Genomic DNA, 55186 nt, shown 5'->3' with positions numbered 1-55186 from the left:
CCTGGTCCGCCGAGTAAGCCTCGTCCGCCGAACAAAGCCTGGTCCGGCGAGTAAGGAAAGCGATGTCCGTTCCCCGTATCGTCCAGCACGGTCGCGTCGGTCAGGTCGACGCGACCGTGGTCCCCCGCTTCGCCGGGCCCGCCACCTTCGCCCGGCTCCCCCGCATCGACGAGGTCTCCGACGTCGACGTCGCCGTGATCGGTGTCCCGTTCGACGCCGGCGTCTCCTACCGTCCCGGCGCCCGGTTCGGCCCGGCGCACGTCCGCGAGTCCTCCCGGCTGCTGCGCCCCTACAACCCGGCCGCCGACGTCGAGCCGTTCGCCAGCCAGCAGGTCGCCGACGCCGGCGACCTCGCGGTGAACCCGTTCGACATCGAGGCCGCGATCGGCCAGATCGAGGCCGGGGCGCGGGCGATGCTGGAGCGGGCCGGCCGGCTGGTCACCATCGGCGGCGACCACACCATCGCGCTGCCGCTGCTGCGGGCGGTGGCCGCCAAGCACGGCCCGGTCGCCGTGGTGCACTTCGACGCGCACCTGGACACCTGGGACACCTACTTCGGGGCGGCACACACGCACGGGACCCCGTTCCGGCGCGCCTCCGAGGAAGGCCTGATCGACCGGTCCGGCTGCCTGCACGTGGGCACCCGCGGCCCCCTGTACTCGACCCGGGACCTCGCCGAGGACCGGGAGCTGGGCTTCCACGTGGTGCCCAGCGTCGAGATCGACGACCTGGGCGCCCGCGGCATCGCCGAGCGGATCCGCGAACGGGTCGGGGACCGGCCGGTCTACCTCTCCATCGACATCGACGTGCTCGACCCGGCGTTCGCGCCCGGCACCGGCACCCCGGAGGCCGGCGGCATGACCAGCCGGGAACTGCTCGCCGTACTGCGCACGTTCGGTGAGCTGAACCTGGTCGGCGCCGACGTCGTCGAGGTCTCCCCCGCGTACGACCACGCCGAGATCACCGGCATCGCGGCCGCGCACACCGTCTACGAGATCCTGTCCGCTCTGGCACCCCGAAATGACCGGTGACCTGGGTAGCCCGTTGGTTGGACATCAGGTGGACATCCAGTGGTCTGGCTACGCGCCGGGCGGACCGCCCAGCATGTGCCGCGCACACCACCGTCCACTTCTGGAGGAACACGTGACAAGACGCTGGATCGTCGGCACAGCCATCGCCGCAACGGCGGTCGCGGCCGTAGCGCTGACCGCTGCGGTCGCCCAAGCCGCCGAGGCACGTGACTACGTGGTCCTCGGCGACTCGTACGCCTCTGGCCTCGGTGCCGGCAGCTACCGCGACCAAACCTGTCTGCAGAGCGACGGCTACTCGTACCCGGCCCGTTGGGTCGCCAAGAAGGGCCGCGCGGCCTTCGGTGACAGCATCGTCAACCGGTCCTGCAGCGGTGCCACCGTGACCACCGTCAGCACGAAGCAGCTCGGCAACCTCGACGCGGAAACCGGCTGGGTGACCATCACCGTCGGCGGCAACGACATCGGCTTCACCTCGACGCTCACCACCTGCGTCCTCGGCACCGACGCGAACTGCGCCACCGCCGTCCAGGCCGGCCTCGGCAAGGCCACCACCTCCCTGCCGGGGGCGCTGGACAGGCTGTTCGCCACCATTCGCTCGAAAGCCCCCAACGCCAAGGTGTACGTGGTCGGATACCCCCGCCTCGTCACGACCAGCGCCACCCCGGTCGGCAACTGCATGCTCAGCACCTACGAGCGCCAGCAGCTCAACCACTCCGCGGACGTCCTCGCCGAAGTCATCCGGCAGCGCACGGCGGCCAAGAGCGGCTTCACCTTCGTCGACGGCCGGAGCATCTTCTCCGGTCACGAGGCCTGCACCGCCGCGCCGTGGATCAACCGGCCGGGCACCGGATCGCTGAACGAAGCGTTCCACCCCAACCGCACCGGCTACGAGCAGTACGCGAACCGGTTGCAGCAGATCACCGGCTGACAGGCGTGGGCGGTCACTCGCCCCCGGGTGGCCGCCCACCACCGGTGCCCGGCACCACGCCTCGCTGGGCGGTCACCCGCCGTGGATCACGAGGGTGCTGTCACAAGGCGGCCAGGACGCGGACCCGGTCGGCCATGACGCGCTGGGCGGCGTCGGAGGTGAACGCGATGCTTTCGAACTCGTGGGGAACGCCGGGGTGCAGGTGGAACTCGACCGGAACGCCGGCCTGGCCGAGCCGGAGCGCGTAGGTCAGGGCCTCGTCACGGAAGATGTCGAGCTGACCGACCTCGATGTAGGCCGGCGGCAGCCCGGCCGGATCGGCGATCCGGGCGGGGGCGGCGTAGGCGTTCACATCGGGACCACCTGCGGCATCGCCGAGCAGCGCACCCCAGCCGGTGCGGTTGTCGTCCCAGGACCACAGCACGAATGGGGCGAGCTGCGGGTCGGGGGTGAGGTTGCGGTCGTCCAGCATCGGCATGAGGAGGATCTGCCCGGCGATCGCCGGGCCGCTGCGGTCGCGGGCGAGGATCGCCACGGCGGCTGCCAGGCCGCCGCCGGCGCTGTCGCCGAACACCGCGATGCGGGCGGGGTCGACGCCGAGGCCGGCGGCGTGTTCGTGCAGCCAGACGAGGCCGGCGTAGGCATCCTCAACCGGGGTCGGATGCGGGTGCTCGGGTGCCAGGCGGTAGTCGACCGAGAGAATCGGGGTGCCGCTGGCCGACACGTACCGGGAGAGCGAGCCGTCGAACAGGCCAGCATGTCCGAGAATCATGCCGCCGCCGTGTAGATAGACCGCCGCCGGGCGCGTCGCGCCGGGCGCGTCGTTCTTGGCATACCAGCGCAGCAGAATCTTCTCGCCGTCCGAAGTGACCAGTTGGTGATCGGTGATGGTGACGTCCGCAGGAGTGGGTTGCGCGGAGTCGGTGTGCCCGATGAGCCCTTCCAGCGCTGCGCGACGGGCGGCGACGTCGCCGACGGGCGGAGGCGTGGCACCCGCCATCGCCGAGGCCATCGGCGCGAGCGCCTCGGCGACCTGGTGGTCAAGGGTGAAAGCCATGGTGGTGCTCCTTGTCGGACGAGAGGAAGTGACGGAGATGGTCTTGTCGGCCGACATCCGGGGCGCCACCGTCTCAAGGTGGGCGCCTCCTCCGCGGCGATGCTTCGAACTCGAAGCATATGATGAACTATATCTAGCTTCGAATTCGAAGCAAGTGGCTTCGGGGCAATGTGATCGGCGAGACAGCGTCCGCTCCCCGCCGCTCGGAGCGTCAGCACAACGTATGGACGGCGGCCGAGAGCGGACAAGCGTCACCTGACGGCGCCCTCGTACGTCAGGCCGCCGCGACCACTGACCTCATCTGGCGTCCGACGCTCAAGGAGTGATCGCGGGAATTCCCCACCACCAGGACGACGCCGGACTGCACTGGACTTGTTCTGGACAGTCTCGGGCTGCTCGATGAGCAGTCGGCACACCTAGCCTTTTGCCGAGTCCAAAAACCGGCGGCCGACGTAGGAGTTGAGATGCGCAACAAATTGTTTACGCTACCCAAGAAGATTCTCGGCACGGCGCTCGCGGCAGTATTGCTGCCCCTGCTGGCGCCGACTACCGGTGCTGCCGCCCAGGCCGCGGCGGACGTCTGCAGGAGCGGATACTTCTGCATCTACGAACACTCGGGATTCGTGGGGCGGTACTGGGCGTTCCCTTCAAACGTGCACGTGGGCTATGTGGGCGATTTCATGAATGACCGCATGACCTCCTTCAAAAACTACACAACCGTGTACGCGTGCCTTTACGAGACCGCCAATTACGGGCACAAGATGTCACCGCACGGCCTCGGCGCCATTCCTCCGGGCTACTGGACGTCCAACGTGAACCCCTTCTCGAACGACAAGCTGTCCTCGATTCGCTTCACTTCCACATATGACTGCGACTGAGCCGAGCACGTACGTACGCGCGCTAACCACCGGGCGCGGGGTGGAGGACCGCGCCGAGGTCGGAGCGGGAGGAGACGCCCAGCTTGGGGAAGATCCGATGGAGATGCGTGCTCACCGTGCGGTGCGACAGATAGAGCCGCTGACCGATCTCACGGTTCGTCAGGCCCTCCGCCGCCAGCCGGGCGATCTGCAGCTCCTGCGCCGTCAGCCGGTCGTGGGCATCCGGGTTGCGGCGCGGGCTCCCCTCACCGGTCGCGCGCAGTTCGTGCCGGGCCCGCTGGCTCAACGGGTGGACACCGAGGGCGTCGAACGTCTCGCGGGCCGCGCGCAACTGAGGGCGGGACTCCGACGTCCGGCGCTGCCGGCGCAACCACTCGCCGAAGGCGAGCTGCACCCGTGCACGATGGAACGGCCACCCGGCGAAATCCGCACCCAGCGCCACCAGAAACAAGTCCTCGGCATCCTCGTCGCGGGCCAGGACGGCCCGCGCGTAGCGCAATCCCATGGCCAGCGCCGGCGAGGACGTCGAGCGGGCCACCTGTTCCAGGTCACGGATGATGTCGGACACGGCGTGCACCTGCCCGCTGCGAACCGCCGCCTCGGCGAGTTCCGGGACCGCGTAGCAGCGCAACGCGATCTGGAACGCGGAGTCGGCGGGATCGTGCATGCGCCGGAGGTGGTCGAAGGCGTCGGCGAACCGTCCCTCGCCGAGCGCGATCAGTCCCTTGGCGCCCTGCACGGTTGCCAGGACAGGGCGGGCACGCACCGCCACGCTCAGCTGCTCCGCCTCGGCGGCGAGGTCACCGGCCGGGCCGTACTCGCCGCGGAGGGCGGCTATCTCGGCCTGCGTGGCACAGATGAGGGCGTGGAGGAACGGCTGGTCGGTCTCCCGGGCGAGCCGGCTCGCTTCCTCGGCCGCCGGGGCGGCCACGGAGAGGTCTCCGAGCCGTACGGAGCTCCATGCCTGGGCGGCGAGGGCCCGCGCGAGCAACCCGAGCCTGCCCTGCTCGCGAAGCCCGGTCAGGGAGGCCGCGGAGAGTTTCGCCGCGATGTCGAACGCACCGACCAGCAGCGCGGCGGTACCCAGGAAGCGTTCGTTCCGCGGTCCGTCGACCGGCCGGCCCACCAGGTCGACAAGTCCGTTGACGACCTTGGCGCCGCGTTCGATCGGAGCCGCGTAGGCCAGGATCGCCAGCAGCCGGGCGTCGCGGTTGTCGGGGAGCAGGCCTTCCGCCGCGGCGACGATGTGCTCGCGGGCCTGAGCGCCGGGCTCGGACCAGAAGCACCGCAAGGCAGCGCTCCAGAGGATGCGAACGGCCAGGTCGGCATCGCCGTCGGAGGCGACGGACTCGGCAAGCCGCGCCAGATCCTGCGCGCCCGCCGCGTCGTCGCGCATTCCGTCGTCGAAGCCACCGCGGATCCAGGCGACCCTGGCACGGTCCTGTGGGGAGAGGCCCAGCAGCGTCGCCTCGTGCAGAACCCGGAGCACGACGTCCCGCCGGCCTGATTCAACGGCCAGGTCGGCGGCCCTCAGCAGCCGTTCCGCCCGCCGTGCCGGAACCGCGCTGAGCCGGGCCGCCTGTTCGAGCGCGGCCACCGCGGTCGACACCCCACCGCGGCGTTGCGCGCTGTTGGCGAGAGTGTCCAGTTCGGCGGCGACGCTCTCATCTGTTCCCCAGGTGGCCGCCGCCCGATGCCAGGCTCGCCGATCCGGCCGGGCGCCGAGGACCTGGGCGAGCGCGCCGTGCACCCGCTGACGGTCGATCGCATTGGTGGCCTGGGCGATCGCCGAGCGCATCAGTGGATGACGGAACGTGATGGTGTGTGCGCCCAGCTCGATCAGTCTGGCGTCGACCGCGGGGATCAGCGCCGCCATCCCGACCGCGGCACCGAGGATCACCGCGGCGGCCTCCAGGGTCTCGGCCACCGAGGCACTGTCGTTGAGCGCGGCGATCGGCAGGATCGCCCGGGTGCTGCCTGGCAGCTGCGCGACCCGATCGGTGAACGCCCGTTCGAGCCGCTCGGTCAGCGGCAGCGACTCGGACGGGAAGGCCCCGCTCGGCACCGCCACGGCCTTGGGCAGCTCGGTCAGGGCGAGCGGAATCCCGGCCGCCTCGGTCAGCAGTCGCTGGCGCAGGGCCTGGTCGAGGTGGGGAGCAACCAGGTCGAGCAGCGTCGCCGAGTCTCGCTCCGACAGCCGGGTCACCGCCATCGACGGCAGCGCCGCGGCACTCAAGCGGGACGGGATGCCGTCCCGGACCGCTGCGATCAGCGCGATCGGCTCGGAGTCCAGCCGGCGGGCGACGAAGGCCAGCACCTCCGCACTGGCCCGGTCCAGCCAGTGTGCGTCTTCGGCGACGATCAGGACGGGCGTCTGCGCGGCAGTCTCGGCGAGGACGTTCAGGACGGCGAGACCCACCAGGTAGACATCCGGCACGGCCTGGTCGGTCATGCCCATCGCCCCTTGCAGGGCCTCGCGCTGAAGTGCCGGCAAGGCCAGGAGACCCGCCCGGACCGGATGCACGATCTGGTGCAAGCCGGCGAACGGAAGGTGTTCCTCGGTCTCTGCCCCGACTGCGGTGAGCACCCGGAGGCCCTCGGCCACGGCGAGCGCCGCGGCCTCGGTCAGCAGGGCCGATTTCCCCACGCCCGCCTCGCCGTGCAGGACCAGCGCGCCGCCCTGACCGGGAATCCGCCGGATCAGATCGGTCAGGCGACGGCTCTCCGGTGCACGCCCGATCAGAGCCCCGTCTGCCATGGTGATCCCCTGCTCAGCCGCAACCGCTCACGCAACATGAAACGTCACGGATTTCTCGGTGCACATTAACGGAACCCTCCCCCACGACGCAGTCGCGACAACGGACCGTGACCAATTTCGCGGTACGGCCGCACCCCCGGTGCCGGCCGTACCCGGGAACTTGCTTCAAGATCATCTACGCGGGAGGCTCGTCCTCATGCCAGGCTGTGGGGGGCCAGCGAGTTGACGGGGTACACCGTGAGCAAGGCAGCAAGAGTCACCGATCACACGGACTCACCGCGGCAGCGGACGCTCGTACTGGTGCTCTGTGGCGCCGTCCTCGCGCTCGAGGGCTACGACATCGTCGTCTTCGGGGCCGCGGTGCCCGTGCTGGTGCGGACATCCGGCTGGGACCTGAGCCGGGCCGATGTCGGCGTGTTGGGATCTGTCGCCCTGGTAGGGATGCTGCTCGGCGCGCTGACCGCGGGTTTCTGGGCCGACCGTCGCGGCCGCCGCCCGGTGCTGCTGACCGGGCTGGTGATGGTCAGTGCCGGGATGCTGCTCTGCGGCGCGGCGCCGACGGCCGCGGTCTTCGGCGCGGGGCGTCTGGTGGTCGGGCTCGGCGCCGGGGTGTTGCTGCCGACTGCGGCGGCGCTCGTCTCCGAATACGCCCCGACTCAGCACCGCAACCTCTACCAGGGTCTGGCCTTCAGCGGCATCGGCTACGGCGGTTTGTGCAGCGCGCTGGCCGCCCTGACCCTCGGCGGGCAGGGGTTCCGTGGCCTGTTCCTTCTCGGTGCGCTCCCGGCCGTCGTACTCCTCCCGGCGCTGCTGCGCTGGTTGCCGGAGTCTGCCGACTACCTGGCGACCCGCCGCGACCGCACCGCGCACCGGAAGTCCCCGCCGGATTCGTGGCGACTGTTGTTCGCCCGCGACCACGCCGCAACGACAGTGGCGTTCCTGACGGTGACCTTCCTGAGCCTGCTCGTCCTCTTCGGCGCCTATACCTGGTTGCCCGTGCTGATGACCCGTGCCGGTTACTCTCTCGGCACGTCCCTGGGCTTCCTGGTCGTGCTGAACCTCGGCGTGATCGTCGGCTCCGCGACGTCGCCCAGGCTCGCCGACCGCTTCGGTGCCCGGCCGGCCATTCTGCTGTCCTACACCGCCGGGGCCGTTGCCTTGGTCCTGCTCGCCCAGGCACCCCCGGTGCCGGTCGGCTACGGCCTGACGGCCCTCGTCGGCGCCGGCCTGGTCACCGCCCAGTTCCTGGTGAACGCCCTGATCGCGGCCTCATATCCGACGCTGCTGCGCGGTAAGGCCCTCGGTCTGGCGCTGGGTATCGGACGCTTCGGCGGCGTCCTCGGCCCGCTGTACGGCGGCTGGCTGCTGACCGACGGCTTCGCTGCCCAGGCCGGCTTCTACGGCTTCGCCGTCCCCGGCCTGCTGGCCGGTCTGCTGGCCGGTCTCGCCCCGCGAGGAAAGGCCGTGGCTGCCGGCCAGGGCGGTCGACGCCCGGGCCGGCAACCGACCACTTAGGCCTGCCGACCCCACCGGGTTCAGGCCGGGATTCACCGGGTTCTCGATGCCCCCCGCCCGGCGGCGAAGCGACCCACCGGCAGTTCGGCGAGGATCGGCCGGGCACCGGGCGCCGCGGGATCAGAACGAGGCCGCGAAGCTACCCGGCGGCAGCTCGGCGAGGATCCGGCCGGGCACCGGGCGCGGCGGATCAGAGTGAGGCCGCGAAGCGCTGCCGTGTGCCGACGTACAGGACGGAGTGCAGGAAACCGCAAGCCTGAGCGATCGCGGCCTTGGCGGCACAGGTGTCGCGCAGCGCGTTGAGCATGACGAAGTCGTGAACCGTGCCGCCATAGCGGACAGCCGTGGTCGGCACGCCGGCGGCCCGCAGATTGGCCGCGTACGCCTCGCCCTCGTCGCGCAGCACGTCCGCCTCCGCGGTGATGACGAGAGCCGGCGGCAGGCCCTCCAGTTGCGACGCGGTCGCGCGCAGCGGTGACGCGGTGACCTGCCCGCGCTGCGACTCGTCGGTGGTGTACTGGTCCCAGAACCACTTCATGGCCTCGCGGGTGAGGAAATAACCCTCGGCGAACTGGTGGTACGAGGCGGTGTCGAACGCGGCATCGGTAACCGGATAGAACAGCACCTGGCCGACGAACGACGTATCGCCGCGGAACTTGGCCAGCATCGTCACCGCGGCGGCCATGTTGCCGCCGACCGAGTCGCCGGCGACCGCCATGTAGCCGGCGTCGAGCCGGTGCGTGGCCCCGTTCAGAGTGATCCACTTCGCGACGGCGTACGCCTGGTTCATCGCTACCGGGTAGTGGGCTTCCGGTGACCGGTCGTACTCCGGGAACACGACTGCGGCGTGGGTACCGACGGCCAGGTCCCGGACGAGACGGTCGTGGGTGTTCGCGTCCCCGAAAACCCAGCCGGCGCCGTGGATATAGAGGATCACCGGGAGCCGGCCGGTGGCGCCGGCCGGGCGCACGATCCGGATCCGTACGTCCCCGGCGGTCCCGCCGTCGATCGTCAGCCACTCGTCGTCCACCGCCGGCATGTCGATCTCACCGCTCTGCGCCTCGGCCACGGCCTTGCGGCCCTCGTCCGGCGGGAGCTGGTAGAGGTAGGGCGGGTCGGCGGTGGCCTCCACGAACGCCTGTGCGGCAGGTTCCAGGGCCAGGTTGTGCGGGTTGGCGGGCATAGTCGTTCTCCTCATCGTGCGGGAAGTCATCAGCGCGTCACGGTCACCGGAACGCCGGCCCGGCGGAATTCGCGGCGTAGGCCTCGCCTCGTCGCGCACCACGTCGGCTGCCGCGGTGACGACCGGGGTCGTCGGCGGGTCGGGCGACCCCGTCCGGATCAGGTCAGCGAGCCGTCGCCGCCCGGACGATGAGGTCCGCCACCGGCCCGGGGTGCGAGACACCGACCGCGTGTGACGCCTTCGCGATCTCCACGGTCCCGCGCGAGCCGGCCCGAGCGGCCATCCACCGCTGCGCCCGGACCGGGATGTTGAGGTCCGCCCCGGCCAGCAGGAACCAGGACGGCGTGCCGGCCCAGGCAGGCACACCCGAGACCTCGCCGAGGGCCGCGTCGCGAATCGGCCGCTGAGTGACCGCCATCAGGGTCGCCTCGTCCTTGGCGACGTCGGCCGCGAACTGCCGCCGGAACAGGTCCGGCCGGATGTAGAGGTCCGAGCTCCCGTCACCGAGCGCCAGCGGCGCGAGCGTTCCGCCGAGCGTGCTGCCCGGGAACTTGCCGGACAGCTCAAGGGCGCTCTCGCCGGCGGCGGGAGCGAAGGCCGCGACGTAGACCAGGGCCTTGACGTCGGCGTCACCCCGGGCGGCGTTGGTGATCACCGCGCCACCGTACGAGTGACCGACGAGCACCACCGGTCCCGCCACCGAGTCGACGACCGTTCGTAGGTAGTCGGCGTCCGAGCTCAGGCCACGCAGCGGGTTGGCGGGGGCGACGACCTGGTACCCACGCCGTTGGAGCCGTTCGATGACGCCTTTCCAGCTGGCCGACTCGGCGAACGCACCGTGCACCAGCACGATCGTCGGCTTCGGCTTGCTCCGGGCGCCGCCGAGGGCCGCGTGTGCGCCGGCCACCGACACACCGCCCGCCACGGCGAGGGTCACCATCAGAGCGAGTGCCTTGGAGACACGAATTCGCATGTGGACTCTTCTCCAGTGATTGTCGTAGTGCTTGCTGCCGCTGAAAGGAGGCGCGAAGCGCCTCGTTGACCTCGGCGGCGTCGATCGGGTCCATGAGGGTTCTCCCTCAACGTGCTTCGGATGCCGACGACCGGGTCGCCCGACCCACACCAAGTGGTGAGAACCGTAAGAGCGACGACTTCCCGCCCACTAGCGTCATCTGACGGTCAGTGGCTACGTAGGATCGGCGGCCATGACGTAATAACCACCGCCGTAAGGACGCTTGGTGGGCACCTCGGGGTCGTCCGGGTGCCCCGTCCGGACGATTAGCTTCCGGGCCGGGCGACGGACATCCACGTTGAAAGGAACCGTGAGAAAAAGAGCGAAGGCGCCGTAGCAATCTATAACCTCGGGTAGAGGTTGATCTCCGACCACGGCCAGATTCGCCGGGCTGCCCGAGCCGCCAGAATTTATCGCATGTCGAAATCCGAAACACGTGGCCACTGGTGGATCACCTATATCGCGGTTCCCATTGCGGTCCACTCGGTTCTCTACGGACTCGTCCGGACCGAGCAGTTCGCCGGCGGCCCGCTGGAGCACTCCTACGTACGCATCGGCATCAGCGTCGTCGCGGTCGTGATCGTCGGCGCGTTGATGTCGCTGCGCCGCGCCTCGTCCGCACGCGCGACCTGAGCGGAACCGCCGGGCGACAATGGCGCCGAGCCCAGGGTCGTCGAAGCCTTCCCCGACGAAGCGCGTGGTGCCGATGACCAGGACGCCGTCGCCGGCTTTGGCCTCGGCGAGCCGACCCACTCGGCCCGGGCGGTCGCTGAGAGCGGAGGAAGGCGGGGAAAGCCACGGCCGCCAGCCCTCACCTGGTCCGATACCTGCCGGCGCGCGCGGTGGCGTCGCGCTTCGGCGGCGAAGCCAGGTTTGACCGGTACGGCGTTCGGCACCGCCGGAAGAGGCGGCCTGATGGCGCCGGCTTCTGGCCGGACGGGTCCTGCGGCCGGTGCCTGTCCGGTAGAAAAATCTCGCAGGAGCTGTCGATAACGCCGTTCCCGATCGTCGTCACGGTGGAAGCGGCCAATCGGCAGCCACCCCGACCTAGGGAGACCACCATGCGTTACCTGTTGCTGATCTACAGCGAGGAATCGACCGCCGCGCCCGACCCGGCCGAGGCCGAGAAGGTGATGAACGAGTACTGGGCATACAGCAACGCGATCAACGAGGCCAAGGCCAGCACGGGCGGGGAGGCTCTGCAGGACAGCAAGACGGCCACCACCGTACGGATCAAGGACGGCGAGCGAGTGGTCACCGACGGACCGTTCGCCGAGACCCGGGAGGTCCTGGGCGGCTACTACCTGATCGACGTGCCTGATCTGGACGCGGCGATCGACTGGGCGGCGAAATGCCCGGGCGCGAAGTACGGGTCGGTCGAAGTGCGGCCGATCATGGAGTTCTCCTGATATCGGAGGTCACCGATGGGTACGGCGGCCGACTCGGTCGAAGCGGTCTTCCGCGAAGAGTGGGGGCGACTGCTGGCCGCGCTCGTCCGTACCCTCGGTGACCTCGATTTGGCCGAGGAGGTCGCCTCGGACGCCGTCGCCGCTGCGTTGCAGCGGTGGCCGCGCGACGGGGTGCCCAACCGCCCGGCGGCGTGGCTGCTGACCACGGCCCGCCACCGGGCGGTCGACCTGTTGCGCCGCGACAAGGTGCTGGCGGCGAAGCTGGCCCTGCTGCAGGTCGAGGCCGACCGGTATGTGCCGCCACCGCCGGAGCCAGAGCAGGGCTGGGCCGACCCGGACGACGAGCCGGACGAGCGACTGCACCTCTTCTTCACCTGCTGCCACCCGGCGCTGGCGGTAGAGGCGCAGACCGCGCTGACCTTGAACTGCCTCGGTGGCCTCACCACGCCGGAGGTCGCCCGCGCATTCCTCACTCCGAACGCCACAATGGCCCAACGACTCGTACGCGCGAAGCGCAAGATCCGCGAGGCGCGAATCCCGTTCCGTGTGCCCCGGAACCACGAGCTGCCGGTACGGCTACCGGCGGTGCTTCGGGTGATCTATCTGATCTTCACCGAGGGGTACGCCGCGACCAGCGGCCCCGCTCTGATGCGCCCCGAACTGGCCGACGAAGCGGTGCGGCTGGCCCGGATCCTGCACCGCCTCATGCCCCGGCAACGGGAAGTATCCGGCCTGCTCGCCCTCATGCTGCTCATCGACGCCCGCCGCGACGCGCGGGTGGACGTCCGCGGCGACCTGGTGCTGCTCGACGACCAGGACCGCTCCCGATGGGACGCCGGAAAGATCGAGGAAGGGCGCCGGCTCGTGATCAACGCGCTGACCGGTGGCCAACCCGGCCCGTACGCGTTACAGGCCGCCATCGCGGCCGTGCACGACGAGGCGGCGACCGTCGCGACCACCGACTGGCCGCAGATCGTCGCCCTGTACGACGTCCTCCGCACGGTGGCGCCTTCGCCGCTGGTCGAGCTCAACCGGGCGGTGGCGGTCGCCATGGTCGACGGACCCGCCGCCGGGCTCGCACTGCTGGAGGCCCTGACGGCTGACCGGCGGCTGGCCGGATATCACCTGCTTCCCGCGGCCCGCGGCGATCTGCTTCGCCGGCTGGGCCGGACAGCGGAGGCCGCGGACGCGTACCGGCAGGCGCTCGATCTCGCCGGCAACGGACCGGAGCGGGCATTCCTGCACCGCCGGCTGCGCGAAACCGCCACGCCCAGCGCCGATTGAGGAGGGCGGGCGGGCGCCGACGGCCGCGACCAGCCCGCGGAGCCCGACCACCGCACCGTGGGGTATCCGGGGGTCGCCCCCGGAGCCAGCATGGGTGGCCGGACGCGTCGCTGCGCGAACCGCATATCACTGTCGCCGGTGATCCACTGCCGGAGCATTTGACCAGGTCACGGGCGGCTGACGCTGGCCCTCGCGGTCAGCGAGGCCCGGCATGACGCCCGGCCGCATCGGTGACACGATGTCACAAATGCCGGCGAACCTCGGCCGCGAACCGCGGCACGCCGCCACGCTCGAGCAGCACGAGAACGCCGGGCACGGTAGTTGGCTCACGCTTGTAGGAAGCTGCCTGCTGGCGCAGGACCTCCACCGTCACACCGGGATAGAGATCGAGTTGGTCCAGCAGGAAGTCATCCGGATGGATCGCGCTGATATCGAACGGCTTGAGTGCCGGGTCAGGAAAATCAGCAAGGTTGAAGGTGACCACGACCTCGGCATTCGCCCGGACTGCGGCGGCAAGTACGTGCCGGTCCTTCGGGTCGTTGGTCATCCCGCCGACGAGCGATTCGTAACCGGTCACGGCAGCGTCCGGGAACGATCGGCTCATCTGCGCGATCCGCCGATCGACCCGGTCGGGACCGAGACCCCGCTCGATCAGATTACGGCGAAGCTCAGCGAGGACATCAGCGGACCACAACGGACGGAACGCCTCGGCCTCGGCGAGTCGCAGCAGGGTGTCGCAGAGGTAAGCCGGGTAGAGGACGCAGGTGTCGAGGAAGGCGGGGAAGGCCACGGACGCCGGCCCTCACCTGGTCCGTCTCGGCGTGGATGTGGCCTCGTAGAGCCCGTCTTCCTCGGCGTCGGCGGTCATCTGGTCCAGTACCTGCCGACGCTCCTGGCGGGTCCGCTCCCGATAGTCGAGGACGTCACGCAGCAGCACCCGCCGGTGCCGGCCGCGCATGGTGTGTGCGATCTCGCCGTCGGTCAGCAGCCGGACCAGGGTCGGTCGGGAAACATTGAGCAGGTCAGCGGCTTCCTGGGTGGTCAGCATCGTGTTGTGTGGGGCGATGGTGATGGCCAGCCCTTCAGACAGTGCCACCACCACGTCACGCAGCACGCCGTACAACTCGACAGGGATGTCAATCTGCGAGCCGTCAGGGCCGACAAGCCTCGCCTGAGCCGGAGCTGTGACCCGGGCCAAACCGCGAGCAAGCCGGACCATGTCCGACGGATCATCGGGCGGCAGAACGGTCCGTTCACGAAGTGTGCTGGCCATGACCCCAGCATACCGATATTCGAAAAAAACGAAAGGCTTGCGCCGTCGCAGGACACCAGGCGAAGCCCACGCGACCTCGCTCGGTTCGCGCGGCGACGCACTTGTGGGGCGGGCGGGACTCGAACCCGCGACCGAGGGATTATGAGTCCCCTGCTCTAACCCACTGAGCTACCGCCCCGTACCGGCGGCGATCCTATCCCGGCAGTTCAACTCCGAGCTACCGATCTTCGCCGTCGCCATGGTAACGGCTACTTTTCCGCCCCAGCACCGCCGGAAGGCGCAGAACCGTCAGATCGGCTGCGACGAGACCCTGGCGCCCAACGATGCCAGGACCGCGCCGGCCGTGCGCCAGCCGCTGGCCAGCGCCCCCTGGATCGACGGGCTGTCGCGGTGGTCGCCCGCCACGAACAAGCCTTCCCCCAGCGCCACCGGTTTGCGCAGCCTGGCCTGTGGGACGTTCGCCGCCGGGAGCGCGTGGGGCAGGGATATCACGTTCAGCAGCTCCCAGTCGTCGGTCGGGACGCCGTACATCCGGGCCAGTTCCACCCGGATCACCGCCTCCGAGGCTCCGGACGGGGCCGAGACGCCCACCGAGGACGCCGCGATCAGGGATTTGCCCGCCGGGGCGTATTCCGGGGCCGCGTTGGACATCACGACGGTGTTGGCCACGATCTCGCGGCGGTCGCCGTCCAGCAGCAGGGTCGGTTCGTCGAGCGGTGCCTGGTCGGCACCGAAGTAGTACGTGGTCAGGCCGCGCATGTCCGGTGCCGGGAGGCGGGGCAGCAGGGTCGCCGCCGTTGCCGGGTCCGTCGCCACGATCAGCGCGCGGCAGTGGATCTCGCCGCCGTCCGTCACCACCAGGCCCGGGCCGACCGACAGGGTCCGGGCGCCGACCAGCAGCTGCGGGTACGGCAGCGGGCCCGCCACCGCCGCCGGCAGGGTGGCCATGCCTCCCGCAGGGACTCCGATCCGGCCCCGGGCGAACGAGCGCAGCACCATCGCCAGCACGTGGCTGGACGTGTCGAGGGCGCGGTCGGCGAAGACCCCGGACAGGAACGGCCGCAGCACCTCCTCGATCATCTGGTGCGAGAGGCCCGCTCGGCGCAGCGCCTCCTGGGTTGTCACCTCCGGGGCGTCCAGCAGCCGGGCCGGCGGGTACGTCGCGTAGCGGGTCGCCAGCGCCGCGAACCTGAGCCGGTCGGCCAGCGAGCCCACCCCGGAGGTCAGCGTCTTGGTCGTCGAGCGCGGGTCGCGCAGCGGATTTTCCAGGCGGTGCAGCCGGGAGCCGCGGCGGACGAGCACGCCCGGGGTGAAATAGCGCATGTCCAGGGCGTCGATGTCGACCAGCGCGGGCACCCGCGGATATGCCGTGTTGAGCACCTGGAAGCCCCGGTCGAGCCGCCAGCCGTCCACCACGTCGGTGGCCACCCGGCCGCCGATCCGGTCTGTCGCCTCCACCAGCAGCCAGTTCACCCCGGCGCGGTCCAGGCGCCGGGCAGCGGCTAGTCCCGCGAGTCCGCCGCCGACGATGACGACGTCCACCGATACGGGCTGCGACACGGGCACACCTCACTGGAGGACAAACAACGCAGACCTCAGCTTAACGGCGGACCGGACCGGGGGCAGGAGAAAGAAGAAGCGCGCCCGGCGGGTGCCGGACGCGCGATGTGGAGCTGGAGCGTGAGCTCCCCCGATTGGACTCGAACCAATAACCTGCCGGTTAACAGCCGGCTGCTCTGCCAATTGAGCTACAGGGGATCGAACTGCCACCTCAACCCCCCGCTCTCGCGGTGTGTCGTGGCGACCGAAACGACAATACATGACTGCGGCCCTCAGGCGTAAACGGGTGACCCCGGCACGCCGGGCGGAGCGCTACGGGATGAAACACCGGCCGGGGGCATGACTGCGGGGCAGGATGGGTATGCAGTTGTCAGACGCACGAGCGTCACCGAACGGAAGGAGCCGCCATGCGCGGAAAGCTCATGTTCATCACGGGTCTCGCGGCGGGCTTCGTCCTGGGCAGCCGTGCCGGCCGGGAGAAGTACGAGGAGATCACGGCCAACGCCAAGAAGGTGTGGGAGCACCCGACGGTCCAGGAGGCCGCCGGCGTCGCCCAGGCGCAGGCCAACAAGCTCTACACCGAGGGCAAGGACAAGCTCAACCAGTCCAAGCTCGGCGAGAAGCTGCAGTCGGCCAGCACCACCAGCACCTCCGACAGCACCCTCACGAGCAGCAGCGCCGGGACGCCGTCGTCGTCCAACGGCACCGGTACGACCTACTGACGTACCGCCGCTCAAGGCCCGGCCCCCACATTGTGGGCCGGGCCTTGGCATGTCCGAGGTGATTCAGGACGACGACGAGAAGGCCGCGTCGAAGGCCGCGCTCGGCGCGTCGAAGGCGAGCCGGCGGACGAACTGCAGCGCCTCCGGGGCGCCGACGAGGCGGTCCATGCCGGCGTCCTCCCACTCGATCGACAGCGGCCCGGAGTAGCCGATCGCGTTCAGCGCCCGGAAGCAGTCCTCCCAGGGCACGTCGCCGTGCCCGGTCGAGACGAAGTCCCAGCCCCGGCGCAGGTCGGCCCAGGGCAGGTGGGAGGCCATCCGGCCGCGGCGGCCGTCACCGGTACGGACCTTCGCGTCCTTGCAGTCGACGTGGTAGATCCGGTCGGCGAACTCGAGGATGAAGTTGACCGGGTCGAGGTCCTGCCAGACGAAGTGGGACGGGTCCCAGTTGAGCCCGAACGCCGGCCGGTGCCCGATCGCGTCGAGCGTGCGGCGGGTGGTCCAGTAGTCGTACGCGATCTCGCTGGGGTGCACCTCGTGCGCGAATCGCACTCCCTCGGCGTCGAAGACGTCGAGGATCGGGTTCCACCGGTCGGCGAAGTCCTGGTAGCCGCGCTCGATCATGGCCGGCGGCACCGGCGGGAACATGGCCACGGTGTGCCAGATCGAGGAGCCGGTGAAGCCGATCACGGTGTCCACGCCCAGGCGAGCGGCGGCGCGGGCGGTGTCCTTCATCCGCTCGGCGGCCCGGCCGCGCACCCCCTCGGCCTCGCCGTCGCCCCAGATCGCCGCGGGCAGGATCTCCTGGTGCCGTTCGTCGATCGGGTGGTCGCAGACCGCCTGGCCGACCAGGTGGTTGGAGATCGCGAAGACCTTCAGGTTGTGCTTCGCGAGTTGCTCGCGCTTGCGGTCGACGTAGTCGTCCTCGGCCAGCGCCCGGTCCACCTCGAAGTGATCGCCCCAGCAGGCGATCTCCAGGCCGTCGTAGCCCCATTCGGAGGCGAGCCGGCAGACCTCGTCGAACGGCAGGTCCGCCCACTGGCCGGTGAAGAGCGTGATGGGTCGCGCCATTGTCAAACTCCCTGTTCGCTGGTGCACGAAGAGGGTTCCGGTGGCCCGCGCGAGGGCGGCGGGCCGGTGGCACAACCGGTCGGGGCGTCGCGGCCGGGCCGGGTTTGCGCCTCCCGGCCTGGCCCGCCCGTCGCGGCGGTGCCAGCACCGACTCTAGAGCCGCGGACTCGGCCGCGAAAGCCCTGCCATCATCGTGCGGCGCAGGCCTCGGCCGGCGGCGAGAGGCCCAGCTCCCCCAAGGCGCTTTTCGCGTACGCGATTTCGGCGCTGGCGCCCTCAGCCGAAGACTCCACGGCGAGGTACTCAGTGCCGGGGTGCTCGCCGCCCGTCAGGTGCCGCAGCGCCGACTGCCAGACCTTGGTGGTGGCGGTCAGCGGCGCCGGGGGCGTGCTGTGCAGCGGGACGTGGCAGCGCACCCGCCACGGGCCGGGCGGGAGGTCGTCGAGCGCCTGGGACAGGTCTGCCACGCGTTCCCCGGCGGGGTTGGTGACCTGGTGCGGGTGCCCCGGTGCCACATACCCGCGCAGGGCCGCCGCGGCCGCGACCGGCTGGGTGGCCTCCAGCGCCGCGGCGATCCGGACCCGGATGACCGAGATGCCGGCCGCGGCGAACTGCACCAGGGCGGCGGCCGGGTCCTGCCAGGTGCAGGCGAGGTTGCACAGGTCGAGGCTGACGCCGAGGCGTTCGCGGTCGAGCCGGCCGAAGGCCTCGACGATCGAGGCGGTGTCGTCGAGCACGAAGCCCGGCTCGGGCTGGAAGCCGACGCGGACCGCCCGGCCGGTGCTCCAGGCCACCTCCGCGAGGCCGGCCGAGAGCCGGGACAGGATCCGGGCGCTCGCCCTGCCCTTACCCTCGTCCCAGCCGTCCCGCGGGCCGAGGCCGGTGGTGGTCACCGCGCCGCGCACGGCGTCCTCGGGCAGCAGGTCGGTGAGGATCCGGGCCAGGTCGAGCGTGTATTCCAGGCGGGCCGGGCTGCTCCAGTCGGGCACCTCGGGGGCCTCGTCGCCGCCCTCGGCGTACGCCACTCCGCTCAACGTGACGATCTCGAGCCCGCGGGCTGCGATCTCGGCACGCAGCCGGGTGCGGGAGCGCGTATCGATGGCGAGGGCGGCGGCGAGGGTGGGCGGGAGCCAGAGGCTCACCCCCAGGGTCTCCACGGCCAGCTGGTCACGAACGGCGGCGTACACGTCGAGGTGCTCGACGACGGCCGGGAGATCCCGGGCGGGCCGCTCGTTGATGCCGTGGCTCAAGTGGACGACCCGGCCCGAGTGGTGGCGCAGACGCATCAGAATCCCTCCTGGGGCGGGGCGTCACCGGTGCATTCGCACGTGCATCGGTTCGTGCAGCGTCCAGTATGGACCACATCGCTGCGAGATTCCGATGCCGCCGTGGCGGACCGACGGGATGCCATGACGCCTCCATCCGTGGGTTGTCTGCCCTCGGATACGAGACTCGACCGCCTGCCGGATCAGCGTCGTACGCGCCGTGCGACGCCATGACCGGCGTAGACCTGATCCACAAAGGGCGGCGGCATCGGCCCGCGCCGATGCCACCGCCCGCCATGAGCTGCCTATGGTCTCTCCGCGGGGCAACTCGACACACCACCGTAGAGAGCGTTATCTGTTCATCAATTGCACACTCGGACACGCACGAGACGATCACACGTGCGGATGTCCCGCGGCTGTCCGGCACCGGCCGGGAACCCGGTCGGTCGATGCCGGACAGCCGCTCCGTCGCACGCCCGACGACCCGGGGCGCAACCGGTTCGTCCCTCGCGGCGTGCTGCGGAGGCATTCCCCCTTCGGGGTTACATTCTGTTTTCCGCCGCGGGCCGGCTCAGTCGGGGTTACATTCTGTTTTCCGCCGCGGGCAGGCTCAGACGGCCGCCAGCGCGGATTCCACGTCGACCCAGGCCGACGCGGCCGCCGAACGCTCGACCGCGTCGAGGACGAGCTGCACCTGCAGCGCGTCGGCGAACGAGGGCGTCGGATCCTGCTCGGCGGCGATCGCCTCGATCAGGTCACGGAACTCATGGGTGAACGTGTGCTCGTAACCGATCGGGTGACCCGGCGGCCACCACGCCGCCATGTACGGGTGATCCGCCTCGGTCACCATGATCCGGCTGAAGCCCTGCTCGGTCGTGGGCAGCGCGGCGTCGTAGAACTCGAGCTCGTTCATCCGTTCGAAGTCGAACACCAGCGAGCCCAGCGAGCCGTTCAGCTCCACCCGCAGCCCGTTCTTGCGGCCGGTCGCGAAGCGGGTCGCCTCGTAGGTGGCGATCGCTCCCCCGTCGAGCCGGGCCAGGAACAGCGCGGCGTCGTCCACTGTCACCTGCCCGCGGCCCGCGCTGCCGTTGCCCTCGGCCGACAGCCCGGCCGCCGCGATGGGCAGCGGCCGCTCCTTGACGAAGGTCTCGGTCAGGGAGCTGACACCGGTGATCGACTGGCCGGTGACGAACTGGGTCAGGTCGACGATGTGTGCGCCGATGTCGCCCAGCGCGCCGGAGCCCGCGACGTCCCGGCGCAGCCGCCAGACCAGTGGGAACTCCGGGTCGACGATCCAGTCCTGCAGGTAGACCGCCCGGACGTGCCGGATGGTGCCGATCCGGCCGTCCGCCACCAGCTGGCGCATCAGCGTGACCGCGGGGACCCGGCGATAGTTGAACGCGCACATCGCCCGTACCCCCCGGGTTTGTGCCTGTGCCGCGGCCCCGGCCATCTCCCGGGCCTCGGCCACCGAATTGGCCAGGGGTTTCTCGCAGAGCACGTGCTTGCCCGCGGCGAGCGCGGCGAGCGCGATCTCGCGATGGGTGTCTCCCGGCGTGCAGATGTCGACCAGGTCGATGTCGTCCCGCTCGACGACCGCACGCCAGTCGGTGGCGTGGCCTTCCCAGCCGAACTTCGCCGCCGCGGCCGCGACCTTTTCCTCGTCGCGGCCGCAGACGACCGACATCCGTGCCGACAGCGGCAGGTCGAAGGCGCGGTTGACGGTTCGCCACGCTTGTGAATGCGCGGCGCCCATGAACGCGTACCCGACCATGCCGACCCGCAGCTGCCCCATGTGATCTCCTTCTACGACAAAGTGGACGGACCCGCTCAGAAGCCGAGCTTGGCGTACTGGGCGGCGTTCTCCTTGGTGATCGTCTCGGAGGCGAGGGTGATCTCCTTGGGCACCTGGAGCTCAACCAGGTCGGACATGCCCTTGTTCTGGCCGATCAGGCGGGCCAGGGAGATCGCCGACGAGGCCATCGACGGGCTGTAGGTCACCGTCGCCTGCAGCACGCTGTTGCCGGCGGTGATCGCGTCGATGGCCGCCTTCGAGCCGGCGCCGCCGACCATGAAGAAGTCCTTGCGGCTCGCCTGGTTGATCGCGGCGAGCACGCCGATGCCCTGGTCGTCGTCGTGGTTCCAGAGGGCGTCCATCTTCGGCAGTGCCTGCAGCAGGTCGGTCGCGGCCTTCTGGCCGCCGTCGGCGGTGAAGTCGGCCGGCCGCCGGTTGGCCACCTTGAAGCCGAAGCTCGCCAGGGCCGCGACGAAGCCCTTCGACCGCTCCTGGGTCAGCTCCAGCGAGTCGATGCCGGGGATCTCGCCGATGATCGGGTTGGCCACGTTCTTGGCCTTGAGCTGCTCGGCGATGTAGGTGCCGGCGGCGATGCCCATGCCGAAGTTGTCGCCCTTGATCTGCAGCCGGTACGCGGCCCGGTCCGGGAACGCCCGGTCCAGGTTGACCACCGGGATGCCGGCCCGCATGGCCTCCAGCCCGACGGCGTTCAGCTCCTTGCCGTCGTGCGGCAGCATCACCAGCACGTTCGGCTTCTGCGCGATCAGGGTGGCCAGCGCCGCCCGCTGGGTGGCGGCGTCCGCACCGGCCTCGACGGCCTTGAGCTCCACGTCGGAGTAGGCGGCGGCCTGAGCCTTGGCGTTGTTGGTGATGGCCGCGATCCAGCCGTGGTCGGCGGCCGGCGCGGAGAAGCCGATGATCACCTTCTGGCCCGGGGCGGCGTTCGGGTTCGCCTCCTCGTTACCGGTGTTGACCTGGGTGTTCTCCTGCGGCGTGTTGCTGGTGCAGGCGGTGAGCAGGGCGCCGGCGCCGAGAGCGGCACCGCCGAAGAGAATGCGGCGACGGGAAAGGTCGGACATCGTTTTTCTCCCAGGGTTGACCGGGCGGCCGTTGCCGGTCGCCTGAAGTGTGGGGGGCTGGGTCAGGAAATGGGCTTGCGCCCGAGGAGTTGGGTGAGGGAGCGGAAGCGGAACTGCTGGACCAGCACGGCCGCGACGATGATGCCGCCCTTGACCATGTTCTGGGCCTCGGTGGAAAGGTTGTTGATCGCGAAGAGGTTGGTGATGGTGGAGAAGACCAGCACACCGAAGAGCGCGCCGATGATGGTGCCGCGGCCGCCGCTGAGCAGCGTGCCACCGATGATCGCCGCAGCGATCGCGTCCAGTTCGTAAAGGTTCGCCATGGCGGCCTGCGCACTGGTCGCCTGGGACGTCAGCATGACCGCCGCGATGCCGCAGCAGAGGCCGGAGAGCGCGTACAGCAGCACGGTGTGGAATTTGACGTTGATGCCGGCCAGCCGGGCGGCCTCCGGGTTGCCGCCGACGGCCACCGTGCGGCGGCCGAACGTGGTGCGGTTGAGCAGCACCCAGCCCGCCGCCACGACCAGCGCCAGGATGTAGACCAGCAGCGGGATGCCGAGCGGCCGGGTGCTGGCGATGTCGTTGATCGTGGTGTTCGTCGACACCTGGGTCTGCTTGCCGGAGATCTGCGCCGCCACGCCGCGGGCCGCGACCATCATGGCCAGCGTCGCGATGAAGGGCACCAGCCGGCCGTACGAGATCAGCACGCCGTTGATCAGGCCGACCACGATCCCGACCACGACGGCGGTGAAGATCATGCCGAGGGTGCCGTAGCTCTGCGTCGCCAGCGTCGTCGACCAGACGCCGGCCACCGCGATGATCGCGCCCACCGACAGGTCGATGCCGCCACCGATGATCACGAACGTCATGCCGACGGTGACCACGCCGATCGCGGAGGCCTGCTGGAGGATCGTGAAGGTGTTGTTCTTCACCCAGGTGGCGTCGCCGTACAGCTCGGGCCGGGTGACGGCGCCGATGATCACCAGGATCACCAGCACGCCGATCAGGCCGAGGTTGCGGCGCAGCGGCTCCGCGCCGTCGCCCTTGAACCAGTCGGCCGGCGACAGCCTCTTGCCGGGCTGCGGCGGGTCGACCGGCGGGCTCTGCGCCGGCAGGCTCGCCTTGGTCGTCTGATCGGTCATGCTGTGCCTCCCTCTGGCATGCCCTTCTGGCCCTCGCGGTCCCGGCCGTTGCCGGCCGCCGGGAGGCGACGCTCGGTGCAGGCGGTCATGCTGTGCCTCCCTCTGGCATGCCCTTCTGGCCCTCGCGGTCCCGGCCGTTGCCGGCCGCCGGGAGGCGACGCTCGGTGCAGGCGGTCATGCCGGCTCCCCTTCCATCAGAGATCCCGCCATGACGAGATCAAGAACTGTGGCTTCGTCGATCTCGCTCGCGGGCGCCTCGTGGATCAGGTGCCCCTCGCGCATGACCAGGACCCGGTCGGCCAGACCGAGCACCTCGGGGACCTCGCTGGAGACCAGCAGCACGCCGACACCGCCGGCGGCGAGATCCTGGATGACCTGGTAGAGCTCGGCCCGGGCGCCGACGTCCACGCCGCGGGTCGGCTCGTCGAGCAGCAGCAGCTTGGTTCCGCCGAGCAGCCACCGGCCCACGACGACCTTCTGCTGGTTGCCGCCGGAGAGGGTGCGGACCGGGCGGCTCACGTCGCGCGGGCGCAGCTCCAGGGATTCGGCGGTCTGCGCGGCCGCCGACCGCTCCTTGCCGGCGTCGGTGAAGCCGCCCCGCGCGAAGCCGGCGAAGGTGGCCAGCGTCATGTTCCGATAGATCGGCTCGTCCAGCAGCAGCGCCTGGCTCTTGCGCTCCTCCGGGGCCATGCCCATGCCGGCCTTGACCGCGCCGCCGATCGTGGTGATCCGCTTGCCGTTCAGGGTGACCGTGCCGCTGTCCGCCCGCCGGGCCCCGAAGATGGTCTCCAGCAGCTCCGAGCGGCCCGAGCCGACCAGCCCCGCGATGCCGACGATCTCGCCCGCCTTGACGGTCAGCGACGCGTCCGCGAACTCGCCCGCGCGGGTCAGCCCGTCGACCGCCAGCAGCGGGGTGGTGCCGGTCTTCGCCTCGCGCGGCGGGAAGACGTACTCGATGGTCCGCCCGGTCATCCGGCTGACCAGTTCCCGGGTCGGCGTGCTGCGCGCCGGCAGGTTGGCGGCGGTGGTCCGGCCGTCCTTGAGCACGGTGACCCGGTCGCCGATGTCGCGGATCTCCTCCAGCCGATGCGAGATGTAGATGACCGCGATGCCGTGCGAGGTCAGCTCGCGGATGATCCGGAAGAGGTTCTCGACCTCGTCGTGGGCGAGCACGGCGCTGGGCTCGTCCATCACGATCAGCCGGGCGTCGTGCGAGAGCGCGCGGGCCATGCTGACGATCTGTTTGCCGGCCGCGGGCAGCGACCGGACCAGGCGGCGCGGGGAGATGTGGTCGTGCCCGAGCCGGGCCAGGATCTCCCTGGTCCGGTGCGCGGTGGAGCGCCGGCGCAGGAAGCCGCCCCGGCTCTCCTCGTGGCCGAGGAAGGCGTTCTCGGCGACGGAGAGATCATCGACGAGGTCGAGCTCCTGGTAGATCGTGGCGATCCCGGCCCGCATCGCGGCCTGCGGGCTGGCCGGGGCGAAGGACTCACCCAGCCAGGTGACCTCGCCCTCGTCGGCGTGGTGCACCCCGGCGAGAACCTTGATGAGAGTGGACTTCCCGGCGCCGTTCTGGCCGAGCAGGCAGTGCACCTCGCCGGCCCGGACCTCGAGCTGGACGCCGTCGAGCGCCCGCACGCCGGGGAACGTCTTGACGACGCCGTCCAGGCGGAGCACCACCTCGCCGATGCCGTCGCGCTCGGCGTCGCCGTCGCGCTGAGCGGGAACGGCTGCCCCGGGCGGCACGGTGGAGCCGCCCGGGGAGCCGTCAGCGGTGGCCTCCGCCGGCGGGGTGACCTCGGCGGCGGGCAGGTCGTCGCGGGCCGGTTCGGGGGCGGTCATGACGCCTGCTCGAAGGCCGTGTCGCTGGCCAGGACCGCCGCGCCGCTGACGCCGGCTCGGGCGCCCAGTTCGCTGAGCACGACCGGCAGGTTGCCGGTGGCCAGCGGCAGGGAGCGGCGGTAGACCACGCTGCGGATCTCGGCGAGCAGGATGTGGCCGAGCTGGGCGAGCCCGCCCCCGATGACGATCATCGACGGGTTCGCGAAGCTCACCAGCGTGGCCAGCGTCGCACCGACCCGGCGGCCGCCGTCGCGGATCAGCCGGATGCAGATGACGTCGCCCTCGGCGGCGCCCTCGGCCACGTCGCGGGCGCCGATCTCGCCGTTGGCCGCGAGCCGTTCGGCCAGCGCCGGTGAATCGCCGCTGCGGGCCGCCGCGCCGGCGTCCCGGGCCAGGGCCGCGCCGCTGAACAGCGCTTCCAGGCAACCGGCGTTGCCGCACGAGCACATCGGCCCGTGCGCGTCGACCTGGATGTGACCGATGTCGCCCGCGCAGCCGTCCACTCCCCGGTAGACACCGCCGCCGAGGTGGATCCCGCAGCCGATGCCCGTGCCTATCTTGACGAAGAGGAAGTCGTCCACGGAGTGGGCGACCCCGCCGTGCCGCTCCCCGATGGCCATGATGTTCACGTCGTTGTCCACCACGGCCGGGCAACCGTGCTCGCGGGCGAGCAGCTCACGCACCGGATAGCGGTCCCAGCCCGGCATGATCGGCGGCGAGACGGGCACACCGTCGCGGAAGCTCACCGGCCCGGGAACGCCGATGCCGACGGCATCGAGCCGGTCGTAGGCGCCGTCGGTGCGGGCCTTGGCGAGCAACTCGTTGACCCGGTGCAGGATGGCTTTCGGCCCGGACCGGATGTCGGCGCCCTCCTGGTACGCCGCGACGGGCTCGAGTCGGCCGTTGGTGACCTCGACGTCGATGGAGCTGGCGCCGAGGTCGACGGCGGCGAAGCGCAGCCGCGGCTGCAACTCGACGAGGGTGGAGCGCCGGCCACCCCGCGAGGCGGCCATCCCGGCCTCGGCGATGTAGCCGGCGGCGACGAGCCGCTCGACCTCGGCGAGCAGGCGGGGACGGGTCAGATCGAGCCGATCACCGAGCTCCGCCCGGGAGATCGGACCCTCGTCCCGCAGCAGGCGCAACAGGCGCAGATGGGGGGCATCGATGACGTGCACGGGCACCTCCGGCCGTTCACACCGCCGAAACGGGACGGTGTCACGCCCGTCACACTAGGGCCCTTCCGGCGCGCTAGTCCATACCTTCTCGATGATCCCCGCAAACTTTTGTCGTCTGATTCAAAAGTCACCGCGCTCGGTGGCCACCTCGTCACCCGTTCCTCGGGGGCAGCGGACTCCGTAAGTCCGGCCGAACCGCGCCGGCTCGCTAGTCGGTGCTCAGGCCCTTCTCGCTGCCCTTCTTGAGCTTGCGGTCGTCACGCAGCTGCAGGAACGGCTCGTCGTCGGCCGGGTGACCGGCGGCGATCGCCCGGCCCCGTTCCAGTTCGGCGTCCAACTCGGCGCCGGTCATGATGGCGATGTTCGAGATCCACAGCCAGACCAGGAAGGCGATGACGCCACCGAGCGTGCCGTACGTCTTGTTGTAGTCGGCGAAGTTCGCCAGGTATACCGCGAAGGCGCCGGAGGCGAGCATCCAGATCACGACCGCGAAGACGCCGCCCGGGCTGACCCAGCGGAAGCCGCCCGTCCTGGCGTTCGGCGAGGCCCAGTAGAGGATCGCGAACATCAGGCTGACCAGGATGACCAGGACCGGCCACTTGGCGATGTTCCAGGTGGTGACGGCCGCCGAGCCGAGACCGATGGTGTCGCCGACCGCCTGGGCGAGGTCACCGGTGAAGACCACGATGACCGTCGCGAGGATCAGCATCACGCCGATGACTGCGGTGACACCGAGCCGGATCGGCAGGGTCTTCCAGATCGGCCGGCCCTCGGGCACGTCGTAGATCGCGTTCGAGGCGCGCATGAAGGCGCCGACGTAGCCGGACGCCGACCAGAAGGCCACCGCGAGGCCGAGGATCGCCGCGAGACCGGCGGCGCCCGAGCCCGAGACCTGGCTGATCACCTGGTTCAGGAGATCCTTGAGCTGGTTCGGCGCGATCTCGCCGACGGTGTCCTGCACGGTCTGCTTGCCGTCGTCGCCGAGCAGGCCGAGGATCGACACCAGCACCAGCAGGCCCGGGAAGATGGACAGCACCCCGTAGTAGGTGAGCGCGGCGGCCCAGTCCGTGACGTTGTCCTCGGAGAACTGCTTGAACGTGCGCCTGAGCGCGGCGAACACGCCCCTGGCCTGCAGCTGCGCGGGGCTGTCCGGGCCGGCGCCGGGGCCGGGCGCGGCCAGATCGGTGGCCTTGTCCTCGCTCGTCCGGACACTCGTCACGTCGTGGCGGGCCTTGTCCGCGGCCTCTCCCGTCGTGTCCTTGTCCTTGCGCAACTTCATGCCTGGGGTGGTGCCCGCTGTCATGGCCGGCTAACCACCGGATCTCAGCGACCTTTCAGCTACCGGCAGAGCAGCTTTTCCATCCGGCGGCCCGCCACTGTCAGGCCGAGCGCGACCAGCGCCAGCAGGTAGAGCACGTCCAGCGCCTGGACCCAGCCCACCGCGCCGGTCGTGACCGCGCGGATCAGGTCGACCGCGCGGTACAGCGGCGTCACCTCGACCACCCAGCGCAGCACCGACGGATATGCCTGCGCCGGGACGAACGTGCCGGAGAACAGGAACAGCGCGAACTGGGCCGAGGACATCAGGTCGAAGTCCTGCCAGCTGCGCATGAACGTGGACAGCGACATGCCGACGGCGCCAAAGGCGAAACCCACCAGCACCGCCGCCCCGAACGCGCCCACCGCCAGGCCCGGCGTGGTCAGGCCCATCGCCACCATGACCACCAGGAACGCCGCCGCGTAGATGTTGCCGCGGATCATCGCCCAGGCCAGCTCGCCCATCGCGATCTCGATCGGCCGTACGGGGGTGGCCAGCATCCCGTCGTACAGCTTCATGAACTTCATCTTCCCGAAGAAGTTGAAGGTCGTCTCCGCCAGCGCGCCGGTCATCGCCGACGAGGCGAGCATCGCCGGTGCGACGAACGCCGCGTAGTCGATCACCCGGCCGTCGGGCAGCGTCAGGTCGCCGACCAGGCTGCCCACCCCGATCCCGATCGAGAACAGGTAGAGCACCGGTTCCAGGAAGCCCGAGGCCATCACCAGCCAGTACGACGGCTGCAGCGACGCCACGTTGCGCTCGACCACCGACGCCGAACGCCGCCCGGCGCCCTCGAACGAGACCAGCCGCGGCAGCAGCAGAGTCACCATCTCAGCAGTCCCCTCACGCCACTCACGCCTCTCACACCACAAGCCGGCGGGCGAACTGCCGGTAGGCCAGCAGCCAGCCGACGCCCGCCCACAGCGCCAGATAGAGCACGTGCCCGGCCGGCGACCAGGCCGGCGCGACGCCCAGCGTGGCGGCCCGGCTCAGGTCGACGCCGTGCCACAGCGGCAGCGCGTAGGCGATCCAGCGCAGCGCGCCCGGCAGCGACTCGACCGGGAAGAACACCCCGGAGAACAGCGACATCGGGATCACCCCGAGGCGGAACAGCACGGCCAGATAGCTGTCGGTGCGGATCGTCGACGCATACGCGAAGGTCGGGGTGGCCACCGCCAGGCCGACCAGGCCCGCGATCGGCAGGATCGCCAGCGCCCACCACGAGTGCGTCGTGCCGAACGCCGCAGCGACAAGCAGGAACGCCCCGCAACTGGTCAGCGTGCGGAACACGGCGAACGCCAGATGCCCGTCGAGGATGTCCGCGACGCGCAGCGGGGCGGCCGACTGCCCGAAGTAGATCCGCCGCCACTCGAAGCCACCCAGCACCGGCCAGGTCGATTCGCCGATGGCGATCTGCATGGCCGTGGAGGCGATCAGGCCCGGCACCATCCAGTCCAGGTAGGGCACCCCCTCGACGCCGCCGGTGACATAGGCCCCGACGCCCACGCCGAAGCCGACCATGGTCAGCAGCGGCAGCACGAACGACGACAGCACGCTGCCCCGCCAGACCCGCCGGTAGCTGACCAGGTGGTATTCGAAGACGGCTCGGGTCATGCCCCGCCGCGTCGCCCGGCTGCGGGTGGCCTCAATCGACAAGGGTCCGGCCCGTCAGGTGCAGGAAGACGTCTTCCAGGCTGCTGCGGCGGACCAGCACGCCGGCCGGGCTCAGCGCCCGGCGCTGCACCTCGGCCACCGCCTCGTCGCCGTCGGTGACATAGAGCAGGATGCGGTCGGGCAGGACCTCCACGCGCTCCCCCACGCCGGTCAGCTTGCCCGCGAAGACCTCCTGCGACTCCGCGTTGAAGCGCAGCTCGACGACCTCGCGGGTCGAATATCGCTCGATCAGGGCGCGGGGTGAGCCCTCCGCGACGATCCGGCCGCCGTCCATCACCACCAGGCGGTCGCAGAGCTGCTCGGCCTCGTCCATGTAATGGGTGGTCAGGACCAGCGTCACGCCCTGCTGCTTGAGCCGGAACAGGCGCTCCCAGACCAGGTGGCGGGCCTGCGGGTCGAGGCCGGTGGTGGGCTCGTCGAGCAGCACGATCTCGGGCTCGTTGACCAGCGCGCGGGCGATCGTCAGCCGGCGTCTCATGCCGCCGGACAACGGCTCGACCTTGCTGTCGGCGCGCTCGGTGAGCTGGACGAAGTCGAGCAGCTCGGCGGCGCGGGCCCGGGCGACCTTGCGGGGGATGCCGAAGAAACGGGCGTAGGTGGTGAGATTTTCCCGGACGGTCAGGTCGAGGTCGAGGTTGTCGAGCTGGGGGCAGACGCCCAGCCGGGCGCGGATCGCCGGGCCGTCCCGCCGGGGATCCAGGTCGAGGATGCGCAGCACGCCGTCGGTGGGCGGTGAGACACAGCCGATCATGCGCATGGTGGAACTCTTGCCCGCGCCGTTGGGGCCCAGGAAGCCGAACGCCTCGCCGCGCCGCACGTCGACGTCGATGCCGTCGACCGCGGTGAAGTCGCCGAACCTCTTGACCAGCCCCCGGGCGTGAATGAGTGTCACCCCCGGGACCCTAGTGAGGGGGTCTGACAAAAATCTCCCGGATTTCAGGCCGGCGGGGTGGTCGCCTCCCGCGCCGAACCGACCAGCTGATCGGTGACCTCGACGATCGGCTCGGCGTTCACGGCGGTCTTGGCGTCGTACCGGACCGCCCAGCTCAGGCCGTCGACCCCGCTGACCCGGCGGCCGACCACCCGGACCCCGCCGTGCGGCGGCAGCGGGTGGTGTGACGTGTATGCGACCGAGCGCGTCACCCGGCTGCGCACCTGGTCGGGCAGCTCACCGGGCGCCAGCAGCAGGAAGCCCCGCACCGGCGCGTCGACCAGCACCGCATATCCGTCGCGTTCCTGGGCCACCTCGGCCGGCGTGATCAGCAGCTCGCGGCCGGACCAGGCCGCCTTGTGGATCTCGTGCCAGCCCAGCCGGCCGCCGCCGGGCAGCCACAGGCCCCGGTTGGTGGCGATCAGCACCTGCTCGCCCGGCTCACCGACGAAGGCCCACGCCAGGACGCGCTCCTCCGCCTCGAGGGCCGGCCGCAGCGCGGCGGGAAGCTTGGGACGCCGACGAAAGAGACTCACAATCCACCTGCCGCTTGGTCGCGCAGGGCGCGAGCGTGCTGTTCGAGCGAGAAGAGCTCCCCGGCCAGGGCCAGATACTCGTCCCTGTGCGCGACCGGGTTGATCCGCTGCACCTTGGACTTCAGTTCCTTGATCCGGGTGGTGACCGCGCCGACCTGCAACCGGGCCAGCGTCACCTGGACGTACCGCAGATCGGCCTCGCCGTCGACGTGCAGCGGGACCACCGCCAGCTCGCCGACCAGGGCCTTGCCGCCCAGGTCGTCGCAGGCGTCGCGGACCGATTCGATCCAGCCGGCGCCGCCGGTGGCCGTCGTGGTGCCGCCGGCGGCCGCGATCGCCTTGCGAATGCCCTGGAAGACGTCATCGCCGTAGCACTCCGTGCCCAGCGCGTCGAACATCGGGCCGGCCAGCACCGGATATTGCAGGGCCAGCTTCAGCGCCTCGCGTTCCACCAGGCGCTGTGGGCTGTCGACCGGCTTGCGCGGGGTGGGCGCGCCGGACTGCTCCGGCGACGAGGCGGCGGCCACCGCGCGCTGCACCGGCTCCAGGTCCATGCCGAGGTCGCCGGCGAGCTTGCGGGCGTACTCCGGGCGCTTCTCCCGGTCTTTGATCTTGGCCACCAGCGGCGCGGCCCGGCGCATCGCCTCGACCCGTCCCTCGACGGTGTCCAGGTCGAAGCGCGACAGGGTCTGCCGCAGCGCGAAGTCGACCAGCGGCTCCCGGCTCGCGATCATGTCGCGGACCGCCAGGTCGCCCCGGGCCAGCCGCAGCTCGCAGGGGTCCATGTTGTCCGGGCTGACCGCGATGAAGGTGCGCCCGACGAAGCGCTGATCCTCCTCGAACGCCCGCAGCGCCGCCTTCTGCCCGGCCGCGTCCCCGTCGAAGGTGTAGATGATCTCGCCGGTGAAGCTGTCGCTGTCCATCAGCAGCCGGCGCAGCACGGCGATGTGATCGATGCCGAACGACGTGCCGCAGGTGGCCACGGCCGTCGGCTCGCCGGCCTCGTGGCAGGCCATCACGTCGGTGTAGCCCTCGACAATGACCGCCCGGCCCTGCTTGGCCATCTCCCGCTTGGCGTGGTCGATGCCGTAGAGCACGTGCGACTTCTTGTAGAGCGGCGACTCCGGGGTGTTCAGATATTTCGGGCCGTCGTCGTCGTCGAACAGCTTGCGCGCCCCGAAGCCGATCACGTCGCCGGTCAGGTCCCGGATCGGCCAGAGCAGCCGGCGGCGGAACCGGTCGATGAGCGAGCCGGAGCGGGCCGGCTTGGCCAGGCCACCGGCGGTCAGCTCGTCGGCGGTGAAGCCCTGCTGCCGCAGGTGCTTGGTGAGCAGGTCCCAGCCGTCGGGGGCGAAGCCGCAGGCATACCGCTCGGCGGCGTCGCGGCCGAAGCCGCGCTGGGCCAGGAACTCGCGGGCCTTGCGGGCGCCGGGCGTGGTCAGCTGCTCCTGGTAGAACTCGGCGGCGGCCGCGTGCGCCGCGATCAGCCGCTGTTTCTGGCCGGGCTGCTGGCGCGGACCCTCGTTCTTGAAGCCCGATTCGTCGTATCGCAGCTGGAGGCCGGCCCGGCCGGCGAGCCGCTCGACGGACTCCAGAAAGGTCAGGTGCTCGGCGTCCATCAGGAACTTGATGGCGTCACCACCAGCCCCGCAGCCGTGGCAAAAATAGACATTTCGGGCGGGTGACACGGTGAACGACGGGGTCTTCTCGTCGTGGAACGGGCACAGGCCCTTGAGGTTGCCGCCGCCCGCCGAGCGCAGCGTCACGGTCTCGTTGATGATGTCCGCGATCGAGGTCCGGTCGCGGACCAACGCGATGTCCTCGTCCTTGACCCTGCCCGCCACGGCTACATACTGCCTCGCCTCACCGACCGGCTGCCAGCAGGGTCCGGTGCCACCGGACGGCCGCCGGGTCGGTCAGCGACGCGACCTGGTCGATGACCACACGCAGCCGGGCCGCGTCGGTCTCCGCCGCCTTCCACAGCTCGACGAACATCGGGTCGAGGTGGTCCGGCGCGCGCTCGCTGAGCACCGCCACCAGGTCGATGAGGATGGCGCGCTGGCGCTCGTACCACTCCTCGGCGGCGCGGGCGCGCATCACGTAGCGCAACGCCATGCCCTTGAGCAGCGCGCACTGGTTACGCACCGTGCGCGGCACGATGAGGTCGACGTCGTAGCGGCGGAGCGGGTCGGAGCCGTGCCGGCTGTTCGTCGCGCCGACCGCCGAGGAGACGAAGCGGCCGGTCAGCACGCTGGTCATCCGTTTGAGGGCGACCTGCGAGCGATAGCCGCCGTCATAGTCGGTGGCGGCGGTCACCACCTCGTCGGCGAGCAGCAGCCGCAGCGCCTCGCCCAGCGCCTCGGGGGTCTCGTCCGAGTAGGTGGCGGCCACGTCGGCGCAGAGCTCGGCCCGCTCGTCGGCGTCGTGCAGCAGCGGCCCGAGCGAGAGGTAGCCGCCGTGCACCCCGTCCTCGACGTCGTGCACCGAATAGGCCACGTCGTCGGCCCAGTCCATGACCTGTGCCTCCAGGCAGCGGCGCTCGCCGGCGGGCGCGGGCTGCCGGATCCAGTCGAAGACCGGCCGGTCGTCGTCGTAGACCCCGAATTTGCGCGTGCCGGGCCGGCGCGGCCAGGGGTATTTGCAGCTGGCGTCGAGCGAGGCCCGGGTGAGGTTGAGGCCGGCGCCGTCGACCTTGGCCTCCAGCCGGGTGAGCACGCGCAGGGTCTGCGCGTTGCCCTCGAAGCCGCCGCAGGACCGGGCGGCCTCGTCCAGGGCGGCCTCGCCGTTGTGCCCGAAGGGCGGGTGCCCGATGTCGTGGGCCAGCCCGGCCACGTCCACCACGTCCGGGTCGCAGCCCAGCCGGGCGCCCATCTCGCGGGAGATCTGGGCGACCTCGAGCGAGTGGGTCAGCCGGGTCCGCAGGAAGTCGTCGGAGCCGGCGGTGTGCACCTGGGTCTTGGCGGCGAGCCGGCGGAAGCCGGCCGAGTGCAGGACACGGGCCCGGTCGCGCTCGTACTGGGTGCGCCCGTAGCCGCTGTCCTTGGCGGGCTCGCGCACCCAGCGATGGGCATCGCCGTCCGTCATGTCCCCCACCCTAAGGTGTCCGTCGCGCGCGCCGATGCGAATGGTGTGGAGTCCCATGCGCACACCCGGCCCCGGTTCACCATCGTCGCCCGCCTGGTGCTCATGGCGGCCATCGGCGTGGCCTCGGTGGTGCTGGTCAGCGTCGCCGCCGGCGAGATCCGGGGCCTGATCGGTCAGTTCACCTACTAGTCGCGCCGCGCGCGGACAGCACGCAGAACTCGTTGCCCTCCGGGTCGGCGAGCACCACCCAGCTCTCGGTTCCCTGGCCGATGTCCGCCGGCCGGGCGCCCATGTCGACCAGGCGCTCGACCTCGGCCTCCTGGTCGTCCGGGCGCAGGTCGAGGTGCAGCCGGTTCTTCACCTTCTTCGCGTCCGGCACCGACAGGAACAGCAGACCGGGCAGCGTCTCCGGGCTCCGCCGGATCTCCACCTCGTCGGGCTCCTCGTGCACGATCCGGTATCCGAGGGCCTCCGCCCACCAGCGGGCCAGCCGTGCCGGGTCCTCCGCGTCGACAACGACCTGCTCCCACTGACTGGGCATCGGCTCTCCTTACCGCGAGGTTATCGAAAAGTGACGATGATATTACGCGTATCGGGCGGCGGGGCCACTTGGGAAACGACGCACCGCACGTGCGGCCTCCTCCGGTGCGGCGGCTGAGACTCCACTGACAGGTCGATGCCTGTTCCGCCGTGGCCCGAAGGAGCGCCCACCGTGAACGCACTGCGCCACCTGCTCACCAACCTCGCCGAGTCCGGGCGTACCGGGGCCCTGCACGTCGGCGCCGACGGAGGGGTGATCTACCTGGTCGCGGGCCGGATCACGCACGCCGAGGCGCCGGCCTGCCCGGGCATCGGCGAGCGGCTGATCGCTTCCGGGCGGCTGTCCGCGGCGGCGTGGCAGGCGGCCTACGTGGCCGGCCGGTGCACCGGGACCGTCGGCCGGGCGCTGGTGCACGACGGCCGCCTCGGCCACCACGAGCTGGCCTGCCGGGTCGTCGCCGCGATCACCGACGCCACCCACGCGCTGCTGCAGTGCGGCGACGACGCAGCGATGCGCTTCGTTCCGGGCGAGCGGCACTGGTTCGGCGCGGTCGCCCAGATCGAGCTCGGCGGTCTCGGCACCGAGACCGCCAAGCGGCTGTTCACCCGGCCCACACCGCACCGGTCCCGGGCCGCCCGGCGGAGCCGGCCACGCGTCCGGACAACAAGATGAGCATCGAAGGCGCCGACGCACACCGGGTGCGACCGTGGATCTCAGCGTGGCCGCAGGATGGCCCATTGTGACGGCTCGGACGACAAGGGCCGGGCCGAGCACGACCAGCGATATCCCGGCCGGCCGTGGCAACGGAGCCCGGCAGTCCCGCCAGCGGCCGGGCATGGCGAACGGCGGGAGCATCACTCGGCTGAGGAGAGATGTGCCCGGGGTTGAGAACTGCCTGCAGGAGGCCATGGCGATACCGGGCGCGATCGGCGCCAGCATCGTCGACTACACCACCGGTTTCCCGGTCGCGACGACCGGGGCCGCACCCAACGAAGACCACGAAGCAGCGGCGGCGGGCACGGCGGACGTCGTGCAGGCCGCCCAGAGCAGATCGCTGTTCGTCTCGGCGGTACCGCACGACCTGCTCGAAGACCTGATCATCACGACCGCGGGCGGATACCACCTGCTGCGGCTCGTGCAGACCGACTTCGACAGCCGGCTGGTGCTCTACGTATGGCTGGACCGGATCCGCGGCAATCTCGCCGTGGCCCGGCGCCGCATGCAGACCCTCGCCGACGAACTCGTGGCGACGTGATGTCGCGAACCGACCCGGCAAGAAGGAGTGACGGTGAAGCCCTCGAAGACCGCTGCGCCCGGGCGCCTGCTCACGCAGGCAGCGGGCGAGCGGCAGACCGGTGCACTGGTCGTCGGCGGCCAGCCCGGCGGCACGGTCTATCTCATCGAGGGACAGGTCAGCTACGCCGAGTCGGCGGCCGCCCCGGGCGTCGGCGAGCTGCTGACCGCCTCCGGCCGGCTGGCCGCCCGCACCTGGCAGGCCGCGCTGGACGCCGGCACCTCCCGCGCCCAGGTCGGGCGGATCCTGCTCGAACAGGGGCATCTCACCCAGGGGGAGCTGGAGCTGTGTGTGCTCGGAGCCACCTACGACGCCGCCTACTTCGCGCTGTCCCCCGCCTCGGCGCCGGTCGACTTCCTGGACGGTGCCGCGCACTGGCTGGGCCAGGTCGTCCGGGTGGACCCGGCGGCGGTCACCCGCGAGGCCCGCCGCCGGTCCCGGCTGCTGGACGAGATCTACCCGTACCCGCAGCTCGACACCGCGGTGGTCATCCCGGTGCCGCGCCCGCCGGTCGAGCGGGTCACGCTCACCGCGGCGCAATGGGAACTGCTGGTGCACGCCGACGGTCAGCGCACGCCGGCGGACCTGGCCCAGCTGCTCGGCCGGGCCGGCTACGCGACGATCCAGGAACTGCGCCGGCTGGCGGCACTCGGCCTGATCGAGGCGCCCCAGGTCCGTGCGCGCGACACCGCCAAGACCGATTTCGTACGGCTACCGCGCGCCGGGGGCACCGCTGTCGACGTACGACGGCCGGCGTCCTCGGTCGGGGACGGCCCGACCGTACCCATCATCACCGGGCCGAGACCTGCCCCGGCCTCGGGCGATCCGCCCGCGCAGGCCATCGAGACGGACCCGGCCACGGCGCACGGCCCGGGTTACCGGCCACCGCGGCTGGCCCGGCGCAAGCCGGGGGCGAAGCTGCCGAAGGACGTCGCCGCGGACACCGGGCAGATGCACACCGGCACCGATGAGGTGCTGCTGAAACGGATCCGCACCGCGCTGCGAGCCCTGCGATGACCCGCGCGCCTCCCCCGCTACTGCGTCCCGACCAGGAAGGAGAGACCGACGATGACGGTGGATCCGGCGGTGCTGACGGAACTCGGCAACCTGCGCACCAGGGTGCCCGAGCTCTCCGGCAGTGTCCTCGCCACCGCCGACGGCATGGTGGTCGCGCACGACGCCCACGGCATCGAGCCGGACAGCCTGGCCGCCCTGGCCGCTGCCCACCTCGCCCTCGCCCGGCGCTTCGCGCACGCCGTCAACCACGGCGAACTGCGCGAGTCGGTGGTGGAGTGCGACGGCGGCTACATCACCTCATACACCGCCGGCCCGAACGCCCTGCTGACCCTCGTCACATCCGGGGACGCCAATCTGGCCATGGTGCATCTCGAGGCCCGCCGCGCCGTACGGCGGCTGATGAAAATACTCGTCCTGGAAGCGCCGGCGCCGAACCGCCCGGAGATCCCGACCCAGATGGGGCCGGCGACACCCCTGGCCCGGCGCACCCCGATGGCCACCCTGCAGAGCACCTTCCGCGGCCGGCAGGCCGGCTGACCCAGCACCTGATCCGCCCACCCACTATCAGCGAGCAAGACGGAGGAACATCAATGCCTGACATGGACACCGCTCTCAAGGAAGTCATGGACATCGACGGCGCCATCGGCGTCGCGCTGGTCGACCACACGAGCGGCATGGCGCTTGGCATGGCCGGCGGTGGCAAGGAGATCGACCTGACGGTCGCCGCGGCGGGCAACACGGACGTGGTCCGCGCCAAGCTGCGGGCGATGGAGATGCTGAACATCTCGGAGAAGATCGAGGACATCCTCATCACGCTCGACAGCCAGTACCACCTGATCCGGCCGCTGACGAGCCGGTCCGGCAAGGGGTTGTTCCTCTACGTCGCGCTGCGCCGGGACCGCTCGAACCTGGCGATGGCCCGGCACCAGCTCAAGCGCATCGAGAACGACCTCGACGTCTGAACGGGCTGAGCCGCACCGGGTGGGGAGGGCGCACTGAGCGCCCTCCCCACGTCGGCTACTGCGCCCAAGGGCTCGGCAGATGTGCAGTGGAGTGTTCGGCAGATGTGCAGTCAACCATTCGGCAGATGTGCAGTGTGCGACTCGGCAGATGTGCAGTTTGGGCTAGGCTGGCGGCGTGCGCGAAGGCAATGAGTATTTCTCCCGGCACGCTGGCGACCTGATCGGCGAGGCCCTCACCGATACGCGCGTGGTCGTTGTCAACGGGCCGCGGCAAGCGGGTAAGAGCACTCTCGCCGAAGCAAAACTGCGACAGTTCGACAACGGCGTCGCGCGTTTCCTCGACAACCCGGGGACCCGAGCCGCGGCACTCGCCGATCCGGTCGGGTTCCTCGATCACGACGGCCTGATGCTCATCGACGAGGTTCAGCGGGTTCCCGACCTTTGGCTGGCCATCAAGCATCTGGTCGATCGGGATCCCCGCCCCGGCCGCTTCCTGCTGACCGGGTCGGCTCGACTGCTCGCGCTGAAGAGCCTTCCTGACGCCTTACCGGGCAGGTCGGAGACTGTCGATCTCTGGCCCCTGTCGCAGGGCGAGATCGACGGCTGCCCGGACGGATTCGTCGACGCGGCTTTTCGGCTGGGCTCCGGGCTCCGGGCGACTCCACTGGGACTCAAGCGCAGGGACTACGTCGCACGAGCGACGCGAGGCGGTTATCCCGAAGCGGTCCATCGGGAGTCCGGGCGGCGGCGGGAGCGCTTCTTCGGCGACTACGTCTCGGACCTGATCGTCCGTGACGTGCAGCAGGTCGCGGAGTTGAGCCGCACGAGTGACATGCGCAAACTGATCTCGCTGCTGGCCGATCAGGTGGGCGGCCTGTTGAACTTCACCCGGCTCGCCGGTGCGATCGGCGTGTCGGTCACCACCGTCCGTTCGTGGGTAAGCATCCTGGAGACCATCTATCTGGTTCGGGTCGTGCCGGCCTGGTCGGCCAATGCAACCGGACGGGCGACCGCCACCCCCAAGATCATGTTCGTGGACTCGGGCCTCGCGGCCTTTCTGACCTCCGGCGCTGTGACCGATTCGAGAACCGGCGGCCTCATCGAAAACTTCGTGCTGGGGGAACTGGCCCGCCAGCTCACCTGGGCGCAGTTCTCGGCGCGCCTCTTCCACTACCGCGACCGCGACCAGTACGAGGTCGACGCGGTGCTGGAGGACAATGCTGGTCAGATCGTCGGCATCGAGGTGAAGGCCGCCGAGACGATTCGGACAGACGACTTCCGCGGCTTGCGACTGTTGCAACGACGTCTGGGGGGCCGTTTCACGGCGGGCTTCGTCCTCTACTGTGGTAACGAGTCGCTCAGTTTCGGGGACGGCATGGTTGCCCTTCCGATGTCAGCGCTGTGGACCACCGAGGTGCCGCCCCGCTGAGCAGCGCAAGATGGCGCGGACCTCGTCGCAGATCTGGTCCCGGCGCTGCGCACCGGCTGACCAGTGCAGGGCGTTCATCCTCGTCGCACCTTGTCCGCGGTTCGCGGTCGCGGCACCCCGTCGACAGCGATGCAGATCCCGTAGACGCGGGCATAGCTCGTCCAGCCGTTCACGCGGCCCCGGTTGTTGCTGATCTGCACACGGTCGGCGTCGGTATTGACGGCGGAGACGAGGTGCAGGTAAGTCGTACCCGCGACCCGCGCCAGGACGATGTCGCCGACTTGCACCGCAGCCGGGTCGACCGGGGCGACGGTTACCAGCTGACGGCTGCGGACAAGCGGGACCATGGAGGAGCCGCTCGGGCGAAACTCGACCACCCGTCCTTCGGCGACTCGTGCAGCATGCGCGTCCAGGGCTCCCATCAACCGGAGCATCTCGCAAGTGCCCACCAGGAGGCTACCGATTATCCCCCTGCGGGCAGCCTATTGGTAAGGTCGCCATCGATGCGTCGCATGCTGGCCGCCCTCACGCTCATAGCCGTCGCCGCGCCGGCCGGCTGTGCCGACGACCTCGATCCCATCGTCGGCACGTGGGATGCCGACGGGCCGCAGCCCACCGACTTCCCCGACTTCAGCGAGCGGGCGACGATCGTTGTGGCCAACGGCCACGCGTCACTGGGCAGCCGTTCCGACACCCTGTGCGGCGGCGCGGAGATCAAATCCGGCCCGGACGACGGCCAGTTCCGGATCACCTTCCCGACGGACGACCTCATCCGTTGGTGCCTCGGCATCGACGTGCCGCCCAGCCTCGACCTTCTTGTCGACGGCGAGACGATGACGGCGACGTACACCGGGCAGCCGGCGACGGCGGTCTACCGACTCAAACGCACCCGCAGCCACTGAGCCGGTCAGCAGCCCACGCCGCTCAGCGAAGCAGCGAGCGGGCCGTCGGGGCCAGCTCCAGCACGGTGGTCGCCGGGTCGGCGGCGGCCAGGTGTTTCTCCAGGGCGGCCTGGTCGTCGAAGCGGGCGAACCACACGAAGACGTGTTCGCCCGCGCGGATCGGCAGCGCCGGGAAGGTGTTCTCCGCATATTCCGTCGTGAACGCGGCCAGCGGGGGCAGGTCCGTCGGTGGGTAGGTCTCGAACGGGGCGTCCGCGAAGTGCAGGGTCGCCAGGAAGCGGGACTGCGGCAGCTCCGACCCCCGCGACGGCGGCAGTGGGAAGCCGCCGTCCAGCGGGCGCAGCAGCAGCACGTCGTCCGAGTCGATCATCGTGGCGTTCGCCGCGGCGCTGTGGGCCGCCCAGACCGGGCCGCCGTAGAAGCGCCGCAGGGCCGCGGCCCGGCTCGGCATGTCGGCGAAGCCGCGCAGCCAGACGAACTTGTCCGGGTCTCGCAGGTCGCGGAACTGGCCCAGGACCGCCATGCCGGCGTCCTGCTGGGTCTCCACGAACTCGCGGTCGAAGAGCTCGATCAGCTCGTCGCGCCGGCCCGGGTGCAGTGTGTACTGGCGTAGTTCGACGATGGGGTACATCACCCTCCGCTGTTCTCCATCTCCGCGCCCTCGGGAACGGTGTCGTCGTCGCGGCTGTCCAGCCAGCCGTGCGGTAGCGAGACCTTGCCCGGCGCGTTGATCCGGCCGCGGGGCTGGCCCAGCGACTCGCGCGGGAACGGCTGGTCGTGCTCCAGCTTCGCCAGCAGGTCGTCCAGTTGCGCCAGCGAGGTCACCATCGCCAGGGAGCGGCGCAGGTCGCCGCCGACCGGGAAGCCCTTCAGATACCACGCCACGTGCTTGCGGAAGTCCGCGCAGCCGTGCCGCTCGTCCTCCAGCGCCTCGACCAGCAGGTGGGCGTGCCGGGACATGATCTCCGCGACCTCGCCGAGCTTGGGCAACTCCTGCGACACCTCGCCGTTGAACGCCGCCTGCAGGTCCTTGAACAGCCAGGGCCGGCCCAGGCAGCCGCGGCCGACCACCACGCCGTCGACGCCGGTGTGCTCGACCATCCGGATCGCGTCCGCGGCCTCCCAGATGTCGCCGTTGCCCAGCACCGGCACCTCCAGCGCCTGCTTGAGCGTGGCGATCGCGTCCCAGTCGGCGGTGCCCGAGTAGCGCTGCTCCGCCGTACGGGCGTGCAGCGCGACCGCCGCCACGCCGGCCTCCTGCGCGATCAGCCCGGCCTCGACGTAGGTCAGGTGGTCCTCGTCGATGCCCTTGCGCATCTTGATCGTCAGCGGGATGCCCGCCGGCGCCGCCGCCTCGACGGCCTGCTTGACCAGGCGGCCGAAGAGCTTGCGCCGCCAGGGCAGGGCGCTGCCGCCGCCGCGGCGGGTGACCTTGGGCACCGGGCAGCCGAAGTTCAGGTCGATGTGGTCGGCCCAGCCCTCCTCGGCGACCATCCGCACGGCCCGGGCGGTCACGTCCGGGTCCACGCCGTAGAGCTGCAGGCTGCGGAACTTCTCGTCCGGGCCGAAAGCGATCATCTTCAGCGTCTTCGGGATCCGCTCGACCAGCGCGCGGGTGGTGATCATCTCGCAGACGTAGACGCCGCCGCCCTGCTCGCGGCAGAGCTTGCGGAACGCGACGTTGGTGATGCCGGCCATCGGCGCGAGGACGACCGGCGGCCACACCCGGTGGTCGCCCAGCATCAGCGGAGCGGTGGAAAGAGCGGAGGTCACGTCGTCGAGCATGGCACAGGAGTATCTGGCAGAGTCAAAACGTGGATGTGAGACAGAGCCCCCGGCGCCTGGTCGCCGTCTTCTCCTCGCCCGTCGCCGAGGCGCTGCTGCGCTTCGGCATCGAGCTCGGCTTCCAGTCGGTGCTCGTCGAGCCGGAGCCGACCAGGCTGCTCGGGCCGCCGCGGCCGCACGGTGACACCTACGTGGCGGATCTCTCCGGGGCCCACGTCGACGGGCACACCGACGTCGTGCTGACCGACCATCACCGGCCCGAGATCGGCACCATCCTCAAGGAGGTGCTGGCCGGCACCCCGCGCTGGGTGGGCATCGTGGGCAACCCCCGGCACGAGGGCCCGCACGTCGCGGCGCTCAGGGAGCTGGGGGTCGGCGACGCGGAGATCGCCCGCGTGCACCGACCCGTCGGCCTGAACATCGGCAGCCGTACGCCGGCCGAGATCGCCGTGGCGATCCTGGCCGGCCTGATCGCCGACCGCAACGACCGCCCCGGCGGTTTTGACTTCTAGCAGCCGGGCAGGCGCTTGATCAGGTAGTCCTCGATCTGGTCGAGGGACACCCGCTCCTGCTTCATCGTGTCGCGGTCGCGCACCGTCACCGCGTCGTCGGTGAGGGTGTCGAAGTCGACCGTGACGCAGAACGGCGTGCCGATCTCGTCCTGGCGCCGGTAGCGGCGCCCGATCGCCTGCGAGTCGTCGAACTCCACCATCCAGCGCTTGCGCAGCAGGTCCGCCAGGCCGCGGGCCTTCGGCGACAGCTCCGGGTTGCGCGACAGCGGCAGCACCGCGACCTTGATCGGCGCGAGCCGCGGGTCGAAGCGCATGACCGTGCGCTTGTCGACGCCGCCCTTGGTGTTCGGGGCCTCGTCCTCGTCGTACGCCTCGAGCAGGAAGGCCAGCACCGCGCGGGTCAGGCCGGCCGCGGGCTCGATGACGTACGGCACCCAGCGCTCCTGCTTCTCCTGGTCGAAGAAGCTCAGGTCCACCCCGGAGTGCTTGGAGTGGGTGGTCAGGTCGAAGTCCGTGCGGTTGGCGATGCCCTCGAGCTCGGCGAAGTCGGTGCCGCCGAACTGGAAGCGGTATTCGATGTCGACGGTCCGCTTCGAGTAGTGCGAGAGCTTCTCCTTCGGGTGTTCGAAGAAGCGCAGGTTGCTCTCGGACAGGCCCAGGTCGCGATACCAGTTCCAGCGCTGCTGGAGCCAGTACTCGTGCCATTCCTCGTCCGAGCCCGGCGCGACGAAGAACTCCATCTCCATCTGCTCGAACTCGCGGGTCCGGAAGATGAAGTTGCCCGGGGTGATCTCGTTGCGGAACGACTTGCCGACCTGCGCGATGCCGAACGGCGGCTTCTTGCGGGCGGCGGTCGCCACGTTGTTGTAGTTGACGAAGATGCCCTGAGCGGTCTCGGGGCGCAGGTAGTGCAGGCCCTCGGCGCTCTCGGTCGGGCCCAGGTAGGTCTTCATCAGGCCGTTGAACATCTTCGGCTCGGTGAAGGTGCCCTTGTTGCCGCAGTTGGGGCAGTTCAGCTCGGCGAGCGAGGCCGGCGGCGTGCCGTGCTTGTGCTCGTACGCCTCTTCGAGGTGGTCGGCCCGGAACCGCTTGTGGCAGGACTGGCACTCGGTCAGCGGGTCGACGAAGGCTTCCAGGTGACCGGAGGCGGCCCACACGTCACGGGAGAGGATGACGGCGGAATCCAGGCCGACGATGTCGTCACGCTGCTGGACCATCGTCTTCCACCACTGCTGGCGGACGTTCTCCTTCAGCGCGACGCCCAGCGGACCGTAGTCCCACGCCGAACGGGTGCCTCCGTAGATCTCGCTGGAGGGGAAGACGAAGCCGCGGCGCTTGGCCAGGCTGACGACGGCATCGATACGATCGGCGGGCATGTTCCTCCTACGCCGGCTGGTTGTCGGCGGGGACGTCGGAGTCGGACAAAATCAGGAGATTACTCCTCGACGCTGCACACCTCGAAGCCGCCCGTCTCGCGATTTTGCCCGAGGTAGGCGTGCAGGTCGGCGGTGTCACCGTCGGCGTAGGTGATCGTGACCGGCGCGGCGAGCTGCACGAGGCTGACGTCGCCGACCTCCCAGCCGATGATCCGCTCGCCGGTGGAGATCCGGCTGATGAACTGGGACTCGTTCTCCTCGGTGCGGGCCTCCGAGCAGAGCATGTCGTAGGCCTCCGCCCACTCGCGGTCGCGCAGCGCCGCCAGGTAGTCGCTCACGACCACGTCGGCCTGCTCGTTGAGCGCGTTGGTCATCACTGTGCCGAGGCCGACGCCGGCGACGGCCCCACCGCCGCAGACCAGCAGGAGCACGCCCGCGCCGATGCCGAGGCCGACGCCGATGCGCCGGCCGCGGCCCTCGACGGGCGGTGCGGGGAAGGGCGGGTATACACCCGGGCCCTGCGGCGGCGGAGGCGGCTGCTGCCCGAGAAGGGTCATGGGTTCAAGCGTACGGCTCAGCGCCAGGGTTCGGCGGCCCGGTCACTGGCGACGACCACGACCGCACCGCCGGGCTCGGCCCCGGCCAGGGTCTCGAAGGCGGACGGCTCGTCCAGCGACTCGGACAGCAGCGGGGTGGCATGCACCTTGACGTCGAAGCCACCGAGGGCACGCCGGTAGGCTCCCACGGACTCCCATTCGGTGACCAGGGTCCAGTAGGCGGGGTCGTCCAGCGCGCGGGTGAGCCGGCCGGAGAGGTAGCCGGGTCGCTCCGCGAGGGCGGCCAGGGCGGCGTGCGCCCGTTCGGTGAACGAGTCCTGCGAGTCCGGCGGGACGACGAAACGGTTGAGCACCAGCATGGGCTGAGCCTACGCACGACCCGAAAGGCCGACGTGACCACACCACCGCCCGAGAACCTGCTGCGCCGGCTGGCGAGTGTCAACCCGACGACAGCCTTCGTGCTGGCCCTCGCGGTGCTGCTGGCCGGGCTCTTCCTGCCCGGCATCATCGGCGCCGCGCTGCTGTTCCTGCTGGTCGCGGCCCTGGTGGCGCTGACCTTCACCACCTGGCCGGTGCAGTCCCCGCCGGTGCGGGCGGTCCGGGTGACGATGCTGGTGCTGCTGTTCGCGGCCGCCCTCGCGAAGGCGATCTGACACATGCGCTTTTGACAATCATTACCAATACGGCGCACAGTAGGTGGCATGATGCACCGCCGCCGCCTGCTCGCGGCCACCGCTGTCGCCGTGCTCACCGGGGCCGTCGCGGCCTGCGGTGACCGGGCGAGCGGCTTCGGTACGGACGGGCGCCTCGACGTGGTGACCGCGTTCTACCCGCTGCGGTTCCTCAGCGAGCACCTCGGCGCGGACGCGGTCGCGGTCACCGACCTGACCAAACCGGGCGCCGAGCCGCACGACGTCGAGCTCAATCCCCGCCAGGTCGCCGACATCAGCGACGCCGCCCTCGTCGTCTACCTCAAGGGCTTCCAGCCGGCGGTCGACGAGGCGGTCGAGCAGGAGGCCGCCGACCGGGCCTTCGACGCGGGCTCGGCCGTCGAGCTGCTGGCCGCCGCCGACGACGACCACGAGCACGTGCCGGGCGAGCCCGAGCACGCCGAGGGGTCCACCGACCCGCACGTCTGGCTGGACCCGGTGCGCCTGGCCACCATCGCCGGCAGGCTCGCCGAGCGCCTGGGCCAGGCCGACCCGGCCCGGGCGGCGGGCTACACCGAGCGGGCCGCCACGCTGCGAAGCGAGCTGACCGCGCTCGACACCGAATACGCGACCGGCCTGCGCACCTGCGCCCGCCGCGAGCTGGTCACCAGCCACACCGCGTTCCGCTATCTCGCCGACCGGTACGGCCTCACCGAGGTCGGCATCACCGGCGTCTCGCCGGAGTCCGAGCCGTCGCCGCAGCGCCTCGCCCGGGTGGCGGAGCAGGCGAGGTCCACCGGCACCACCACGATCTTCTTCGAGACCCTGGTCAGCCCGAAGGTCGCCGACACCATCGCCCGCGAGGTCGGCGCCCGGACCGCCGTCCTCGATCCCCTCGAAGGGCTCACCGAGCCGGATACGGACTACTTCTCCGTCATGCGCGCCAACCTGGCCGCCCTGACCACGGCCCTGGGATGTACGTCATGAGCGTCGTCACCGTCTCGCACGCCGCCGTCTCCTACGGCGACCGCGCCGTGCTGCAGGACATCGACCTGGAGGTGCGGCCCGCGCAGGTCGTCGCGATCCTGGGCGCCAACGGCTCCGGCAAGTCCACCCTGATCCGCACCATCCTCGGCCTGGTGCCGATGACGGCCGGCGAGATCACCCTGTTCGGCACCCCGCAGCGCCGGTTCCGGCAGTGGGCCCGGATCGGCTACGTCCCGCAGCGGATGGGCGCCGGCAGCGGCGTGCCCGCGACCGTCGGCGAGATCGTCGCGTCGGGGCGGCTGGCCCGCCGGGGCATCTTCCGCCCGTCCGGCGCCGCCGACCGGGAGGCCGTCCGCGCCGCCCTGGCGGACGTCGGCCTGCTGGAGCGGATCGGCGACCCGGTCAGCACGCTCTCCGGCGGCCAGCAGCAGCGCACCCTGATCGCCCGCGCCCTGGCCGGGCGCCCGGACCTGCTCGTCCTGGACGAGCCCACAGCCGGCGTGGACGCGGCCAGCCAGGACGCGTTCGCCGCGGCCCTGGGCCGCTTCGCCGGCGCGGGCGGCACGATCCTGCTGGTCGCCCATGAGCTCGGGCCGATCGAGCCGCTGATCGACAAGGCCGTGGTCGTGCACCACGGCCGGATCGCGTACGAGGGTGCGGTGCCCGAGCCCGCCGGCCACCACGCCCAGCCCGGACACGACCACGTCCACCCGCACGCCGAGGCCGAACGGGCCCGGATCTGCGTCGCCCCCACCGACAGAATGCCGGCCGGCTGACATGGCCCCCCGCCCCCGCCGCCACCCTTGAGAGGGCTGAAGACTTGGACCTCTTTCAGTACGACTTCATGGTGCGCGCGCTGACCGGCGCGCTGATCATCGGTCTGGTCGCCCCCGCGCTCGGCATCTATCTGGTGCAGCGGCGGATGTCGCTGATCGGCGACGGCATCGGGCACGTCGCGCTCACCGGCGTCGGGGTGGGACTGCTGCTGCACCAGTCCCCGGTGCTGACCGCGGTCGTGGTCTCCGTCATCGGGGCGATCGGCGTGGAACTGGTGCGCGAGCGTGGCCGTACCTCCGGCGACCTGGCCCTGGCCCTGCTCTTCTACGGCGGCATCGCGGGCGGGGTGGTGCTGGTCGGGCTCTCCGACGACAGCAGCAACGCCAACCTGATGCAGTTCCTGTTCGGCTCGCTGACCACCACGTCGCGGCAGGACCTGACCGTCATCGCCGTGCTGGGCGTCGCGGTGCTGATCGCGATGCTGGGGCTGCGGCAGGCGCTGTTCGCGGTCTGCAACGACGAGGAGTACGCCCGGGTGTCGGGGCTCCCCGTCCGTACCCTCAATCTGCTGATGGCCGTGACCACCGCGGTGACCGTCACGATCGCCATGCGCACCGTCGGGTTGTTGCTGGTCAGCGCGCTGATGGTGGTGCCGGTCGCGGCGGCCCAGCAGGTCACCCGCGGGTTCCTCAGCACGATGACCACGGCCATGGTGATCGGGGTGGGCGCCGCCGCCGCCGGCGTCACGCTGGCCGGCGAGGTGGACACCGCGCCGGGCGCCACGATCGTGATCCTGGCCATCGCGGTCTTCCTCGCCATCACCGTCGGCGCGGCGGTCTGGCGGGTGCTGCGCCGCCGCGCGAGCCCGGCCCCGCAACGCGCCACGGCCCAGCTCGAACCGCCCGAGGTCGTCCTGCGGGCGGAAGCCCGATGAGCAGTAACGTGAATCCGGTGACGACCACCGGCTACGAGGCGTACGAGGCAGCCGGTGAGCTGCTGCGCGCGCTGTCCGCGCCGATCCGGGTGGCGATCGTCGCCGAGCTCGGCGCCGGCGAACGCTGCGTGCACGAGTTGGTGGAAAAGCTGGGCGCTCCGCAGCCGCTGGTCTCGCAACACCTGCGGGTGTTGCGGGGCGCCGGCGTGGTCCGAGGTGCGCGACGGGGGCGGGAGATCGCATACTCACTCGTGGACGAACATGTCGCCCACATCGTCGCCGACGCCGTCAGCCACGCCAGGGAAGGGTCATGATCGACTGCACCGAGCGACGCCGGGCCGCGCCGCGGCCGCAACCGCGAGGGCCGGGAGAGCATGACGAAGGAGGCTCAGCATGACCGACGAGAGCACCGTGGTCCGAAACACGAAACAGCGCAGCGCGGTCAGCGCGGTCCTCGCCGACGCCGAGGGTTTCAACAGCGCCCAGGACCTGCACGCCATCCTGCGTGAGCGGGGGGAACGGGTCGGCCTGACCACCGTCTACCGCACGCTGCAGGGCCTGGCGGACGCCGGCGAGATCGACGTGATGCGCCCGCCCGGCGGTGAGCATCTCTACCGCCGGTGCAGCCAGGGCCACCACCACCATCTGGTCTGCCGCTCCTGCGGGCGGGCCGTCGAGGTGGAGGGCCCGGCCGTCGAGACCTGGGCGGAGAAGGTCGCCGGCCGGCACGGCTTCGTCGACGTCTCGCACACCATGGAGATCTTCGGCACCTGCCCGGATTGCGCGGCCAAGCGCTCCTAGGCCGGCCGTGGGAGGCTGTGGCGCGTGAAGATGTACGCCGATCGGCTGCCCACCGCCATCCGTCAGCTGCTCACCGATCTTCTGGTCGTGTTCTGGGTCTATGCCTGGATCCGGGCCGGGATCTGGATCAACGACATGGTCGAGAAGCTCGGGGTGCCCGGGCAGAAACTGCAGGAGGCGGGCACCGGCATCGCCGGCAACCTCGGTGACATCGGCGGCAAGGTGGGCCGGGTGCCGCTGGTCGGCGACGAGCTGACCGCGCCGTTCAACAGCGCCGCCGACGCCGCGAAGTCGCTCGCCGAGGCCGGCCGCCAGCAGCAGGAGGTCGTGGACAACCTGGCGCTGACCATGGCCCTGCTGATCATCGCGGTCCCGCTGGCCCTGGTGCTGTTTCTCTGGCTGCCGCTGCGGCTGCGCTGGATGCGCCGGGCCGCGGTGGCCGCCAAGGTCCGCAACGAGCCGGCCGGCCAGGACCTGCTGGCGTTGCGGGCGCTGGCCAGCCGGCCGCTGAACGAACTGGCGAAGCTGGGCCCGGACATCGCCCAGTCCTGGCGCAACGGCGACGCTGCGGCGGTGCGGGCGCTGGCCGCGCTCGAGCTCAAGGAGCTCGGGCTCAAGCCCGCGAAGGCTCGCTAGGCTCCGCCGCCTCCTCCTCGTAGACGTCGTCCTCGTCGTCGTCGGCCCAGTGGCGGCGCGACCACGGGATGGCGGCCCAGAAGGTCAGGAAGAACAGGGCGGCGATCCCGGTCAGCGCCAGCGCCACCCAGATGTTGGTCAGGTAGTCGGTGATCAGCAGCACACTGCTGACCATCGCGATCAGCATGAAGGCCAGCCCGCCGGTGGCCATCCGGTGCGCGTAGCGGACCAGTTCCGGCTTGCGGCCCTGGCGGAACAGCGCCCGGTGGAAGGCCACCGGCGAAATGATCATCGCGGTCGCCGCGGCGGCGGCGAGCAACGCGACGATGTAGGTGTCCTTCTGGAAGGCGGTCGTCTTCGGGAAGCCGTTGCTGAAGGGCAGGGTCAGCAGGAACGCGAAGAGGATCTGCACGCCCGTCTGGGCCACGCGCAGTTCCTGCAGTAGGTCCCCGAAATTGCGGTCCCACCGCTCCTTCTCGGTTTCATGCTTGCTCCGTCGCTGCTCCGCGGCCATCGCACCTCCTCGTCGGTGGCCGCAGGATTGCCCGTTGCCGGACAGCGTCAAACGCCGATGCGTGCCAGCGCCACGTCGGCGAGGGCGCGCGGCGCCTCCTCCGGCACCCAGTGCCCGATCCCGCGCAGGGCCACGAACCGGTAGTCGGCCGCGACCCAGGTGGCGGTGGCCAGCGCCGCCGGCCTGCCGACGGCCGGATCACCGTCGCTCCACACGTACGTGGTCGGCACGGTGACCTTGCCGACCTCGTCGAACTGACCGCTGGAGATCGCGCGATACCAGTTCAGGGCGGCGGTGAGCCGGCCGGGCTCGCTCATCGCCGTCGCGTACAGCCCGGCCCGGGCGCCGATCGGGCGCATCATCCGGCGCAGCGCGGTGCCGCCGGCGCCGAGCAGCAGCCGCTCGGCGGCCCGGGAACGGAACACGCCCATGTAGGCGAAGCGCAGCTTCTGCGAGGGCTGGTTGTGCAGGGCGACGCTGAGCCCGCGCGGGTGCGGCACCGAGACCGCGGTGAGCGTCTTGACCCGGTCGGGATGCCCGGCGGCGAGCAGCCAGGCCACCGACGCGCCCCAGTCGTGCCCGATGACGTGCGCCTTGTCGACCCCGAGCGCGTCCAGCACGGCGATCGCGTCGGCGGTCGGTTCATCGAGCCGGTAGTCGGCGACCGCGGCCGGCCGCGCGCCGGGCGAGTAGCCGCGCTGGTCGAGGGCGTAGGTGCGCAGCCCGGCGGCGTGCAGCCGGGGCAGGATCAGGTCGAACTCGCGGTGGTCCTGCGGGAATCCATGCAGCAGAAGCACCGGGGCGCCATCGGCCGGGCCGCCCTCGTACACGTCGAAGGTGAGCCCTCTGGCCTCGATCTGCATGTGACGCCTCCTACGCTGTTCCGTACGGCCGTACGGTGTTAGCGTCATCGAAACACATGCAATGAAGCTTGTTGACGACAAGTTCCATCGATAACAGGCTTCACCGACAGGGGAGCGCGCAGCGCTGAGAGTGCGGGTGACACCGCAGACCCTCGAACCTGATCTGGGTAATGCCAGCGCAGGGAGCTCGGTCTTTCTCCAGCCGCGCCGTGTCCGGGAGACGTCCCCGGCGCGGTGCAGCGTCCCCTCCCGGTACGAGCTGGGAGGCACATCACATGAACCATCGTTGGCGCACCATCGACATCGTCATCGCCTCGATCCTCGCGGTCGCTTTCGGCGTCATCTTCTGGGCCTGGGGCCTGCTCTGGAACGGCCCGGCGGACGCCATCCCGCTGCCCGGCCGGGCGATCCTGTACGGCGTCTGGCTGGTGCCGGCCGTCCTCGGCGCCCTGGTGATCCGCAAGCCGGGCGCCGCCTTCTACACCCTGACGCTGGCCGCGCTGGTGTCGGTCGCGCTCGGCACGAGCTGGGGCTGGACCCTGGTGCTGCAGGGCCCGCTCGAGGCGGCCGCGGCCGAGTTGGTCTTCGCCGTGTTCGCGTACAAGGTGTGGAAGCTGCCGGTCGCCCTGCTGGCGGCGGCCGCGGCCGGCATCGCCGCGTCCGTCTACGACGCCTTCGTCTGGTATGGCGGGACGTCCTGGGCGACGCTGCGGCTGCCGTACATCGCGATCACCACGGTCAGTGCCGTGCTCGTGGCGGGCCTGGGCAGCGTCCTGCTGGCCCGGGCGCTGGCGCAGACCGGCGTGCTGGACCGGTTCGCGTCGGGCCGCGAACGCGCCGCCGTCTAAATCATGGGCGAGGTGGTCCTGCGGGGGTTCGGGTGGCGGCACGCCGGCCGCAAGGCGTGGGCGGTGCGCGGGGTCGACCTGCGCATCGCGCACGGCGAGCGGGTGCTGCTGCTCGGTCCGTCCGGGGCCGGCAAGTCCACCCTGCTCGCGGCGCTCGCCGGGCTGTTGCCCGACGACTCGGGTGAGGCCGAGGGCACAGCAGAGATCGACGGCCTCGACCCACGCAAGGCCCGCGAGCGGGTCGGCATCGTCTTCCAGGACCCGCAGACCCAACTGGTCATGTCGCGCAGCGGCGACGACGTGGCGTTCGGGCTGGAAAACCGCGGGGTCCCGGCCGCCGAGATCTGGCCCCGCGTCGACGAGGCGCTGCACCGGGTCGGCTTCGGCTACGGCCGGGACCGGCCCACCGCGGCGCTGTCCGGCGGGGAGCAGCAACGGCTCGCCCTGGCCGGCACCCTCGCGCTGCGGCCCGGCCTGCTGCTGCTCGACGAGCCGACCGCGAACCTCGACCCGGCCGGGGCCGCCCTGATCCGGTCGGCGATCGCCCGGGCCCTCGACGACGACACCACACTGATCATCGTGGAGCACCGGGTCGCGGAGGCGCTGACGCTGGTCGACCGGGTGGTCGTGCTGGAGCCGGGCGGCGGGGTCCGCGCCGACGGCCCGCCGGGCGCGGTCTTCGCCGCGCACGGCGACCGCCTGGCGGAGGAGGGGGTCTGGGTGCCGGGCCACGCCGTCGCCGCCCGCAAGGCCGTGACCGGTCCGGGTGATTCCCTGGTCCGCGCCGACGCCGTCACCCTGCGACATCGCCTCCCGCCCGCCACGCTGACCGCCCGGGCCGGCGAGGTGCTGGCCGTGACGGGTCCCAACGGGGCGGGTAAGTCCACTCTCGCGCTGCTGCTCGGCGGCCTGCTGAAGCCCACGTCCGGCACGATCGACGCGCGAGGTGGCGGTGCGCCGTACCGGTGGCGCGCCGTTGATCTGACCACCCGGATCGGCTCGGTCTTCCAGGACCCGGAACACCAGTTCGTCACCCACCGGGTCGCCGACGAACTCGCGCTCGGGCCGCGCCGGATCGGCCGCCCCGAGGCCGAGGTGAGCAGGATCGTCGAGGAGCTGCTCCAGCGACTCCGGCTGGCGAAGCTGGCGGGTGCGAACCCGCACACCCTCTCCGGCGGCGAGGCGCGCCGGCTGAGCGTCGCGACCGCGCTGGCCACCGCGCCCCGGCTGCTGGTCCTGGACGAGCCCACCTTCGGCCAGGACCGGCGCACCTGGATCGAGCTGGTCGAGCTGCTGGCCCGGCTGCGCGACGACGGCCACGGCATCGTCGCGGTCACCCACGACGCCGACTTCGTGGCGGCCGTCGCCGACTCCGTCCACCGGCTGGAACGGGCCGCATGACGCTCACCCTGCCGACCTTCGAGGCCAGCACCGCACCGCTCGCGCGGCGCAACCCGGTCGCCAAGCTCGCCGCCGCCCTGCTGTTCAGCGCGCCGCTGATCGCCACCCTGGACCCGCTGACCCCGACCATCGCCCTGGCCGTCGAACTGGCCGTGCTGCCGCTGTTCGGGATGCGCTACGGCACCCTGTTCCGGCGGGCCTGGCCGCTGGTGCTCGCCGCCGGCGGCATCGTGATCACCCTGGTGATGTTCGCCGCCGAGCGCACCGGGGCGACGGTGGCGACGCTCGGGCCGTTCGAGGTGACGACGGGGGTGCTGATCACCGCGCTGGGCATGGTGTTGCGGGTCTTCGCGATCGCACTGCCGGGCATCATCGTCTTCGCCACCACCGATCCCACCGACCTCGCCGACGCCCTGGTGCAGAACGTCCGGGCACCGGCCCGGTTCGCGATCGGCGCGCTGGCCGCCTTCCGGCTGGTGCCACTGCTCGGCCAGGAGTGGCAGATGCTCAGCCTGGCCCGCCGGGCACGCGGCATCGACGCCGGGCGCAGCCCGGTCGCCCGGGTGAAACTCTTCGTCTCCACCGCGTTCGCCCTGCTGGTCGGCGCGATCCGCCGGGGCACCCGGCTGGCGGTGGCGATGGACGCGCGCGGCTTCGACGCGGGCACTCCCCGGACGTACGCCCGCCGGCAGGTCTTCGGCCGGGCCGACGCGGCCCTCATGATCGGCGCGACGCTGGTGTCCGCCGCGGCCCTGACGACCAGCGTCCTGACCGGACTGTTCCGCCCGATCATCGGCTGAAAGCCGGAACGGGCCGACGCCAGGACCACCGGGTCCGGCCGGGTGGCCTACCGCAAGCGGGTGACCGGTCCTGCCCATCACCACCGGATGCCGGGTAGCGTCACGGACGCCAACGCTGGGTAGTCGATGAAGGGCGCTGTGGAGCATGACCGAACCCCACTTCCAGGGCCCGTACCCGCCTGCCCAGCAGCAGGCGCACTACCCGCCGCAGGCCTACGGTCAGGTGTCGTCCCCGCCCGGCAACGCCCTGCAGCCCTACTCGGCGTGGCCGTCGAACGCTCCGGCGGTCTACCCGCCGGCTCCGGCCCCGCAGTGGCCGGCCCGGCCCGCTTTTCAGCTCGTCAGCGCCGGCGGCCGGCTCGGAGCGTTCCTGGTGGACGCGCTTCTCATCGTGGTGACCTTCGGTATCGGCTGGCTGATCTGGGCGATGATCACCTGGTGCAACGGGCAGACCCCGGGCCGGCAACTGCTGGGCCACGTGGTCGCCGACGCGAACACGGGCGAGGCGTTCGGCTGGGGCCGGATGTTCCTGCGCGAGTTCCTGATCAAGGGCCTCCTGTTCTGGATCCCCAACGCGGTCACATTCGGGATCTTCGGCCTCGTCGACTCCCTCATGGTCTTCCGCTCGGACGGCCGCACCCTGCACGACATGACCGCGGGCTCGATCGTCCGGCACACCTGAGCCTCACCCGCCGCCGCACAGCCGTGCCGGCAGCCGCCGGGCTCGCGCCCACGGCGGTCGAGTGGCGGAGACCCGGCTGGGCGTCATTCGGCTCGCGCCGGACGGATACGTGGATTTCGCTGTCGGAGGTGAAGGGCTTCCCGTGCCAGTCCGCCACGCGTTCCTCCAGCGTCAGGCCGGCCAGCCTGGCCATGAGGTCGCACTCGGCGGGCCAGATGTAGCGGAAGTTGCTGGCGCCGTAGGCCGTGCCGCTTCGGGGAGCATCGTCACCTTGGCGGCCGCGGATCTCATGGTCGTCGGCCCACACCGTCGGGCCGTGCACCGTCACCCGGGGGCCGACGTCCCATCCGCGGGGCGGGTGAGGGCGTTGTGCAGATGCTTGAGGAGGGCGTTGACTGCCTCCCGGCCGGCCCGGTTGGCGCCCACTGTCGACTGGGATGGCCCGAATCCGACGAGGTGGACGCGGGGCTCGTCGGCGATCCGGGTGCTGCGCATCGTGATTCCGCCGAGCTTGTTGCGCAGTTCAAGGGGGTCCAGGTGGGCGAGCGCGGCCTTGAACCCGGTGGCCCACACGATGGCGTCGACCGGGGTGAAGGAGTCGTCCGCCTCCCGGACACCGCGAGGTTCGATCGCGGTGAACATGGGGCGGCGTTCGAGTGCCCCACGCTCCTTCGCCGCGAGGGCGTACGGAGTCCAGGCCAGTTCGGTGTAGGAGACGACGCTCCCGGTGGGTTTGCCGGCTTCGACGTCGGCGACGACCTTGGCGATGATCTCGCGGCCGGCGGCCTCGGGGTTGAACATGCCCTCGCGGAAGACGGGCTCCCGACGCGTGTACCAGAACGTGGTTGCCACCCGGGAGATCTCTTCGAGCTGCTGAAGAGCGGAGATGCCGCCGCCGACGACGGCGACCCGCAGGCCGGCGAGCTCGTCGGCGGAGACGTAGTCATGGGTGTGCAGTTGGCGCCCCAGGAAGTTCTCCTGCCCCGGGTAGTGCGGGCGAACCGGATTGGTCCAGGTGCCAGTGGCGTTGATGATCGCCTGGGTGACCCACTGCCCGTGGCTGGTATCGACCACGAGTTCGCCGTCCGGGTCGCTGTCGGCACGCCGGACGGCGGTGACCGTCACCGGACGCAGGATGGGCAGGTCTGTTAGCCGCTCGAAGGCCGCGAAGTAGTGCGGGACCGCCGTGCGGCTGGGCTCGGCAGGATCGATGGGCGGTTTCGGGAAGCCGGGCAGGTCGAAGATGCCGTTCACAGTCGCCATCCGCAGCGACTGCCACCGGTGGCGCCAGGCTCCTCCCGGCTCGGGTTCGGCATCGACCACCACGAAGGTCCGGGCGGAGTCCGGCATCGTCAACGCGCTGTGGAAGCCGCGTCGCTTGAGGTGATAGGCGGCCGAC

The 55186-nt window shown here is 70.9% G+C and carries 58 protein-coding genes, 2 tRNA genes, 1 pseudogene and 1 riboswitch; of the genes and pseudogenes, 28 read left to right on the top strand and 33 right to left on the bottom strand.

The window, feature by feature from the left end:
• Positions 1-62: 62 nt before the first annotated feature.
• Together speB and DMB66_RS12400 are read left to right on the top strand one after the other, a co-directional pair.
• On the top strand, positions 63-1031 hold the full coding sequence (speB, locus tag DMB66_RS12405) for an agmatinase (RefSeq protein WP_125804206.1): 969 nt from the start codon (positions 63-65) through the stop codon (positions 1029-1031).
• A gap of 112 nt (positions 1032-1143) precedes the next feature.
• On the top strand, positions 1144-1959 hold the full coding sequence (locus DMB66_RS12400; protein ID WP_158647218.1) for an SGNH/GDSL hydrolase family protein: 816 nt from the start codon (positions 1144-1146) through the stop codon (positions 1957-1959).
• Between the two features lie 100 nt (positions 1960-2059).
• On the opposite strand, the gene DMB66_RS12395 is transcribed toward DMB66_RS12400, so the two are convergent.
• The gene (locus tag DMB66_RS12395) at positions 2060-3016 is read right to left on the bottom strand and encodes an alpha/beta hydrolase (protein ID WP_125804204.1); all 957 of its coding nucleotides are present in this window, start codon (positions 3014-3016) and stop codon (positions 2060-2062) included.
• Positions 3017-3480: 464 nt separating this feature from the next.
• Here DMB66_RS12395 and DMB66_RS12390 point away from each other — a divergent pair, with 464 nt between their 5' ends.
• Positions 3481-3894 (top strand): peptidase inhibitor family I36 protein, encoded by a 414-nt coding sequence (locus DMB66_RS12390; RefSeq protein ID WP_125804203.1) that lies wholly within the window; start codon positions 3481-3483, stop codon positions 3892-3894.
• Between the two features lie 22 nt (positions 3895-3916).
• On the opposite strand, the gene DMB66_RS12385 is transcribed toward DMB66_RS12390, so the two are convergent.
• Positions 3917-6652 carry an AAA family ATPase gene (locus DMB66_RS12385; protein WP_125804202.1) on the bottom strand — a complete coding sequence of 912 codons (2736 nt, stop codon included), beginning with the start codon at positions 6650-6652 and terminating at the stop codon, positions 3917-3919.
• A 237-nt stretch (positions 6653-6889) separates the two neighbouring features.
• Here DMB66_RS12385 and DMB66_RS12380 point away from each other — a divergent pair, with 237 nt between their 5' ends.
• A complete protein-coding gene (locus tag DMB66_RS12380; RefSeq protein ID WP_158647217.1) occupies positions 6890-8167 on the top strand; it encodes an MFS transporter in 1278 nt (425 codons plus the stop codon).
• A 190-nt stretch (positions 8168-8357) separates the two neighbouring features.
• Here the strand turns inward: DMB66_RS12380 and DMB66_RS12375 are convergent, their stop codons facing one another.
• Positions 8358-9350, bottom strand: a complete 993-nt coding sequence (locus DMB66_RS12375) for an alpha/beta hydrolase (protein WP_125804200.1) — start codon at positions 9348-9350, stop codon at positions 8358-8360.
• A gap of 163 nt (positions 9351-9513) precedes the next feature.
• Positions 9514-10323 (bottom strand): alpha/beta fold hydrolase, encoded by an 810-nt coding sequence (locus tag DMB66_RS12370; RefSeq protein WP_125804199.1) that lies wholly within the window; start codon positions 10321-10323, stop codon positions 9514-9516.
• A 399-nt stretch (positions 10324-10722) separates the two neighbouring features.
• On the opposite strand from DMB66_RS12370, the gene DMB66_RS12365 reads away from it, so the two are divergent.
• The 3 genes from DMB66_RS12365 (at position 10723) to DMB66_RS12355 (ending at position 13055) form a co-directional block, all read left to right on the top strand.
• A complete protein-coding gene (locus DMB66_RS12365; RefSeq protein ID WP_233624500.1) occupies positions 10723-10995 on the top strand; it encodes a hypothetical protein in 273 nt (90 codons plus the stop codon).
• A gap of 428 nt (positions 10996-11423) precedes the next feature.
• On the top strand, positions 11424-11771 hold the full coding sequence (locus DMB66_RS12360) for a YciI family protein (protein ID WP_125804197.1): 348 nt from the start codon (positions 11424-11426) through the stop codon (positions 11769-11771).
• Positions 11772-11786: 15 nt separating this feature from the next.
• Positions 11787-13055, top strand: a complete 1269-nt coding sequence (locus DMB66_RS12355; protein WP_125804196.1) for an RNA polymerase sigma factor — start codon at positions 11787-11789, stop codon at positions 13053-13055.
• A 241-nt stretch (positions 13056-13296) separates the two neighbouring features.
• Here the strand turns inward: DMB66_RS12355 and DMB66_RS12350 are convergent, their stop codons facing one another.
• From DMB66_RS12350 to DMB66_RS12330, 5 genes are all read right to left on the bottom strand, one after another.
• Positions 13297-13845 (bottom strand): PIN domain-containing protein, encoded by a 549-nt coding sequence (locus DMB66_RS12350; protein ID WP_125804195.1) that lies wholly within the window; start codon positions 13843-13845, stop codon positions 13297-13299.
• Positions 13846-13857: 12 nt separating this feature from the next.
• On the bottom strand, positions 13858-14169 hold the full coding sequence (locus DMB66_RS12345; RefSeq protein ID WP_233624499.1) for a helix-turn-helix domain-containing protein: 312 nt from the start codon (positions 14167-14169) through the stop codon (positions 13858-13860).
• A 263-nt stretch (positions 14170-14432) separates the two neighbouring features.
• Positions 14433-14506, bottom strand: a tRNA-Ile gene (locus tag DMB66_RS12340).
• Positions 14507-14616: 110 nt separating this feature from the next.
• Complete coding sequence (locus DMB66_RS12335; protein ID WP_125804193.1) at positions 14617-15888, bottom strand: NAD(P)/FAD-dependent oxidoreductase; 1272 nt, start codon at positions 15886-15888, stop codon at positions 14617-14619.
• Between the two features lie 125 nt (positions 15889-16013).
• Positions 16014-16086, bottom strand: a tRNA-Asn gene (locus DMB66_RS12330).
• A 209-nt stretch (positions 16087-16295) separates the two neighbouring features.
• Between DMB66_RS12330 and DMB66_RS12325 the strand changes: the two genes are divergently transcribed.
• Positions 16296-16610 (top strand): hypothetical protein, encoded by a 315-nt coding sequence (locus tag DMB66_RS12325; protein ID WP_125804192.1) that lies wholly within the window; start codon positions 16296-16298, stop codon positions 16608-16610.
• Between the two features lie 63 nt (positions 16611-16673).
• On the opposite strand, the gene DMB66_RS12320 is transcribed toward DMB66_RS12325, so the two are convergent.
• The 14 genes from DMB66_RS12320 to DMB66_RS12255 form a co-directional block, all read right to left on the bottom strand.
• On the bottom strand, positions 16674-17681 hold the full coding sequence (locus DMB66_RS12320; protein ID WP_125804191.1) for a sugar phosphate isomerase/epimerase: 1008 nt from the start codon (positions 17679-17681) through the stop codon (positions 16674-16676).
• A gap of 188 nt (positions 17682-17869) precedes the next feature.
• Positions 17870-18967, bottom strand: a complete 1098-nt coding sequence (locus tag DMB66_RS12315) for a xylose isomerase (RefSeq protein WP_125804190.1) — start codon at positions 18965-18967, stop codon at positions 17870-17872.
• Between the two features lie 589 nt (positions 18968-19556).
• Positions 19557-20741, bottom strand: coding sequence for a Gfo/Idh/MocA family protein (locus DMB66_RS12310; RefSeq protein ID WP_125804189.1), 1185 nt, complete (start codon positions 20739-20741; stop codon positions 19557-19559).
• A 35-nt stretch (positions 20742-20776) separates the two neighbouring features.
• On the bottom strand, positions 20777-21820 hold the full coding sequence (locus DMB66_RS12305) for a substrate-binding domain-containing protein (protein WP_125804188.1): 1044 nt from the start codon (positions 21818-21820) through the stop codon (positions 20777-20779).
• Positions 21821-21882: 62 nt separating this feature from the next.
• Complete coding sequence (locus DMB66_RS12300) at positions 21883-22962, bottom strand: ABC transporter permease (protein WP_125804187.1); 1080 nt, start codon at positions 22960-22962, stop codon at positions 21883-21885.
• A gap of 174 nt (positions 22963-23136) precedes the next feature.
• Positions 23137-24639, bottom strand: a complete 1503-nt coding sequence (locus DMB66_RS12295; protein ID WP_233624505.1) for a sugar ABC transporter ATP-binding protein — start codon at positions 24637-24639, stop codon at positions 23137-23139.
• 158 nt (positions 24640-24797) lie between these two features.
• Entirely contained in the window at positions 24798-25976 is a 1179-nt protein-coding gene (locus DMB66_RS12290; RefSeq protein WP_125804185.1) for an ROK family transcriptional regulator, read from the bottom strand.
• A 208-nt stretch (positions 25977-26184) separates the two neighbouring features.
• Positions 26185-27255: a YihY/virulence factor BrkB family protein gene (locus DMB66_RS12285; RefSeq protein ID WP_125804184.1), complete on the bottom strand. Its 1071-nt coding sequence runs from the start codon at positions 27253-27255 to the stop codon at positions 26185-26187.
• A gap of 59 nt (positions 27256-27314) precedes the next feature.
• Positions 27315-28124, bottom strand: coding sequence for an ABC transporter permease (locus DMB66_RS12280; protein ID WP_125804183.1), 810 nt, complete (start codon positions 28122-28124; stop codon positions 27315-27317).
• Between the two features lie 31 nt (positions 28125-28155).
• A complete protein-coding gene (locus DMB66_RS12275; protein WP_125804182.1) occupies positions 28156-28908 on the bottom strand; it encodes an ABC transporter permease in 753 nt (250 codons plus the stop codon).
• Between the two features lie 31 nt (positions 28909-28939).
• Entirely contained in the window at positions 28940-29860 is a 921-nt protein-coding gene (locus tag DMB66_RS12270) for an ABC transporter ATP-binding protein (RefSeq protein ID WP_125804181.1), read from the bottom strand.
• A gap of 44 nt (positions 29861-29904) precedes the next feature.
• Positions 29905-30435, bottom strand: a complete 531-nt coding sequence (locus DMB66_RS12265) for a hypothetical protein (protein ID WP_125804180.1) — start codon at positions 30433-30435, stop codon at positions 29905-29907.
• Positions 30432-32279 carry a DNA primase gene (gene dnaG / locus DMB66_RS12260; RefSeq protein ID WP_125804179.1) on the bottom strand — a complete coding sequence of 616 codons (1848 nt, stop codon included), beginning with the start codon at positions 32277-32279 and terminating at the stop codon, positions 30432-30434. Before dnaG ends, DMB66_RS12265 begins: the two co-directional genes overlap by 4 nt.
• Before the next feature lie 19 nt (positions 32280-32298).
• Positions 32299-33519, bottom strand: a complete 1221-nt coding sequence (locus DMB66_RS12255; RefSeq protein WP_125804178.1) for a deoxyguanosinetriphosphate triphosphohydrolase — start codon at positions 33517-33519, stop codon at positions 32299-32301.
• Positions 33520-33564: 45 nt separating this feature from the next.
• Here DMB66_RS12255 and DMB66_RS61120 point away from each other — a divergent pair, with 45 nt between their 5' ends.
• Entirely contained in the window at positions 33565-33708 is a 144-nt protein-coding gene (locus DMB66_RS61120) for a hypothetical protein (protein ID WP_158647216.1), read from the top strand.
• Here DMB66_RS61120 and DMB66_RS12250 read toward each other — a convergent pair.
• Entirely contained in the window at positions 33698-34060 is a 363-nt protein-coding gene (locus DMB66_RS12250) for a VOC family protein (RefSeq protein ID WP_125804177.1), read from the bottom strand. The genes DMB66_RS61120 and DMB66_RS12250 overlap by 11 nt on opposite strands.
• Positions 34061-34231: 171 nt before the next feature.
• Here DMB66_RS12250 and DMB66_RS12245 point away from each other — a divergent pair, with 171 nt between their 5' ends.
• The 6 genes and pseudogenes from DMB66_RS12245 to DMB66_RS12220 all read left to right on the top strand — a co-directional run.
• A complete protein-coding gene (locus tag DMB66_RS12245) occupies positions 34232-34732 on the top strand; it encodes a DUF4388 domain-containing protein (RefSeq protein WP_125804176.1) in 501 nt (166 codons plus the stop codon).
• A 202-nt stretch (positions 34733-34934) separates the two neighbouring features.
• A complete protein-coding gene (locus DMB66_RS12240; protein ID WP_125804175.1) occupies positions 34935-35315 on the top strand; it encodes a hypothetical protein in 381 nt (126 codons plus the stop codon).
• 33 nt (positions 35316-35348) lie between these two features.
• Positions 35349-36371 (top strand): DUF4388 domain-containing protein, encoded by a 1023-nt coding sequence (locus DMB66_RS12235; RefSeq protein WP_125804174.1) that lies wholly within the window; start codon positions 35349-35351, stop codon positions 36369-36371.
• A gap of 51 nt (positions 36372-36422) precedes the next feature.
• Positions 36423-36908: a roadblock/LC7 domain-containing protein gene (locus DMB66_RS12230; RefSeq protein ID WP_125804173.1), complete on the top strand. Its 486-nt coding sequence runs from the start codon at positions 36423-36425 to the stop codon at positions 36906-36908.
• Between the two features lie 53 nt (positions 36909-36961).
• Positions 36962-37333 carry a hypothetical protein gene (locus tag DMB66_RS12225; protein WP_125804172.1) on the top strand — a complete coding sequence of 124 codons (372 nt, stop codon included), beginning with the start codon at positions 36962-36964 and terminating at the stop codon, positions 37331-37333.
• A gap of 175 nt (positions 37334-37508) precedes the next feature.
• Positions 37509-38573, top strand: a pseudogene (locus DMB66_RS12220) (ATP-binding protein); the annotation flags it as partial.
• A gap of 263 nt (positions 38574-38836) precedes the next feature.
• On the opposite strand, the gene DMB66_RS12215 reads toward DMB66_RS12220, so the two are convergent.
• Positions 38837-39184 carry a S26 family signal peptidase gene (locus DMB66_RS12215; protein WP_125804170.1) on the bottom strand — a complete coding sequence of 116 codons (348 nt, stop codon included), beginning with the start codon at positions 39182-39184 and terminating at the stop codon, positions 38837-38839.
• 81 nt (positions 39185-39265) lie between these two features.
• Here DMB66_RS12215 and DMB66_RS12210 point away from each other — a divergent pair, with 81 nt between their 5' ends.
• A complete protein-coding gene (locus tag DMB66_RS12210) occupies positions 39266-39664 on the top strand; it encodes a hypothetical protein (protein ID WP_125804169.1) in 399 nt (132 codons plus the stop codon).
• Positions 39665-39686: 22 nt separating this feature from the next.
• Here the strand turns inward: DMB66_RS12210 and DMB66_RS12205 are convergent, their stop codons facing one another.
• On the bottom strand, positions 39687-40295 hold the full coding sequence (locus tag DMB66_RS12205; RefSeq protein ID WP_125804282.1) for an NIPSNAP family protein: 609 nt from the start codon (positions 40293-40295) through the stop codon (positions 39687-39689).
• Entirely contained in the window at positions 40295-41449 is a 1155-nt protein-coding gene (dusB, locus tag DMB66_RS12200; RefSeq protein ID WP_199752270.1) for a tRNA dihydrouridine synthase DusB, read from the bottom strand. The genes DMB66_RS12205 and dusB overlap by 1 nt, the downstream gene beginning before the upstream one ends.
• Before the next feature lie 29 nt (positions 41450-41478).
• On the opposite strand from dusB, the gene DMB66_RS12195 reads away from it, so the two are divergent.
• A complete protein-coding gene (locus DMB66_RS12195) occupies positions 41479-41961 on the top strand; it encodes an XdhC family protein (protein WP_199752268.1) in 483 nt (160 codons plus the stop codon).
• Here the strand turns inward: DMB66_RS12195 and DMB66_RS12190 are convergent.
• From DMB66_RS12190 to DMB66_RS12180, 3 genes are read right to left on the bottom strand one after another with little or no spacing between them, the layout of a single operon-like run.
• Positions 41958-43337, bottom strand: coding sequence for a glycine--tRNA ligase (locus DMB66_RS12190; RefSeq protein WP_125804167.1), 1380 nt, complete (start codon positions 43335-43337; stop codon positions 41958-41960). The genes DMB66_RS12195 and DMB66_RS12190 overlap by 4 nt on opposite strands.
• Positions 43338-43396: 59 nt before the next feature.
• A complete protein-coding gene (locus DMB66_RS12185; RefSeq protein ID WP_125804166.1) occupies positions 43397-43894 on the bottom strand; it encodes a hypothetical protein in 498 nt (165 codons plus the stop codon).
• A gap of 17 nt (positions 43895-43911) precedes the next feature.
• The gene (locus tag DMB66_RS12180; protein ID WP_125804165.1) at positions 43912-44253 is read right to left on the bottom strand and encodes an antibiotic biosynthesis monooxygenase; all 342 of its coding nucleotides are present in this window, start codon (positions 44251-44253) and stop codon (positions 43912-43914) included.
• Positions 44254-44286: 33 nt separating this feature from the next.
• On the opposite strand from DMB66_RS12180, the gene DMB66_RS12175 reads away from it, so the two are divergent.
• The 7 genes from DMB66_RS12175 to DMB66_RS12145 all read left to right on the top strand — a co-directional run bounded on the left by DMB66_RS12175 (position 44287) and on the right by DMB66_RS12145 (position 48679).
• On the top strand, positions 44287-44547 hold the full coding sequence (locus DMB66_RS12175; protein WP_125804164.1) for a DUF6703 family protein: 261 nt from the start codon (positions 44287-44289) through the stop codon (positions 44545-44547).
• Between the two features lie 51 nt (positions 44548-44598).
• Complete coding sequence (locus DMB66_RS12170) at positions 44599-45531, top strand: metal ABC transporter substrate-binding protein (RefSeq protein WP_370318366.1); 933 nt, start codon at positions 44599-44601, stop codon at positions 45529-45531.
• Positions 45528-46307, top strand: a complete 780-nt coding sequence (locus DMB66_RS12165; RefSeq protein ID WP_125804162.1) for a metal ABC transporter ATP-binding protein — start codon at positions 45528-45530, stop codon at positions 46305-46307. The genes DMB66_RS12170 and DMB66_RS12165 overlap by 4 nt, the downstream gene beginning before the upstream one ends.
• 44 nt (positions 46308-46351) lie before the next feature.
• Positions 46352-47242: a metal ABC transporter permease gene (locus DMB66_RS12160; protein WP_125804161.1), complete on the top strand. Its 891-nt coding sequence runs from the start codon at positions 46352-46354 to the stop codon at positions 47240-47242.
• Positions 47239-47556: a metalloregulator ArsR/SmtB family transcription factor gene (locus DMB66_RS12155; protein WP_125804160.1), complete on the top strand. Its 318-nt coding sequence runs from the start codon at positions 47239-47241 to the stop codon at positions 47554-47556. The genes DMB66_RS12160 and DMB66_RS12155 overlap by 4 nt, the downstream gene beginning before the upstream one ends.
• Positions 47557-47635: 79 nt before the next feature.
• A complete protein-coding gene (locus tag DMB66_RS12150) occupies positions 47636-48043 on the top strand; it encodes a Fur family transcriptional regulator (protein ID WP_125804159.1) in 408 nt (135 codons plus the stop codon).
• 30 nt (positions 48044-48073) lie between these two features.
• Positions 48074-48679: a hypothetical protein gene (locus DMB66_RS12145; protein ID WP_233624504.1), complete on the top strand. Its 606-nt coding sequence runs from the start codon at positions 48074-48076 to the stop codon at positions 48677-48679.
• On the opposite strand, the gene DMB66_RS12140 is transcribed toward DMB66_RS12145, so the two are convergent.
• Positions 48657-49193 (bottom strand): DUF6328 family protein, encoded by a 537-nt coding sequence (locus DMB66_RS12140; RefSeq protein ID WP_125804157.1) that lies wholly within the window; start codon positions 49191-49193, stop codon positions 48657-48659. The genes DMB66_RS12145 and DMB66_RS12140 overlap by 23 nt on opposite strands.
• 47 nt (positions 49194-49240) lie before the next feature.
• Entirely contained in the window at positions 49241-50056 is an 816-nt protein-coding gene (locus DMB66_RS12135; RefSeq protein WP_125804156.1) for an alpha/beta fold hydrolase, read from the bottom strand.
• A 98-nt stretch (positions 50057-50154) separates the two neighbouring features.
• A riboswitch (TPP riboswitch) is annotated at positions 50155-50259 on the top strand.
• Positions 50260-50331: 72 nt separating this feature from the next.
• On the opposite strand from DMB66_RS12135, the gene DMB66_RS12130 reads away from it, so the two are divergent.
• From DMB66_RS12130 to DMB66_RS12115, 4 genes are all read left to right on the top strand, one after another.
• Positions 50332-50904: an ECF transporter S component gene (locus tag DMB66_RS12130; RefSeq protein ID WP_125804155.1), complete on the top strand. Its 573-nt coding sequence runs from the start codon at positions 50332-50334 to the stop codon at positions 50902-50904.
• Between the two features lie 3 nt (positions 50905-50907).
• Complete coding sequence (locus DMB66_RS12125) at positions 50908-52305, top strand: ABC transporter ATP-binding protein (protein ID WP_125804154.1); 1398 nt, start codon at positions 50908-50910, stop codon at positions 52303-52305.
• The gene (locus DMB66_RS12120; RefSeq protein ID WP_125804153.1) at positions 52302-53105 is read left to right on the top strand and encodes an energy-coupling factor transporter transmembrane protein EcfT; all 804 of its coding nucleotides are present in this window, start codon (positions 52302-52304) and stop codon (positions 53103-53105) included. The genes DMB66_RS12125 and DMB66_RS12120 overlap by 4 nt, the downstream gene beginning before the upstream one ends.
• 145 nt (positions 53106-53250) lie before the next feature.
• Positions 53251-53787 (top strand): RDD family protein, encoded by a 537-nt coding sequence (locus DMB66_RS12115; RefSeq protein WP_125804152.1) that lies wholly within the window; start codon positions 53251-53253, stop codon positions 53785-53787.
• A gap of 324 nt (positions 53788-54111) precedes the next feature.
• Here the strand turns inward: DMB66_RS12115 and DMB66_RS12105 are convergent.
• Positions 54112-55186 (bottom strand): NAD(P)-binding domain-containing protein (locus DMB66_RS12105; RefSeq protein ID WP_148112731.1); only part of this gene is annotated, 1075 nt, incomplete at its 5' end.

It is taken from the genome of Actinoplanes sp. ATCC 53533 (genome assembly GCF_003947245.1).
Note: the sequence above shows the minus strand (reverse complement) of the source record. Positions and strands in the feature narration are given on the sequence as shown.

Excerpts from the sequence above, each read along its gene's own strand:
- speB (WP_125804206.1), top strand. The coding sequence starts at position 63 with ATGTCCGTTCCCCGTATCGTCCAGCACGGTCGCGTCGGTCAGGTCGAC.
- DMB66_RS12395 (WP_125804204.1), bottom strand. The coding sequence starts at position 3,016 with ATGGCTTTCACCCTTGACCACCAGGTCGCCGAGGCGCTCGCGCCGATG.
- DMB66_RS12390 (WP_125804203.1), top strand. The coding sequence starts at position 3,481 with ATGCGCAACAAATTGTTTACGCTACCCAAGAAGATTCTCGGCACGGCG.
- DMB66_RS12385 (WP_125804202.1), bottom strand. The coding sequence starts at position 6,652 with ATGGCAGACGGGGCTCTGATCGGGCGTGCACCGGAGAGCCGTCGCCTG.
- DMB66_RS12375 (WP_125804200.1), bottom strand. The coding sequence starts at position 9,350 with ATGCCCGCCAACCCGCACAACCTGGCCCTGGAACCTGCCGCACAGGCG.
- DMB66_RS12370 (WP_125804199.1), bottom strand. The coding sequence starts at position 10,323 with ATGCGAATTCGTGTCTCCAAGGCACTCGCTCTGATGGTGACCCTCGCC.
- DMB66_RS12360 (WP_125804197.1), top strand. The coding sequence starts at position 11,424 with ATGCGTTACCTGTTGCTGATCTACAGCGAGGAATCGACCGCCGCGCCC.
- DMB66_RS12355 (WP_125804196.1), top strand. The coding sequence starts at position 11,787 with ATGGGTACGGCGGCCGACTCGGTCGAAGCGGTCTTCCGCGAAGAGTGG.
- DMB66_RS12325 (WP_125804192.1), top strand. The coding sequence starts at position 16,296 with ATGCGCGGAAAGCTCATGTTCATCACGGGTCTCGCGGCGGGCTTCGTC.
- DMB66_RS12320 (WP_125804191.1), bottom strand. The coding sequence starts at position 17,681 with ATGGCGCGACCCATCACGCTCTTCACCGGCCAGTGGGCGGACCTGCCG.
- DMB66_RS12315 (WP_125804190.1), bottom strand. The coding sequence starts at position 18,967 with ATGCGTCTGCGCCACCACTCGGGCCGGGTCGTCCACTTGAGCCACGGC.
- DMB66_RS12310 (WP_125804189.1), bottom strand. The coding sequence starts at position 20,741 with ATGGGGCAGCTGCGGGTCGGCATGGTCGGGTACGCGTTCATGGGCGCC.
- DMB66_RS12305 (WP_125804188.1), bottom strand. The coding sequence starts at position 21,820 with ATGTCCGACCTTTCCCGTCGCCGCATTCTCTTCGGCGGTGCCGCTCTC.
- DMB66_RS12300 (WP_125804187.1), bottom strand. The coding sequence starts at position 22,962 with ATGACCGATCAGACGACCAAGGCGAGCCTGCCGGCGCAGAGCCCGCCG.
- DMB66_RS12285 (WP_125804184.1), bottom strand. The coding sequence starts at position 27,255 with ATGAAGTTGCGCAAGGACAAGGACACGACGGGAGAGGCCGCGGACAAG.
- DMB66_RS12280 (WP_125804183.1), bottom strand. The coding sequence starts at position 28,124 with ATGGTGACTCTGCTGCTGCCGCGGCTGGTCTCGTTCGAGGGCGCCGGG.
- DMB66_RS12275 (WP_125804182.1), bottom strand. The coding sequence starts at position 28,908 with ATGACCCGAGCCGTCTTCGAATACCACCTGGTCAGCTACCGGCGGGTC.
- DMB66_RS12255 (WP_125804178.1), bottom strand. The coding sequence starts at position 33,519 with ATGACGGACGGCGATGCCCATCGCTGGGTGCGCGAGCCCGCCAAGGAC.
- DMB66_RS12250 (WP_125804177.1), bottom strand. The coding sequence starts at position 34,060 with ATGCCCAGTCAGTGGGAGCAGGTCGTTGTCGACGCGGAGGACCCGGCA.
- DMB66_RS12230 (WP_125804173.1), top strand. The coding sequence starts at position 36,423 with ATGACGGTGGATCCGGCGGTGCTGACGGAACTCGGCAACCTGCGCACC.
- DMB66_RS12225 (WP_125804172.1), top strand. The coding sequence starts at position 36,962 with ATGCCTGACATGGACACCGCTCTCAAGGAAGTCATGGACATCGACGGC.
- DMB66_RS12215 (WP_125804170.1), bottom strand. The coding sequence starts at position 39,184 with ATGGGAGCCCTGGACGCGCATGCTGCACGAGTCGCCGAAGGACGGGTG.
- DMB66_RS12210 (WP_125804169.1), top strand. The coding sequence starts at position 39,266 with ATGCGTCGCATGCTGGCCGCCCTCACGCTCATAGCCGTCGCCGCGCCG.
- DMB66_RS12205 (WP_125804282.1), bottom strand. The coding sequence starts at position 40,295 with ATGTACCCCATCGTCGAACTACGCCAGTACACACTGCACCCGGGCCGG.
- dusB (WP_199752270.1), bottom strand. The coding sequence starts at position 41,449 with ATGCTCGACGACGTGACCTCCGCTCTTTCCACCGCTCCGCTGATGCTG.
- DMB66_RS12190 (WP_125804167.1), bottom strand. The coding sequence starts at position 43,337 with ATGCCCGCCGATCGTATCGATGCCGTCGTCAGCCTGGCCAAGCGCCGC.
- DMB66_RS12185 (WP_125804166.1), bottom strand. The coding sequence starts at position 43,894 with ATGACCCTTCTCGGGCAGCAGCCGCCTCCGCCGCCGCAGGGCCCGGGT.
- DMB66_RS12180 (WP_125804165.1), bottom strand. The coding sequence starts at position 44,253 with ATGCTGGTGCTCAACCGTTTCGTCGTCCCGCCGGACTCGCAGGACTCG.
- DMB66_RS12170 (WP_370318366.1), top strand. The coding sequence starts at position 44,599 with ATGCACCGCCGCCGCCTGCTCGCGGCCACCGCTGTCGCCGTGCTCACC.
- DMB66_RS12165 (WP_125804162.1), top strand. The coding sequence starts at position 45,528 with ATGAGCGTCGTCACCGTCTCGCACGCCGCCGTCTCCTACGGCGACCGC.
- DMB66_RS12155 (WP_125804160.1), top strand. The coding sequence starts at position 47,239 with ATGAGCAGTAACGTGAATCCGGTGACGACCACCGGCTACGAGGCGTAC.
- DMB66_RS12150 (WP_125804159.1), top strand. The coding sequence starts at position 47,636 with ATGACCGACGAGAGCACCGTGGTCCGAAACACGAAACAGCGCAGCGCG.
- DMB66_RS12145 (WP_233624504.1), top strand. The coding sequence starts at position 48,074 with ATGTACGCCGATCGGCTGCCCACCGCCATCCGTCAGCTGCTCACCGAT.
- DMB66_RS12140 (WP_125804157.1), bottom strand. The coding sequence starts at position 49,193 with ATGGCCGCGGAGCAGCGACGGAGCAAGCATGAAACCGAGAAGGAGCGG.
- DMB66_RS12135 (WP_125804156.1), bottom strand. The coding sequence starts at position 50,056 with ATGCAGATCGAGGCCAGAGGGCTCACCTTCGACGTGTACGAGGGCGGC.
- DMB66_RS12130 (WP_125804155.1), top strand. The coding sequence starts at position 50,332 with ATGAACCATCGTTGGCGCACCATCGACATCGTCATCGCCTCGATCCTC.
- DMB66_RS12125 (WP_125804154.1), top strand. The coding sequence starts at position 50,908 with ATGGGCGAGGTGGTCCTGCGGGGGTTCGGGTGGCGGCACGCCGGCCGC.
- DMB66_RS12120 (WP_125804153.1), top strand. The coding sequence starts at position 52,302 with ATGACGCTCACCCTGCCGACCTTCGAGGCCAGCACCGCACCGCTCGCG.
- DMB66_RS12115 (WP_125804152.1), top strand. The coding sequence starts at position 53,251 with ATGACCGAACCCCACTTCCAGGGCCCGTACCCGCCTGCCCAGCAGCAG.